Below are 56,703 nucleotides of genomic sequence, written 5' to 3' on the forward strand. Positions count from 1 at the left end.
TTGGCCTGGACTTTGAGTGGGCACCTGAGCTCTGCCTGGAAGGCCTTGTGGCGCTCAGCCCAGATTCAGATCCGTGAGGATCTGCTCAGCCATTTCCTCAGCTTTGACCTTGAGATAGACGAGCTCAAGCTTCCCTTCCGGGTCCACCACGAAGGTGTGGCGCATCATGCCCATGTATTCCCGGCCCATGAACTTCTTCAGTCCATAGCTCCCATAGGCGCTGGCCACCGGGCAGGGCTCGGGGTCACAGAGCAGGGTGAACGGCAGGGTGTACTTGGCGATGAATTTTTCGTGGCTGGCGGCGCCGTCCTTGCTGATCCCCAGCACCTTGATCCCAAGCTGTTCGTAGCGCGCCCACTGATCACGGAAGCCGCACGCCTCCTTGGTGCACCCAGGGGTGTCGTCCTTTGGGTAGAAGTAGATCACCACCCGCTGCCCCCGCAGCGAGGAAAGGCTGAGCGGTTCGCTGTTCTGGTCCATGAGGGTGAAGTCGGGAGCGGCATCGCCAATGCTCAAGGCCATGGAAAACGAAACGGTTTGTCGCGCGAGACTAGGGGCTAAGGTCTCAAACCTTCGGGATTCCTGATGGTCATTGCCGCCCGTGTGGGTCTGTTCGCTGTGCTGGGCCTGATCGGAGCAGCCGGATTGCTGGATCTGCCGCTGACACGTCCCATGACCAGCCGTGGCCGCGTGGACACAGGCGAATTCCTGGTGGAACTCAACGCGCAAGAGGCGTTGATGGATCAACGTCAGAGAGCAGCCGTACTGCTTGATCGCTTCGTAGGCGCTGAAATCACCCGTTATTTCTGGGGCGGATTCAGCGGCTACCTCGATGTGCTGGGAATTGAGAAGCCCGAGGATATGGAAGCAACCGTGACCCTCGAAGACCAGTCTGTCCAGCTCCTGCTTGGAGCCCAGGGCGGCTCCGAAACCTACGTGGCCAGGGTCGAGGCGATCGACGGTGTGCCCCGTGGCGTGGTCTGCAGGGGGGAGGGAACCCCTGGGGCTTTCCCGCTGCGAAGCTCGCGTCTGACCTGTCCCCAGGGCTGGGCGCCGCTCCCCAACATGCGACCCGCCAGTACCCCCGGCTGATCCTGATCAGTTAAATCTGTTTGTGATCTGTCAATTTATCAGGACCAAACAGCTGAGATGTTGGCAAATGCAACTCAGAAGGCTAGGTTAAAAGGTGATTCTGGCTTTTTCTGCCGTGCTTAAGCGTCTTACTGCCACCCTGCTGATGGGTGCTGCTCTCTCGACGGCGGCGCTGCCCGCTTCCGCCGCCGTCGATAACGACCTTCCCGTCCGCTGGAACACCGGTGGCGCTGTGTGGTCAACCAGCCTTGATTCCTTCGTTACCTTCATCGAGAGCGGCGAAGTCACCGACCGTGGCCTCGGTGATGGCCTGTCCCGCTCTGGCTGGACGTCCGAGGAGGTCCGCGCTGGTCTTTCCAAGACCTACAGCGTTGATGTGGTCGGCGTGACTCGCTTCCTCTACTCCGATGACGGCGTCAAGTTCCTCAAGGATCAGAGCCGGAGCTACTTCCCGTACTGGAGCATGAGCACCTATGCGGTGCAAGCCCTGCGCAGCGCCATCATCGCCGATTCTGTCGATGGTGAGCTCTCCTCCGCCGGCATCATGGCCGCCCTGCCCACCGATTTCCGCCTCGCCGACACCTGCGGCACCTACGACGGCAAGCAGAACATCTGCGCCGAAGGCAAATGCGAAGGCGAAGCCCAGTGCACCTCGCTGCTGTCCTGGTATGTCTTCCTGCCCGCCTGCATCCAGGCCAACCAGATGACTGACCCTGTGGCTCAAGTCAGGATGACCCCGGCTCCGGCTCCTGCCCCCATGCCCTTCACCCCCGCGCCCATCCGCGGCCTCTGGTGATCGAGGCACGGCCTTTCTGGCCGATTCCGATTGTGCTCAGCCCCGGGATTCCGGGGCTTTTTTGATGGTCGCCTGCGCCCCCTTACCACGTTGGGCTGTCAGCAGCGTGTGAGCAAGGCGCTGCGGCAGTTGGGCCTGCAGGGCTGCTGTGAAACCGGCACGAATCTCTGAGATGGCGGTCTCTGAGATGTGCTGGCGCAAGGCCTGGCCATGGCTGCTTGCCGCCCCGAACCAGCGTTCCAGCAGGGATTCACTGAGGCGGATCTGCAGGGATTCCTGCCAACAATCGTTATTGAGGCTCCAGCCTGACCCCTCCAGCAGGGCGCCGATCGCCTCTGGCGTCAACGAGGCCTCCGCCAGCCAGTGCCGCTCCAGGGGCAGGCAGGTTTCAAGCCTTTGGCGTAGCGAACGTGCGGGGGAGCCCTTACCCTCCCCCGCAAGCCAAGCCAGCAGAGCTTCGGCTGGCCCGATCAGCGGCGCGCTGAACAGCAGGCGGATCTCAGCCTTCTCAGCGCTCAGGGCCGTGATGGTCTGGACCCAGCGGCGAAGTGAATCCGGCGGCGCGCCCTGAAAGGGTTGCCGCGCCGCCACCCACTCGAAGCGTTGGCCCGGCTCCAGCAAGGCAGCGAGTTGTTCAGGTTGATCGGGCGCTATCTCCAGAAGCTGCGGTTGGCGAAGCGGTTCGAGCATCTGCACCTGGCCCTCCAGCCGCTGCCGCTCCGAGGCCTCGGCCACGGTGATCACCAGGCCCCCTTCAGGGGTGGCGCCGAGGGGGGCGAGGGCCCAGAGCAGGGAACGGGCTTCCAGCACCAGAACCCTGTCGTGGCGTTGCCAGCTGGCCCCCTGCCAGAACCGCTGCCGGAGACGATCGAGACGCTCCCCTTCAGCGACGGCCTGGCGTTGCAGCCAGCGCCGCAGCAGGGGGTCGGCCTCGCTGCTGCTGACGATCTCGATCTGCTCGGCGCTGCTTTCGGCTTCTGCGGCCAGTTGGGCGGCGCGCCGTAGCCGCAGCCTGGCCCCGATGGCCCCTTCCCAGCCCAGGGAGCCGGGCTGCCAGAACACTTGCCCTTGCAAGGGCGCCGGCAGGTAGGTCTGGGCGACCCAGTGCTCGCTGTAGGCATGGGGGTAGCGGTAGCCCTGGCCATCACCGAAGGCCTGGCCATCGCGATTGGCGTCGCGCAGGTGGGAGGGAACGGCCTGCTTGCTGGCGGCACGAACAGTTTGGATGGCATCGAAAAAGCCCAGCACGCTGTTGCTTTTCTCGGCACCAGCGAGATAGAGGGCCGCCTGGGCGAGGGGGTAGAGCCCCTCCGGCAGCCCCACCCGCTCGAAGGCCGCGGCACAGGCTTCGACCACCACGATCGCCTGGGGATCGGCCAGGCCCACGTCTTCTCCTGCTGCGATCAACATCCGGCGAAAAATGAAGCGTGGATTCTCACCGGCCTCCACCATCCGGGCCAGCCAGAACAGGGCCGCGTCGCTGTCGGAGCCCCTCAGCGACTTGATGAAGGCGCTGATCGTGTCGAAGTGGGCATCCCCCTGCTTGTCGTAGAGAACCGCGCGCTGCTGGATCGACTCCTCGGCGATGCTCAGATCGATGCGGATCAGCCCGTCGGCGCCTGGTTCGGTGGTCTCAACCGCCAACTCCAGGGCATTGAGCAGGCTGCGGGCATCGCCACTGGCCACATCCAGCAGGTGGGCGGCGGCGGCTGGCTCCAGGGCCACCGGACGATCGCCGTACCCCCGCTCCGGATCAGCCAGGGCCCTCTCCAGCAACTGCCCCAGTTCATCCGCCTCCAGGGGCTGCAGCCGGAACAGGCGCGAGCGACTCACCAACGCCTTGTTCACCTCGAAGCAGGGGTTTTCGGTGGTGGCGCCGATCAGGGTGACCGTGCCGTTCTCCACCCAGGGCAGCAGGGCGTCCTGCTGGGCGCTGTTGAAGCGATGCACCTCGTCGATGAACAGAAAGCTGCGCAGGCCATGGCGACCGAGCCGCTCGCGCGCGGCCTCCACCTCGGCCCGCAACTCCTTGACGCCGGCCAGCACCGCATTGAGGCTGGCGAAGTGGGCGCGGGTGCTGCCGGCGATGATCCGGGCCAATGTGGTTTTGCCCACTCCGGGCGGCCCGTGCAGGATCAGATTGCCCACCCGGTCGGCGGCGATGGCGCGGCGCAACAGCCTGCCGGGGCCGAGGATTGCGTCCTGGCCCACGAACTCCTCGATTGTGCGTGGTCGCATCCGATCGGCCAGGGGCGCGATCGCCTGCAAGCGGCGCTGCGCTTCGAACGCGAACAGATCGCTCACAACGGTTTGGTCCGTCTGGATCGCGGCAAGGTCAGGTCGATGGGTGACAATCCTGCTAGTCGTACTCGTCGCAACAGATCGTTGCCCGAGTCAAGCAGAATCTGCCCAACTTTCTCCGACCGCGTGATTCATTCCCGTCGTTCCATCTCCTCGGGAACCAGCGCTGTCCTGGCAGCCGGGCTGTTGGCGCTCAGCGGCTGCGCCAGTCCGCCGCCGGAGGCGGTGCGCCAGGTGGAGGTGTCCACCCAGCCGGTGGCGCTGGGCCGCTTCAGCAACGACGTCGACACGATCAGCACCCTTGAAGCGATCGAGGAGGTGCAGCTGGCGGCCCAGGCCCCAGGCCGGATTGAGCGCCTGCTGGTCCGTCAGGGTGATCAGGTCCAGCAGGGGCAGTTGCTGCTGGTGCTCGATCAGGCCCAGGTGCGTGCCGATGTGGCGAGCTTGATCGCTGAGCGCGACAAGGACAAGCTCAACTACGAGCGCTTTGAATTCCTCGCCAGCCAAGGGGCTGCCAGCGCCCTGCAGCGCGACGAGTTGAAGGCCCAATATCTGCAGTCACGGGAAGCCGTGGCGGCCCGCGAGGCCGACCTGGCCTTCAGCAACCTGCGCGCCCCGATCAGCGGCGTGATCAGCGACCTCCAGGTGAAACAGGGCGATGTGATCGCCGCCGGCGCGGCCTTCACCAAGGTGGTGCGCAACGACCGACTGATGGCCCGCATCGATGTGCCCGGTATTTTTACCAATCGGGTCCGCCCCGGCCTGCCGGTGCTGTTGCAGGAACCTCAGGGAGGCACGGCGGTGGCTACCGGGGTGGTCAGCTCGGTGGATCCGGCCGTCACCCCAGGGACCCAGACCTTGTTGCTCAAGGCAGAGTTTCCTAACCCAACGGGCGCCCTGCGCACCGGCCTGAGGCTGCGCACCCGGCTGGTGCTGGCCGCCGGCGAGCTGCCTTCGGTGCCGTTCGCTGCTGTCACCCAGTCGTCGGGACAGAGCTTCGTGTTCTCCGTCGGCAGTTTGCAGGATCTTGAGCGCAACCCAGGCAAGGTGAATCTTGAGCCCCTGCGCGCCTTACCGGCCGGCTCCAAGTTCGCCTTGCAGATTCCAGTACAGCTCGGCGATCTGCAGAACAACCGCTATCCGGTGCTTCAAGGGGTTGGCCTCAGCGATCCGGTAATCACCACCAACCTGCTCACCCTCCGCCACGGCACGCCCGTGACGGTGAAATAGGGAGCCGCCCGGATGTCTGCTTCCGATAATTTCATCACCCGGCCGGTGCTGACCACCGTCTGCAGCCTGCTGATCGTGATCGGTGGCCTGATCGCGATCCCCCTGCTGCCGATCGAGAACCTGCCCGACATCGCCCCCCCGACGGTGACGGTGAACTCCCGTTACAACGGCGCCGACGCGGTGTCGGTGGAGGAAGGTGTCACCAATGTGCTGGAGCAGCAGATCAACGGGGTGGAGAACATGGACTTCATCACCTCCTCCAGCGCCGCCGATGGCAGCAGCGCGATCACCGTGTCGTTCGCTAGCGGCACCGACGGGGACATCAACCAGGTGAACGTGCAGAACCGGGTGGCACTGGCCCAGCCCCAGTTGCCCGAGGAGGTGCGCCAATCCGGGGTGGTGGTCAACAAGGCCTCCAACTCGATTCTGCTGGTGTACAACTTCGGCAGCGACGATGCCAATAATCCATTCAGCACGGAATTCATCAGTGGCCTGCTCGATCAGAACCTCACGGATCGGATCAAACGGGTCAAGGGTGTGGGCAACACTGCCTATGTCGGCAACCGCCAACTCGCCTTCCGGCTCTGGCTCGATCCCGATCGTCTGGCGGCCAACCAGCTGACCTCCTCCGATGTGGTGAACGCCCTGCGCAGCCAGAGCCGCCTGGTGCCAGCTGGTCAGGTGGGGGGAGAGCCCGCTCCTGAGGGTCAGCAGTTCACCTTCACGGTGCAGCTTCAGGGTCGGTTGCGCAGCACGACGGAATTTACCGATCTGGTCCTGCGCACCGGTGAAGACGGCGGCCTGGTGCGCCTCAGGGATGTGGGCCGGGTGGAGCTGGGCGCCGAGACCTACGACGCCAACGCCACCGATCTCCAGGGCGTTCCCTCCGTCGGCCTACTGGTCTACCAGTTGAGCGGCAGCAATGCCCTCGAGGTGTCGCGGGGCGTGGAGGAGGTGCTCGACGAGTTCAGCCGCAGCATGCCGCCCGGCATGAAGGTCGAGAAGATCTACGACACCACGGACTTCATCAATGCCTCCATCCAGGGGGTGACCAGTTCCCTGCGCGATGCCGTGGTGCTGGTGGTGCTGATCCTGTTTCTGTTCCTGCAGAACTGGAAGGCCACCCTGGTGCCTGGCATCGCCATCCCCGTGGCCCTGGTGGGCACCTTCCTGTTCGTGAAGGCGGCCGGCTTCTCCCTAAACCAGCTCACCCTGTTCGGTCTGGTGCTGGCGACAGGCCTGGTGGTGGATGACGCGATCACCGTGATCGAAGACACCTCCACCAAGAAGGCCCAGGGGATGACCGCCCTGGAGGCCGCCATGAGCACCATGAACGAATTGTTCGGGGCGGTGATCGCCACATCGCTGGTGCTGTTTGCCGTGTTCCTGCCGGTGCTCTTCTTTCCCGGCGCCACCGGCACGATCTACCAGCAGTTCGCCGCCACGATCATCTTCTCGGTGGCCATTTCCACCTTCAACGCCCTCACCTTCTCGCCGATGCTCTCGGCCCTGTTGCTCGCGCGTGAAAGCGAACCACCGAGCCGGCGCACCTATGCCATCGCGGGCACCACGATCGGCTTCGTCTATGGCCTGCTGGTTAGTGGTGGCGGTGCCCTTGTGGTGCTCGGGGTGCTGGTGGCGGGCCTGCTGCTCGGCTACCTGCTGGGCCTGATCACCCGTCTGCCCCTGCGGCTGCCCGTCACCGTGGCAGCGGCGGTGCTGGGGCTGGTGCTCGGCGGGGTGTCCAGTCCGCTAGCGGTGGGGATCTTCAGCCTGATCGGTCTGCTGCTGGGGGCTTTCCTGGGGCCGATTTTCAGCGGCTTCAACCGCTTCTATGCCTCCGGGGAAGGTTGGTATCAGCGCAGCCTGGCCTGGGTGCTCGCCCACCGGCTGCTGATCATGGGCGTGTTGGTGGGGGGAATCGTTCTCACGGGGGTGGCCTTTACATCGATCCCTTCGGGCTTCGTGCCCATCGAGGACCAGGGCTACGCGATCGGCTTTGTGCAGGCTCCCGACGGCGGCTCCGAGCAGAACACCCGCAAGATCAATGCCCAGGTGGCTGAGATCATCCGCACCGAACCGGAGATCTCCACCTCCGTGATCATCAGTGGCTTCAGCCTCGATGGCAACGCCCCCAACCGTGGCCTGTTCTTCTTTGGGACCAAGAACTGGGATGAGCGCCCTAATCCCGATCAGTTCATGGAGAAGATCGTGGAGCGGCTGAACCGCAAGCTCTCGGTGATCAACGGGGCCCGGATCTTCGTGGTGGAACCGCCGGCGATCCCCGGTTACGGAACCTCCGGGGGCTTCGAGTTCCAGATGCTGGATCAGAGCTCCGGTGCCCTGAGCCTGCCTGAGTTCTTCGCCAATACCAACCAGCTGATCGCCAAGGCGATCCCCACCGGAGTGTTCAGCCGCGTCTTCACCCAGTTCACGCCCGAGTCCCCCCAGCTGAAGGTGGAGGTCAACCGGGAGCAACTGGCCGCCCTCGATGTCGACTTCGGCCAGGCGATGCAGACCTTCAGCTTCTACTTCGGTGGTGCCTACATCAACGACACCTTCCAGGAGGGCAAGATCCGTCGGGTCTACGTGCAGTCGGATGCGGCCTTCCGGGCCACGCCCCAGCAACTGAAGTCCCTGTTCGTGAGCAACCGCAGCGGCGAACCTGTGCCGCTGTCAGAGGTGTTCACGGTGGAACCCACCACCGGCCCGGCGGTGATTCCCCATTTCAACCTGTTCCGCTCGATCAAGATCGACGGGTCAGCGGCGCCGGGCCGCAGCTCCGGTGAAGCGATCAAGGGCATGATCGACACCTTCAACCAGCTCGACACCAACGGCCTCGGCTTCGACTGGACCGGCTTGTCGCGTGAAGAGGTGAAGGCCGGCGCCCTGGCGGTGGTGATCTTCGCGTTCGGCATCCTGGTGGTGTACTTGGTGCTCGCCGCCCAGTACGAGAGCTACATCGACCCCTTGATCATCCTGATGACAGTCCCCACCGCGATGCTCGGGGCTCTGGCTTTCCTGGCGCTGCGCGGCGAGGTGCTCAACATCTACGCCCAGGTGGGCCTGGTGATGCTGATCGGCCTGGCCGCTAAGAACGGGATCCTGATCGTCGATCTGGCCAACCAGCGCATGGCCGAGGGGGCCACCCCCTATCAGGCAGCCAAGGAGGCGGCTGAATCGCGGCTGCGGCCGATCCTGATGACAGCCATCTCTTCCCTGTTCGGCTTCCTGCCCCTGGTGCTCGCCAGCGGGGCGGGTGCCCGCAGCCAGGCGTCCCTGGGCACCGTGGTGTTCGGCGGTCTGATGGTGGCCACCGTGCTATCCCTTTTTGTGGTGCCGGTGTTCTACGTGGTGGTCAAACAGCTGGGGTCGTCCGGCAAGGACCAGGCACCTCCCCCGGTCGTGGCCTCGCCCCCCCCCCGATGGCCCCCCCCCCCCTACCCCCCAACGGCCGCCGCATCGTGCTGACGGGCCTTGTCGGGGCCCTCCTTGGCCTGTTGGTTAGTGTCTTCCTGCAGTCGATTGTGGCCAACACCCCTGTCACGGTCAGCTCCTATGCCCAGTTCTGGTTCCGGTTGCTGCTGGGAGCCTTCGCCTGCCTGGCCGCGATGGCGATCGAAACCGTGCGCCAGCTTCAGGTCAGCAATCCGGATCCTGCCTATCACCAATCCCCTGGCCGTTGGGGCCGCCCCCGCAATCGCCCCTGAGGGGTGAGCACCTGGTTGGAGCGAGTTTTGCCCGTCCATCTGTGGCTAACACCCACTGGCCGCCAAAGTGATCACAGCTAGTCTGAAGGCCGTGTTGAGGTCAGGGCTTTGCGGTCTTGGTTCGATGGTTTCACTACGTTCCCTTCGGATCCCCAGACGGCACGACCTTTGATTGATCCTCCCCATCAGTGGAACCGTTCTGATCGCCAAGTCAAAGGCCACGAGGCCCCGATCAGGCTCGCTTTCTTGCCCCTCCAACGCTGCGCCCCCCTGGCACTGCTCCCTCTGCTGATGGTAGTGGGCTGCGGCACTCAGGCCACAGCCCCACCCTTGCTCTCGGTCCAGTCTGCCCAGCTCGGAGAGCAAATGTTCACCCCCAGCATCCGCGTGGTGAGCAAGCTTGAGTCGGTGACGGATGTGGTGCTCAAGCCCGAAACGGATGGTCGCGTGGTGCGGATCCTTGCCCAGCAGGGTCAGCGCGTAGAGCAGAACCAACCCGTTCTTGTCCTCGACAACGTGCAGCCGACGGCCCAGCTGGACGCCAGCCGTGCCGAGGCGCGCAAAGATCAGATCAATGCAGAGCGTTACATCTTTTTGAATGATCAGGGAGCTGTTTCCACCAAGGAGAGGGATTTCTATATCACCCAGGCGCTTGAATCCAGGGATCAGGCAAAAGCGGACGCCGCCACCTTGGATTACACCGTCGTCAGGGCGCCGATTGCCGGTGTGCTTGGTGATCTCAGCAGTGTCAAACTCGGTGACTTTGTGCAGAAGGGTCAGGCCATCACCGGTGTGGTTGAGAACGGCTCCCTCTGGAGTCAGATGGATGTGCCAGCCACCCAACAGGGGAAAGTCAAGATTGGTCAGAAGGTCTTGCTGACCTCCCAGGGCTCGCCAGCGGTGACAGGCGAGGGTCGGGTGGTGTTCATCTCGCCCTTTTTCAGTCGGACGGGCAGCTCCGCTTCACCGAATTCTCTGCTGGTGAAGGCGGAGTTCGCCAATCCGACCGGCCAGCTCAAGAGTGGCCTAGTGGTGAAAAATGAAATCATCACCAGCCAGAGTCAACAGCTGGCTGTTCCGGTCCAAGCGGTGACGATGCAGGCCTCCCAGCCCTTCGTTTATCGGATCGTGCCCCTGTCGGAGATCCTGCCAAAGATCAAAGCATCGCAGCAGGTTCCTGAGGCTCAGAAAGAAAAACTCACGAAGTTGGCGGCCGAGAACCCAAGCCAGCCCACCGTGATCCAGGTGGCTGTGACGCTTGGCCCCCTTCAGGGAAATTCCTATCCCCTGATCAGTGGCCTGCCCAGCGGAGCTCGCGTGGTGGTGAGTAATACCGCGCTTCTGCGCAGCGGCATGCCTGTGAAGGAGATGCCGTTGGGCAGCAAGGTGGAGAGCTGAACAGGGATGTCACTCTCCGATAATTTCATCAAGCGGCCCGTTCTAACAACGGTCTGCAGCATTTTGATCGTATTGATGGGGCTGATCAGTATTCCTGCCCTCTCCATTGAAAATCTTCCGAACATCTCGCCGCCGTTAATTCAGGTGGTCGCCAACTATGGCGGAGCGAACTCCCTGGTCACCGAGCAATCGGTGACGAACCCGATTGAACAGCAGATCAGTGGAGTGCCGGGAGCCTCGTATATCTCCTCATTCAGCACGATGCAGGGGAATAGCACGATCAATGTTTATTTCGACGAAGGAACTGATATCAACATTGACCAAGTCAATGTTCAGAACCGGGTTTCTCTGGCCATGCCCCAGTTGCCCCAGCAGGTCCAGGCCACGGGTGTGTCCGTCAAGCAATCCACCCCTTCCATCCTGTTGGCTTACCAGGTGGGCTCCAGCGATGGCCAGTTTGATGCTCCCTATCTCAATGGCCTGATCTACGCCAGCCTTTACTACCAATTGGGGCGGGTGCCCGGTGTGGCCAATGTGAATCTGCTTGGCGGGAGTAATCCCGCCTTCTGGCTGTTCATCGATGCCAACAAGGTCACCGCCAATGGCCTCACGGCCAACGATGTGGTGAGTGCGGTGCAGAGCCAGAACACGGTCGCCATTGGTGGCCTCGTGGGTGGACCACCGGCCGGCGGCGACCAGGCCTATGCCTATCCGTTGTTGGTGAAGAACAACGGAAACCTCGTTTCAATTGAAGAACTCAATGATCTGATCATTGGACGCACGATGGCCGGTAATTTGCTGCGCCTCCGCGACGTCGGCAGTGCGACCTACGGCTTCAACACCTTCAGCCAGACAGCCGTCGATAAGCTTGGCCGCCCTGCCATCACAGTGGCCATCTTCCAGACCCCAGAGAGCAATGCCCTTGATGTTTCCGAGGGGGTGGTGAAGGTGATCAATGAATTTGCTGCCAATGTGCCGCCTGGTGTCACAGTTGAGCAGATTTATAACATTGGGCAGTTCATCGAATCTGCTGTGGAAGGGGTGGTGGATGCCCTTGGCCTGGCGATCCTGCTGGTGCTGCTGATTCTTTTCCTGTTCCTTCAAGATTGGCGCGCCACGGTGGTGCCGAGCCTGGCCATTCCGATCTCGTTGATTGGCACCTTTGCCTTTGTGAATGTCTTTGGCTTCTCGATCAACCAGCTCACCCTGCTGGGGGTGGTGCTGGCTACAGGCCTGGTCGTTGATGACGCCATCGTGGTGATTGAGGCGGTGTCGATCAACCTGGAGAAAGGGATGAAACCTCGTCAGGCGGCAACGGCCGCCATGGGCGAGCTGATTGGTGCCTTGGTGGCCACCGCCCTGGTGCTGATGGCTGTGTTTGTGCCGGTGGCCTTCTACCCCGGTGGAATCGGCATCATCTACAAGCAATTCGCCCTCACGATCGCCTTCTCGATTGCGATCTCCGCGTTCAATGCGCTCACCTTTTCGCCCATGCTCTCCGGATTGATCCTGCGCGGTGGCAAACCCCAGCCTCCGAAGGGCCCGATCTGGATGGCGCTCGGGGTGATCGTCGGCCTTGCCTTTGGTCGCTTCAATGGGGTGGGGGGCTGGACTTACATCCTCGGCGTGGTGGTTGGGGTGATCGCCGGAGCCAACCTGCTCAGAATCTTCCGTGTCTTCAATCGCTTCTTTGACCGCCTTCAGGCCAGTTACGCCAATCTCATTTCCGGCTTGATCCTTAGGCGCAAACTGATCCTCATGGGCCTTGTTGCTGGGATTGTGCTGACGGTGCTGGCCTTCGCCAACATGCCCACGGCCTTCATCCCAAACGAGGACCAGGGCTATGGCGTTGGCTTCTTCCAGTTGCAGAACGGTGCTTCCCTCAGCCAAACGGAAGCCACCTCGCTTGAAATTTCCAAGCTGATCAATGAGGAGGAGGACATCACCCAGGCCTCCATCATCAGTGGCTATGGGTTCAATGGATCAAGCCCTGATCAAGGCGTATTTTTCTTTGGCCTCAAACCCCTGGAGGAGCGCGGTGCCGCCGATCAATCGGCAGAGGCCATTGTGAAAAGGCTGAACGAGAAAATGGCCACGATCAGCAGTGGTTTCGTGCGTGCTGGCTTGCCACCAGCCATTCCTGGTTTCTCCTCCCAAGGTGGATTCTATTTTCAGTTCAATGACCTCAGCAATGGTGGCTTCAGCTTCGTGGAGTTGGCTGACCAAGCCGCCAAGCTGGAGGCGGCCTCCAATGCCACCGGTGATTTCACCTCGGTTTACACCCAGTTCATCCCCAGTGCCCCGGCCTTCATGCTGAGCATGGATCGTGATGTGATGGGTGCCCTGGACATCGACTTTGCCACTGCGATGGACACCATCGGCATCCTGGCTGGCAGCAACTTTGCAAGCCTGACCTATGAAGATGGGCAGGTTCGCAACATCTATGTTCAGGCCGAAGCCTCCAACCGCAGCACGATTCAAGATGTGGAGGGGTACTACGTTCGCTCCAACGACGGCAAGCTCGTTCCTGTTTCTGAATTTGCAGAGGTTTCACTCTCGAGTGCGCCGCCAGTGATCAGCCACTACAACTTGTACCGAACGGTTCTGGTGCAGGGATCTGAGGCTATCGGCAAGAGCTCCGGTACGGCGCTCGCGTCGATTCAACAGGTGTTCGACTCGCTCAACTTCAACAACATCGGCTATGCCTTTACGGGCCTGGCTGCTCTGCAGCTTTCGGCGGGTTCGGCCAGTGTGCTGGTGTTTGGTTTCGGCATCCTGGTGGTTTATCTGGTGCTCTCAGCCCAATACGAGAGCTACGTCACCCCGGTGATCATCCTGATGACCGTGCCGCTGGCGATGCTTGGGGCGCTGGCCTTTCTGGCCATGCGCTCGATCGATCTCAACATCTATGCCCAGGTTGGCCTGGTCACCTTGATCGGCCTGGCCGCCAAGAACGGCATCCTGATTGTGGAGGTGGCGGAGCAACATCTCAAAGCCGGCATGACGGCAAGCCAGGCTGCGATTGCTTCGGCTGAATCCCGCCTTCGCCCCATCCTGATGACCGCCATCGCGGCACTGGCCGGCTTCTTCCCGCTGGTGGTGGCCCATTCAGCAGGCGCCCAGAGTCAGCAATCGCTGGGCACGGTGATCTTCGGTGGCCTGCTGGTGGCCACAGTGCTTTCGCTTGGTGTGGTGCCCCCCTTCTACGTGGCGATCAAGGAGTTGGAAGAGCGACTCTTCTCTGGCTCAGCGGGCCGCACGGAGCCGGGCTGATCAGGTGATCACTGTGGGCTGGTCCATACCGGTACGGCTGCGGATCTCGGCGAGCTGGTCGGCGGCGCTGATCAGATCAGCGAGTGCTTGCTGGGGATCCTGATCGAGGTTGCCGCCGGCGCCCACGTAGCGCTCCAGGTAGAGGCGCAGGGTGGCTCCCTGGGTGCCGGTGCCGGAGAGGCGGAACACCACCCGGCTGCCGTCTTCGAGCAGCAGGCGCAGGCCCTGGCCGCTGGTGAGCGAGCCATCCACCGGATCGGTATAACTGAAGTCGTCGGCGGTGGTGATGTTGCGGCCGGCGAAGCTGGCCCCCACCAGGGAGGGCAGCATTCCCTTCAGGCGGTCGTAGAGGCCCTGGGCCTTGTCGCTGGCGATGGCTTCGTAGTCATGGCGTGAGTAGTAGTGGCGGCCGAAGCGGTTCCAATGCTCGGCCATCAGCTCAGCCACCGAACAGCGGCGCACCGCCAGGATCTGCAGCCAGAACAGCACGGCCCAGAGGCCATCTTTTTCGCGGATATGGTCGCTGCCGGTGCCGAAGCTCTCCTCGCCGCAGAGGCTGATGCGGCCGGCATCAAGCAGGTTGCCGAAGAACTTCCAGCCCGTGGGGGTGACATAACAAGGAATGCCCAGCTCCTTGGCCACCACATCCACAGCGGCGCTCGTGGGCATCGAGCGCGCCACCCCCGCCAGGCCGCCGGAATAGCCCGGCGCCAGATGGGCATTGGCGGTGAGTACTGCCAGGCTGTCGCTGGGGTTCACGAAACAACGCTGGCCAAGAACCATGTTGCGATCGCCATCGCCGTCGCAGGCGGCCCCGAAGCGGTAGGCGTCGCCATGGAGCAACAGCTCGGCCAGTTCATGGGCATAGGTGAGGTTGGGATCGGGGTGACCACCGCCAAAATCTTCCAGGGGCGTGCCGTTACGCACCGTGCCGGCGGCTGCTCCCAGCAGCCCCTCCAGCAGGCGGCTGGCGTAAGGACCGGTGACGGCATGCATCGCATCGAAGGCGATTGGGAAGTCGCCTCGAAGCAGTTCTGCGATCGCGCCGAAATCGAACAGGCCCTGCAGCAGGGTGATGTAGTCGTCGACCCCGTCGATCACGTCGATGGACAGGTTTCCCAGGATGTAGTTCCCTGGCGCCTCCAGCGAAGGCGTTTGGGCGTCAATGATTCGGTAGCCCTTCAGTTGGGTGGTGGCGCTGTAAATGGCATCGGTGATCGATTCGGGCGCCGGCCCTCCGTTGGCCGCGTTCACCTTGACGCCGAAATCACCCTCGGGTCCGCCGGGGTTGTGGCTGGCCGAGAGGATGATTCCGCCGATGGCCTGGTGCTTGCGGATCAGGTGCGAGGCAGCGGGAGTGGAGAGGATGCCGCCGGTGGTGATGATCAAGCGGCTGATGCCGTGAGCTGCGGCCATGCGCGTGATCACGTCGATGGCGTGGCGGTTGCCGTAACGGCCGTCGCCGCCGAGGATCAAGGTGCCGCCAACCACTCCAGGTAACACCTGGAAGATCGCCTCGATGAAGCTTTCGAGGTAATGGGGTTGTTGGAAGTCGCGGCTGCTTTTGCGCAGGCCTGAAGTTCCGGGCTTCTGATCGCTGAAGGGCACGGCCAAGGGAACCTGGCGAATATCCAAAGCGTTGCCCGCCGCTGCAGCAGCGGTGGACTGGGAGGCACTGCTGGTCATACGGGCCGAAATCGATTTCAAAGGCTAACCCTGGTGGTTGCATGGCCAGGGCCGACTAAATAGACTCGGTGTTCTCGAACCTGCAGAGGCTGGAGCGTTGCGTTCATCTCTCCCATCGCTCGTCTGGCGGTCGCTCCTCCCTGGCGTCCTCTTTGTCGCCACGGCGGCATCGGCTGGGCCTGCACCCTTGGCTGAATCCGTCAAAACCACCCGGGCGGCAGCTGTGGCCATCCTGGCTAAATCGGGCAATGAACATTGCCTGCGCGGCAAGCTCACCAATGCCCTGCTTGGCCTGTCATCGAGCTGCGAGGCGGAAGGCCAGCGCTCGGCCCTGTGCAGCTTCAGCGATCGGGTGGTCGTCACCACGGGATGGAGCGTCACCTTCATGGAGAACACCGCCAAAGAGCTCCTGGCCCTCACCAGTGGCCCCTGAAACAAGTTTTTACCGTCGTCCACTCAGATTGGCCATGGAGATTGAGCATTCCGGCTCCAAACCACTAACGCCTGAGCAGCAGGCCATCGTCGCTCAATACAAGGAGAGGGTTGCGCGCAAGGCCGCCCAAGGAGGGCTCACCGCCTCAGATGTGACCCAACTGGTCAAGGAATTGCGGGACCATCCCGAGTTCAGCCTCGAACTGCTTCAGGCCGTTCGAGAGGAGGCCAAACGGCTGCTCCCTCCTGGCGGGCGCATCAATTTCGACTGGGACTGACTCCGAACCCCGAGGCGCCACCACTACCCAGGCCGCTTGGTCCGGGCCCCTGAGGAGTTGGCGCGGCGGGTTTGGGATCACTGCGCGCCTGACAACGGCTGAATAGCCGTTCCCCTGCCTGGTCGATGGCATCACGGCGTTGGAAGCTGTTTTCAGGCCCGGTCTGGGCTTTTTGGAGCACGTCCCAGACGCTGTCCTTGCAGAACGACGACAGCAACGGGTGATCCATCAGCGGATCGGCCAGAGCCCTGGCACGGCTGCACTCGGCCGCTGTGTTCTCACGGGCGCAGCCGAAGGTGGCCAGTTGCACCTGGCGCAACTCGCTGTTGGTGGGGTAGGTGGGGCGCTGGCGGGCTGTTGCCGAAGCGGTCCCGCCGAGAGCGACGACCAGGCTTGTGCCAGCGGCAACCAGGGCGGGAGCGAGAAGGCGGATCCTGGCCATCAACCTGAACGCACGGAAGCTCCATCATCGCCGAGCTTCAGACGATCAGTTGAACGGGGCTAGAGCCCAGGCGCAACGGTTGCTGCCGACCCACCCAGGAGCGTTTCAAGCTCGGGCCGATCCATGGGCTCAGCCAGGCGATTGTCTGCCGAACCAGCCCCGAGCGGCGGAGCAGATCGCCCTGCCTGGCCTCATTCCGCTGCAGCGCCTGGGCCTGGCGGATCTCCGCTTCCCGCTCCGCCTGAATGGACTCCAGGGCCGCATCAATCGCGGCCGGCTCCGCTCCTTCCCGCCAGACCGGCACCAGCCAATTGGCCGCCACGATCGCGTCACGCAAGGCCATGTTGATGCCTTGGGCGCGAATCGGACTCATCGGATGGGCCGCGTCGCCCAGCAGCAGCAAGCCTGGCCGATGCCAGTGCGGGGCGCTGCCCACCCGCACCGAAAGCCGTTGCGGAAGTGAGAGCGCGCCGGCCTGGGCAAGGAAGTGGTTCGCCAGCCAGGCTGGAGAGAGCGCGGCAAAGGCTTCGGCCCATTCGCGGCCGCTGCGTTCGATCCGCTCACCGGCCGCGATCAGCCAGCCGAGCTGGAGCTCGCCGTCCTTGGCGCCATGGAACACGCTGAAGCCGCCGCTGGCTCCGAGCTGGACAATGAACAGGTTGTCGGCCACGAAGCGCGGGTGGGCCGGTAGCCGAAACCAGAGGATGTCGATCGGGCTCCGCTCCTGATCGAGGCGCAGGCCTGCTTTGGTGCGCAATCGGGAGGCCCTGCCATCGGCGGCGATCACCAGGCTGGCGGCTTGCACCTCCCCGCCCGCCAGGCGCACTCCGCGTACCCGGTCTGCATCGATCACCAGACCCTCGGCGGTCTGGCCAGGTCGCCAGCGGAAGCCGGCACAGGCCCTGGCCCTGGAGATCAACGCTTCGAGCAGGGCTGTCTGGGGCACCAGCAAGCAGGGCCGCTGGGCCCCCATCGGCTCATCGACACGGAACAAGTCGCGGCCATTGACTCGAAAGCCCCAGCCACTCAGCGGGCGGCTGGGCAGGGAGGCCAGCAAGGCGGGCGAAGCGATCTGATCGAGGGCATCGAGCCCGCAGGGCATCAGGCCCTCGCCACGGAACACCCGCTCCAGGTCATTCACGGCGTCAAGCAGGGTGACCGGCAGGCCACGCTCTGCCAGCACCAAAGCCAGGGAAGCGCCGGCAGGGCCAGCGCCAACGATCACCACAGGATCTGTCACCACAGGATCTGTCAAAACACCCTCACCTTCAAGCCACCCCCGAGGGAACGGCCCCCATCAAGTGGCTGCCACGGGGCGATGCGGCAGCACGCTCGGTTCCGCTGCCGCAGGTTCGGTGCCTGCGCTCCAGCTTCCGCTGCATCCGCGCGGTGATCCCAAGCTCGGCGCCCTGCCACATCCGGTCCATTTCCCTGGTGAAGTGGGCCGCCAAAACCGGGGAGTGAACGACCAGCAGCGCTTCATCGTTGGCGTGGGCCGCCGCCGGACTCCAGTTGAACGAGCCGGTGATCACCGTCTTGCCATCGATCACGGCGAATTTGTGGTGCATCTTGTCGCCGCGGGCCAGTTTTGGTGTTCCCACCCCCTGCAGCGGTCGTGTCCATGGGGTGTTGTCAGTTTCGATCTTGCAGCGATGGTCGGGCAGGGCGACGCCGAGCAGGTCGAGCACCTCCGAGAAAGAGCGGCTGGCGAATCCCGGATCGGCCAGCAGACGGATCGCCATCCCCTGGTGATTGAGAAGGGCCAGCTGGTCGGCCAGACCCTGGGCCGAGAACACGAACAGGGCCATGTCCACGTGGCTGGTGGCCTGGGCCAGGCGTTGCTCCAGAAAAGCCAGGCCGTTCTCTGGATCGCGGCGGCGGTGGGGGGAAAACAGGACCTCCACCGCGGTGTTGCCCACCGATGCGGATTGCACGCCTCCTTGCTCCTTGCTGATGCCGAATCGGCTATCAGCCTCGCCTCCGGGGCCGTCCCCCCACATCCGCTGGAATTCGGCGTCGAACAACGCCGCCAGCGCAGGGCTGTCGATCCGCAGCAGGTGATTCACGTTGCCGCGGGTGCGGCTGGCTCCGGCATCACCGTGGGTGCCGGAAGCGGTGAAGTTGGCTGATCCGGTGACCAGCCAGCGGCCATCGGCGATCAGAAACTTGTGGTGCATCAGGCCGCTGCCGGCACTGCCATCGGCTGTGTCGTCGATCAGGGGGATCCCGCCCCGCTGCAGGATGGCCACCGCATCACCTTGTTCCAGTTCGGCGCTGCTGAGGGCACCGTCGCGATCGCGATCGGCCAGGGCCATCAGCCCGGAATGGCGCAAGCGCTGATGGGGGCTCAGATCGTGGAGGTGCTGATGGCTCCAGGGAACGCTGTAGGTGTTTTCAAGCACGACCTTCACCGCGATGCCGGCCCGATGTCTGGCGACGAGAGCCTCGGCCACCCGGGGCAAGGCAAGATCTTGAACGGCGACCAGGATTTCCCGATCGGCCCGCTGAATCGTCTCCAGCAGCAAGCTTTCGAGGTCATCACCGTTGCGGGAGCGTCCATCGATCGGGCTTGTGTAATGCCGATCGCTGCGGTGATTGAAGGCCACCTCGATTCCGGCGGGCAGCGGCAGGTCAGCCGGACCCTGACCGACGATCCGGGCGGTGGCACCACAGCCCCCCAGAGCCAGGGCCAGGGCCAACAGACCGGGCCCTGGCAGCCAGGATGCGGAGAATCGACTGGGGGTCCACCAAGAGGAACGCTTCAACGCTGCTGAACGACAGGCTCTCCTCAAGGTTCCCCGTTGATTGAGCCTTGGACCTCAGCTGTGATGCTCGCCGGGCATTTCGGCGGTGCGGAGCATCAGCACGAACCACACACAGCTGGCCGCGACGGTAAGGCCAACACCTGCTCCGACACTGACCCGCACCATCAAAATCGGAACCAGAATCGGCAGAATCAGGGCCCCTGCCAGTGGGGTGAAGGCGACGAATGTGCGGTTCAACTCAGAACCACTCGGCGATGGCCTGGCTGGAGGGGTTGCTGTTGTCCTCCGGAGTGGATCGACCGAACTGCAGGGTGATGCTGCGCTTCTGCTCACCGTCGGCGGCGATGGCCTCGATCGGATAGAGCTGCTGGCCGTCGCGGAACGGCACCTGGATGCGGAAGGTGCCTTCGGGGGAGAGGGGCACATCCTCATTGCCGATCGAAAGCTTGGCGGAGGGATCGGTCGAGCCGTAAACAATCAGTTCGGCGTCGGCCACCAGCCAGAAGGAGCGTTGGCGGGAGGCCACACCACCGGCCACCGATTCGTTCCGCCCACTGGCCCATACACCGATTCCTGAATCGCTCAGGCCATGGCGAGGGGACGGGCCGTAGAGATCCCCGCGCTCATGGAAGGCTTCAGAGCCCCGTCCGAAACGTGGGCCGGCCTTGCTGCTGCTGCCGGTGGAGGAGGGCAGGGTGGCTTTCTTGTAGAGCCGCTCATGCAGATCGCTGTAGGCCGTTTCGACAGGGGCGGAGAAGGGGGTGGTGCTGCTGCTGGTGGGAGATTCCAGCGAGAAAGGAACGAACTGATCAAGGATCTGCTCGCTGGGATGCAGGGCGGGAACCCGGGCCGATGCGGAGAAGCCCAGCGAAATCCAGCCCCCACCCACCTTGCGATAGCCCATCTCAACGCGGTAATCCCGATCACTCATCGGAACAGGGAGGTACCACTCGGTGGCATGGCTGTCGACAGGCACCTCCTGCAGGGTGTGGGTGTGGGTGGCGCCGCCGGAAAGGCCGGTGACGTCGGCGACCCGCAGACAAAGCTGGCTGGCTCCTGAGGACAGCGCCTGGCGACGATCACCGTCGGCGATCTCCCAGAATACGTAGGCCCACTGGGGATCCCTGGGCAGGAACACCACCTTGGTCTGGGCACCGGGTCGGGGTGCGGGGGAGAAGTCTGCTTCCAGTTCGGCCAGGCTGGCAGAGACTGCAGAACCCTCGGAAGCCTCAGGAGGGTCGCCGGTCTGCATGGCGCTGATCTCCTCTGTGAGCTCGTTTTTAGGCTTACGACTGTATTGACCGACACCAAGGCCACTGGCGACCTGGCGAAGTTGCCTCAGGGTCATTCTCGCCAGCGATGTCAGGGCCTGAGTCACTGTCGCTAGTTCTCTGACTTCCTCCTCACTCTGCTGGAGAAGGTCGGTGCAAAACCGCCGGAGGCATGGTGCGTCAGCAACCACTGACGCCTAGGCCGGTGTGCCAGGACACAAAAAACGGCGGTGATGAACCGCCGTGAAGCCAGTGATGAACTGGCTCAAGGAGCAATGAGCGTCAGCGCCCGATGCTGCGGTAGGGGACCTTGGAGAGGTAATCCATGCCGGCATTGCCGGAGGCCGCCGCGCCGGTGCGCAGGGCCGGCAGGCTGCGAACCCAGGGCAGGTAATCCTCGGGGAAGCCACCACGGCGTTGCTTGGCCCGTGCGGGCAGGCTGCGGACCGTTCCTGTGTAGATGACCTGGGGGAAGCCCAGGACTCCACGGTGGTACGCGTCGTAGCGCGGCGTGGTGATATTGAAGGGGGTTTCGCCCACCTCGCGGGACCCGACCACACGGTTGCGGTGGTAGGGAACCGTGTCGTAGCCAAAGTTCTCGAGGTATTCCTGGCTGCTCAGGATCTGGTCGACGGCGCCGGCGACGCCCTTGGTCATGATCACGGCGGACCAGGCGATCTCCTCGGCTTTGCCGTACACCTGCCGGCCCAGCAGCTTCTCAACCAGGTGGCGGGCCACCCTGTAGTTGCTGTTGAGGTTGTAAAAACTGCGCGTGAAGGTGTCGGATAGGCAGAGGGCCCGGATGAAGTCACGCACGGTGATCTGGCCGTCACGCAGCTGCGACTCCAGGATCGTGTCGCGATCCACCTTGAAGGCGTGGAAGAAGATCTGGCGGTAGGCCGTCTCGATCACGAAGTTCTGGGCTTCCCGGTCGATGGCTTTGTCGATCGAGACCGTTTTGGGGTCTTCGTCGGAGCCGATGCGCAAGGACTTGACCCGCGAGTTCTGGGTCGTCGGTGCGTAGGTCAGAAGCGGGATAGCCACACGTGCGTCGTCAACCGTCGCTGCCGATCGTAGAAGGGGGCCTCGGGCAACCTCGCGGCGCCAGGCCAGGGCTCACAGTCCGTAACGTTCGCGGCTCACCAGCCAAAGGCCGACAGGGGGCTGGCCGCCAAGTCTGGGAGCGCGCGGTCGCTGACCTCTGCAGCGGGGGATGGCTCTGTGCTGCAGCGGCTTTCGACGCAGAACGAGGCCGTGTTCGAGAGGCCTTCGACGGTGCTGGTGCGCAGCCTCACGTCGGGGGAGGGGAACCAGAACCGCTCAAGCGAACTCATGGTCTCGTAGGCGGTGGTGAGCAGCAGGCCATCGCGGTCGTCCATGCGGAAGTGCCCAGCTACCGGTGAGGATTCGGCGTAGCCGCGATCCCGTAGCAACAGACCTTCCCGGCCCCGTGCATCGGTTGGGATCAGGCCGAACACCGATTCGCCCTGGTGGTCTTCGCCGGCTTTGTCCCAGGCCATCGATCCACTCCAGCGCACCTGGCAGCCCCCCACCAGCTGATCGGGCTCCTGGCCATGCAGGGTGGCGATCGCCAGCAGCCGTGGATCATCGGCGGCTACCTCCACTACCTCGATCAGCGAGCCTCCAGCTTCGGCGCGGCGATGCAAGAGGTGATGGCTGGTGCGCTGGGAGCGCCAGCGCCCGCAGCTGAGCCTGAAAAAACTGATGGCATCGGCAATCGAAACGCTCACGGGCTGGTGACGGCTTTAGCGATGATCGCAACTTCTTCGCCCCTCCCGTTCAGGTGCCCACCTCGGGAGTCCTGGCAGCCCTGGCTGCAGCCTTTTGCTGGACGCTCGCCAGCAGCCTCTGGCGGCGCCTGCCCACCTCCTTGAGCGCCGCCCAGCTGAACCTGGTTAAAAACCTGCTGGCCCTGGCGCTGCAATTGCCGCTCGTGCTCTTCGGGGGCTGGCGGGTGCTGCCCGGGGCTTTCGCCCTGCTGCTGGCCAGCGGGGTGGTTGGCATTGCCGTGGGTGACAGCCTCTACTTCGCGGCCCTGCGCCGGCTGGGAACGCGCCGCACCCTCACGATTGAGGCCGCTGGACCAGCGATCACGGCGTTGGCTGGTGTTGTTTTTCTTGCCGAGCTGCCCACCCAGGCCCAGTGGCTGGGCCTGACCCTGATCTCCCTGGCCGTGGTGGTGGTGGCCGTTCAGCAACCACCCCGCTGCGGCGCTCTGCCATCGCCTCCCGGTACCCAGCGAATGGGTTTGCTGCTGGCCTTAGCGGCCCTGCTCTGCGGCAGCGGTGGTGCCCTGCTCTCCCGCGCTGCGCTGCTGGCCTCTGATCTGACCCCACTGCAATCGGCCACCGTGCGCCTGGCGGCAGCGGCGGTGGTGTTGTTGCCGTTGTTTCGCCACCTGCCGGCTCCAAGGGCTCGGCCGCGGCTGGCCCGATCACGCTGGCCGCTGGTGCTGGTGGCCACATTGCTGGGCACCAGCGCCGGCATTGTTCTTCAGCAAGCCGCCTTGCAGGCCTTACCGGGCGGCTTGGCGGTGGCGCTGCTCGCAACGGCACCGGTGATGGCCTTGCCCCTGGCGCGGCTGGAAGGCGACAGACCCGGTCGGGCCGGTTGGTTGGCTGCCCTGCTGGCCCTCGCTGGCGTCAGTTTGGTGGTGGGGCTGGCAGGCCCGCTGCTGGCGGGCTGACGCGGGCGCGGGCCTGGGCATCGGCCCATTGGCAGAGGTCGCTCAGCTCCAGCCCCAGCGGAGCGAGACCCAGCGGTGCGGCGATCTGCTCAAGCTGGAAGGCGGCGCTCTGCAATTGATCCAGAAAGGCCTGCGCAAAGGCTGGATCGTTGTAGAGGGAATCCTGGCTGGCCAGCCAGGATTCCAGTTGCTGTTGGGCTGGAACCGGCCCCTGGCGCTGGCCGGCGATGGCCTGAAGGCAGCGCAAGCTGTGGGCCAGCAGACGCAGGTGGTGGCGCTCCAGGGAGGGCAGCAGGCTGGCCTCCAATTGCAGGAGATCGTCGCTGCTGAGCGGCCCGATCTCAGCCATTGATCTCAGCCATTGCTGGTTGTGTCATCTCAGCGTCAATCCTGATGGACGGGTTCGCTGGCCCTGCCGCCCTTCGGGGTGAGACGGAAGCCGCAGGAGTGCCCTCCCTCCAGGCGCCAGTGCACCCGCTCGATGCTGCAATCAGGGAAGGTGTGGCGGATCTGCTGCAATTCCTGGTCGCAGATCTGGGGGAACTGCTCGGCAAGGCGGCCCACGGAGCAGCGGTATTCACTCATGCACCAGGAGAGGCCGTCGCCATCGGCGCTGAACTCAGACATGTAGCCCTCTTGGCGGCGCAGTTCCACCAGCCGCTCCAGGCGTTCGGTCAAGCTGCCCTCACCGATTTCCTGGCGGTCACAGGACCCCTTGGTCATCGCCTGCTGTCGCAGCAGGTTCTTCACCATTTCGGGCGGCAGGCTGGCGGCCATCGAATGCAGCAGTCCGAGGGCGAACTGTTCGCCTCCGTCGGGGAACTGGTCGCGTCCGGCCGTGGTGAGCCGCCACTGGTTGGTTGGCCGCCCCGGGCCTTCCGAGCTGGCGCTGGCTTCCACCAGACCTTCCTCTTCAAGGCTGCGCAGGTGACGACGCATGACCTGGACAGAGACCTCAAGGAGTTCGGATAACTCAGCGGCCGTTGCAGCTTTCTGACGCAAGAGCAGGGTGAGCGCCGCCTCACGGGTCGGGGCCTGGGTAGAAGTGCTCATCAGAGGAAGTCGGTCGGTCTGGCGAGACACGAACCTTCTGTTCACCCTGCCACGCCTGCGTTGAAGCTGTGGGCTGCTGTGGTCAGCCCCCCATCACCAGCCCATCTGCCTTAAGGTATCCATTAAGGAAACGCAAAAGTTTCGCAATTCAAATCCTGAAGGTTGCGTTGGCCAGAAGCTTCTCCTCGCCCACTCCCGAGCAGCCGTCTAGGCAGCTCGTGGGCCGTTCTCTGTCCCGTACCTCCTTACATTTGATTCTCTAGCCAGCTCGCCGTTCGAGCCTCGGTTCTGCGATCGTCCCAAGACCGCACCCTGCCCTCGCCCTAGCCCTTGATGGCTCCGGTTTCACCCCTGACCACCGAATCCATGTCTGAAGCCCCTTCCGCCGCAGCGGTTCCATCCACCGAAAATCTGGAGGTAATCCGGAAGTTTGCCGAAACCTACGCCCAGCGCACGGGCACCTACTTCTGCAGCGATCCAGGGGTGACGGCGGTGGTGCTTGAGGGTCTGGCCCGCCACAAACAGGAGCTTGGCGGGGCCCTTTGCCCTTGCCGGCATTACGAAGACAAAGAGGCCGAAGTTTCCCAGGCCTTCTGGAACTGTCCTTGCGTGCCCATGCGTGAGCGCAAGGAATGCCATTGCCTGCTTTTTCTTACAGAAGACAACCCTTTCCGGGGCGAAGATCAGGCCATCACGCTTGAAGAGATCCGCTCCCACACTGCCGCTCCCACCGCCTGAGCCCCATGAGCACCGCATCCACCGTCAGTGACTTGGTCAGCCAGCCGTACAAGTACGGCTTTGTCAGTGATATCGAAACAGAAAAGATCGACAAGGGCCTGTCTGAGGATGTGGTTCGTCTGATCTCTGCCAAGAAGAATGAGCCAGCCTTCTTGCTGGAATTCCGTCTGCGGGCCTTCCGCCAGTGGTTGAAGATGGAGGAGCCGGATTGGTCAACGGTGAGTCATCCGGTGATCGATTATCAGAGCATTATTTATTACGCCTCGCCCAAGCAACGCGACAAGAAGGCAAGCCTCGATGAGGTGGATCCGAAGCTGCTCGAAACCTTCGACAAGCTTGGTATTCCGCTGAGCGAGCAAAAGCGACTCAGCAACGTGGCTGTCGATGCTGTTTTTGACAGTGTTTCGATTGCCACCACCTACCGCGAAAAACTGGCGGAGCACGGAGTGGTGTTCTGCTCCATCAGTGAGGCCGTCAAAGACCATCCTGAGTTGATTGAGCGCTACCTCGGTTCGGTGGTGCCCGCCAATGACAACTATTTCACGGCCCTGAATTCTGCCGTGTTCAGCGATGGTTCCTTTGTGTTCATCCCCAAAGGTGTGGAGTGCCCGATGGAACTCTCTACCTACTTCCGGATCAACTCCGAGGACACGGGCCAATTTGAGCGTACCTTGATCGTCGCTGAGGAAGGGGCTTCTGTCAGCTATTTGGAGGGCTGCACAGCTCCCATGTTTGACACCAACCAACTCCACGCCGCCGTTGTGGAGTTGGTGACCTTGGACGACGCCACGATTAAATATTCTACCGTTCAAAATTGGTATGCTGGTGATGAGAACGGCAAAGGCGGCATCTACAACTTTGTGACCAAGCGGGGTCAATGCCGTGGCGACCGCAGCAAGATCAGCTGGACCCAGGTGGAAACCGGGTCGGCCATCACCTGGAAGTACCCCAGCTGTGTGCTGCTCGGAGCTGATTCCGTTGGTGAGTTCTATTCCGTGGCGCTCACCAACAACCGTCAGCAGGCTGACACCGGCACCAAGATGATCCATGTCGGCCCGCGCAGCCGTTCGACGATTGTGAGCAAGGGGATCAGCGCTGGCCATTCCTCCAACAGCTACCGCGGGCTTGTGCAGATCGGGCCCAAGGCGGTGGGTGCGAAGAACTACAGCCAGTGCGATTCGATGCTGATCGGCGATCAGGCCGCCGCCAACACGTACCCCTACATCCGCTCCCAGCAGCCGGACGCGTCGGTGGAGCACGAAGCCAGTACCTGTCGCATCTCTGCCGACCAGCTCTTCTACCTGCAGAGCCGGGGAATCGGCTTTGAGGCGGCGGTGTCGATGATGGTGAGTGGCTTCTGCCGCGATGTGTTCAACCAGTTGCCGATGGAATTTGCCGCCGAAGCCGACAAGCTGCTCGCCCTCAAACTCGAAGGTTCCGTCGGCTGAACGCCCTCACTGGGTTCTCCCGCTTTGATCCCTTTCTTTTCTGTTGCCGCCCAAGCGGTGGCCTTTCTCGCTCTTCCTTCCCCGTTTCCCCGTGATCAGTCCCGACGCCGACCTGCTGCTTGAGATCGTTGATCTCCATGCCCGCGTGGAGGACCAACCTATCCTCAAGGGCGTGAACCTGACGATCAGGGCAGGAGAGATCCACGCTGTGATGGGACGCAACGGCAGCGGCAAAAGCACCCTCTCCAAGGTGCTGGCCGGCCACCCCTCCTACACAGTTACCGCTGGCTCGGTCCGCTACCGCGGCCAGGATCTGCTGGAGCTCGATCCCGAGCAGCGGGCCCGGATCGGTCTGTTCCTTGGTTTCCAGTATCCCATTGAGATTCCTGGCGTAAGCAATCTCGAATTTCTGCGGGTGGCCACCAATGCCCGCCGCAGCGAGCTGGCCAAAGAAGACCTTGACCCGTTCGCCTTTGAAGATCTGGTCCGTGAGCGGCTGGAAGTGGTGCAGATGAACCCCTCGTTCCTGGAGCGCAGCGTCAACGAAGGCTTCTCCGGCGGCGAGAAGAAACGCAATGAGATTCTGCAGATGGCTCTGCTGGAGCCGGTGGTGGCGATTCTCGATGAAACCGATTCCGGCCTCGACATCGATGCCCTGCGGATCGTGGCCGGTGGCGTCAACCAGCTCGCCACCGCCGACAACGCCACCTTGCTGATCACGCACTACCAGCGGCTGCTTGATGTGATCACCCCTGATTACGTCCATGTGATGGCGGCGGGACGGATCCTGCGCACCGGCGGCAAGGAGCTGGCCCTGGAACTCGAAGAACGCGGTTATGACTGGGTAGACCAGGAGTTGGCCGTCCTGGAGGTGGCTTGATGGTGTCCGCCAGCACGTCCACGACGAGCAGCGCCCAGCCGATGGCTGCCAATGCCTGGATCACCGAATTTCTGGAGCGACTGCCGGCTCCGAGCGGTGACCTTGAAGCCGTTCAGTGGCGCGGCCGTGAGGCCCTGGCCCGTCAACCGCTGCCCTCGCGGCGCAACGAAGACTGGCGCTTCACTGATCTCGGGTCCCTCAAAGCCCTCGATCCGGCGCTGCTGGCCCAGGTTGAGGCAACCGAGGGGACCGACCCTGCGGCCATTCCCATTGCCGATTCTGCTGATGCCTTGCCAGCTCCGGCTGCCGGCACCATGCGGCTGCGGCTCGACGGCCGCCATGACCCCCTGGCCGGCCAGACCCTGCCAGCCGGGCTGACCAGGCTCAGCGGCGAAGAGCTTCAGCAGGCCCTCGGCCACACACTTGCCCGCTGCGGCTGCGAGCAGCACTGGCCCGTGGAGTTCAACCAGGCCAGCGCTAGCCACTGCCTGGCCTTGCGGGTCAGCGGCAGCGTCGCTGAAACCCTTGAACTCGTGGCGACGGCCAGTGGGGAGTCGGCGCTCTTGCCGATCCGCGTGCTGTTGCTGCTCGAGGAGAAGGCCAGCTTGAAGGTGTTGCAAGTGCAGCTCGGTTCAGGCTCCAGCCTGAGCAGCCTGGTGGTGGAGATGCATCTGGGCCGCGAGGCCGAAGTGCAGCATGGCCTGCTTGCTTTCGGTGAAGGGGAAGCCTGTCTCCTCGCTCACCTGGCGGTGGAGCAAGAAATCGAGAGCCGCTTCCATTCCGTGGTGGCCAGCCGTGGTTGGGCCCTGGCGCGCTTCGAACCGCGGATCACCCAGGTGGAAGGGGCAGCCCACACTGACCTGAAGGCGATTCAGGTGGCGCAAGACCATCAACTGGTTGACGGGCACAGCCGGGTGGAGTTTCTCGGGCCGGACGGCTCGCTTGAGCAACTGCACAAGGCGATCGTCGACGGCCATGGGCATAGCGTGTTTGATGGCGCTGTGAGCGTCCCTCGCCGGGCCCAGCGCACCAATGCCAACCAGATGAGCCGCAACCTGCTGCTCTCTGATCAGGCCCGCATCGACACCAAGCCGGAACTGGAGATCGTGGCCGATGACGTGCGTTGTACCCACGGCGCCACGGTGAGCCGCCTCCAGCATGACCAACTGTTCTATCTCCAGAGCCGGGGGATCGATGCCGCCACGGCCTCGCGTCTGCTCAAGCGTGGCTTCTGCCAGGAGGTGCTCGTTGATCTCCCCGCCGCTGCTGCCTCTTGGCAGCCCCTGCAGCGCCTTTTGGCGGAGGTTTGAGCAGCGATGACAGCCTCACTGCACAGCCAGCTTTCCCCGTTGCGGGATTCCAAACCAGCGGCCAGTGAGCCTGCCCTGGCGGCCCCAGAACCTGCCCAGCCCAGTCAGGAGCCGGTGGCCCAGAACCTGGCGGAACAGACCCGGCCCGATTTCCCTTTGTTGTCTCAGCAGGCCTGCCTGGGCCAGGGGCTGATTTATCTGGATTACGCCGCCACCAGCCAGAAGCCCCAGCAGGTGCTCGATGCCCTGCAGACCTATTACAGCCGCGACAACGCCAACGTTCACCGCGGCGCCCACCAGCTCAGCGCCCGCGCCACCGACGCCTTTGAGGGGGCCCGCGAGAAAGTGGCCACCTTCATCGGTGCGGCCACCCCGCGCGAAATTGTGTTCACCCGCAACGCCAGCGAGGCGATCAACCTGGTGGCCCGCAGTTGGGGCGATGAGAACATCCGGCCCGGCGATGAGATTCTGCTGACGGTGATGGAGCACCACAGCAATCTGGTGCCCTGGCAGTTGCTGGCTGCACGTACCGGTGCGGTGCTGCGCCATGCCGGCCTCACCGAAACCGGAGAGCTCGACCTCGAAGACTTCAAGCAAAAACTCAGCAACCGAACCAGGCTGGTGAGCGTTGTTCAGATCAGCAACACCCTGGGTTGCCTCAATCCGATCGAGGCGATCGCCAAGCTCAGCCACGACGCCGGCGCCCTGCTGCTGGTGGATGCCTGCCAAAGCCTGCCGCATCTGCCGGTGAACGTGACGGCCCTGGGGGCTGATTTCTTGGTGGGCTCCTCCCACAAGCTCTGCGGACCCACCGGCATGGGCTTCCTCTGGGGGCGGGAGGCGCTGCTCGAGGCGATGCCGCCGTTCCTGGGTGGGGGTGAAATGATCCAAGACGTTTACCTCGAGAGCAGCAGCTGGGCCGACTTGCCCCATAAGTTCGAAGCGGGCACCCCGGCGATCGGTGAGGCCGTGGGTATGGGAGCGGCCCTGGACTACCTCAACGCCATCGGCCTCGATCGCATCCACCGCTGGGAGCAGACACTCACCGGCCGGCTGTTCGAGCGCTTGCAGGCGATTGAGGGGCTGAAGATTCTCGGCCCCACCCCCGAGCAACAACCGGATCGCGGGGCCCTGGCCGCTTTCAGCGTGGAGGGTCTGCATGCCAACGACCTCTCGGCCTTGCTTGATGCCAGCGGCATCTGCATCCGCAGTGGCCACCACTGCACCCAGCCACTTCACCGCCACTACGGCCTGGCTTCATCGGCCCGGGCCAGCCTTAGCTTCACCACCACCTTCGAGGAGATCGACCGTTTCGCCGACGAACTCGAAAGCAGCGTGGCTTTTTTGAAGGAACACGGCTGAGCTGGGGCGCGATCGATGCTGGAGCTGGTGACGGCGCTGCTGATTGATCTCTCTGAGCAGAAGCTTTACGCCTACGACGATCAGCAGCGCTTGCTCTATGCCGCCCTCGTGTCGACTGGGCTGCCCGCCACGCCAACCCCGACAGGACGGTTTCAGATCGGCAGCAAGTACAGCGAAACAACGCTGGTGGGCCCCGATTACCGCATCCCCGCCGTACCGAACGTGATGTGTCTGGTGGGTGGCGGCCTCATCCCTGATCAGCTCTGCTTTCATCCGGCCCCCTGGCAGGAGAATGCCGGGCAGTGTTTTGGCGTGGACCGCAGCCACGGCTGCATCCGCACCACGAGCGCCACGGCCCGCTGGTTGTTTCTGCGCACGGCTGTGGGCACGCCGGTGGAGATTCGCCCCTGAATCGTTTAGCGTTGTGGCGGGCAGCGCTTGCGGACGAACGGCTTGTTCTGGTCTGGCCAGCCGGCATAGGTGACATCGCTCAGGCTGGATTGGTCGGGGGAGAGGAGGAACCGACGCAGACCCAGCCAGGTCTGCCCTTCCCCGGCCATGGCGGTGATCAGGGCCAGCTCCGAGGTCCCGCTGGTGACCACCGCGACGGTGGGGCCGCCACTTTCGAAGAAACTGAGCGTGCCGGCCTGCAGTAGCAGGCGCGTTTCCATGTTGAACGGAGAGTCGCAGGGGTAGCGGCTGTCCTGCCATTCGCCGCGGAAGCGTTCGGGGATGACAGGCTGCAGCTCGGCGGCGCTCGCATTGGAGCCAGTGCAGGCGGCAACGGCTACCAGGCCCAACAACAGAAGGGGGTTTCGGCGCATCGTTTTTGGCCTATCCCTCAACGTACCGGGGTGCGAGGTGCGCAGCACGGGGGCCATTCACTTATCTATTAGAGCGGGGCAATGACATCCGTGCGATTCAGGAATTGCTGGGCTATCAGGATCTGAGCACCACCGTGATCTACACCCATGTGCTTAACCGTGGACCCCTGGGCGCGAACAGCCCCGCAGACTTTGTGTAGCAAAACAAACATGTGCTTCTCTGACCAAGGAACGACGGGCGGGCAGTGCTTGCGGATCCTGAGGATCTCGAATTCGACTGGGTTCTGACGAAGAAGTAACCGCGCAATCAGCAGGGTTCACGGAAGCAGCGGTACCAAGCAGGCTGGTTCTCAGAACCGTCCAATGACAAGTTTGACAGACCGGTAAGTGGAGCCCCTTTACCACTCCGCGGCGAAGCAGCTAGAGTAATTTGAGGAGGTGTCTTCAATGTCTAGACAGTTTGACGTAGTAGTCGAAAAAGATTCAGAAGGGTTTTTCGTAGCGACCGTCCCTGCCCTACCAGGTTGCCATACGCAATCTAAATCGCTAGATCAATTAATTGAGCGAATCAAGGAAGCCATTGAGCTTTGCATTGAGGTTGCTGGCACGGATCCTGAGTTACTTGATTTTGTAGGAGTACAGAGAGTGACAGTAGAAGTGTGACGAGATATTCTGCGGTTTTCAGGCAAAATCCACATCGCAGCCTTGATGAGAATTGGTTTTGAAGAAATCAGGGTCAGAGGTAGCCACCGTTTCCTTAAGCACCCGGACGGAAGAACAACAGTTGTTCCGGTACATTCCAATGAAACTCTGGGGCCTGGTCTCTAGGCAAGCATCCTTCGTGATATCAAGCTCTCACGAATTGGATTGCAAGACCTTCTATGACGAACTCAACGGCTGTCCAACATCAAGATCCAGCGGCCTGGTCCAAAGGTGCCTTATGGATGCATTGGACTTCTCCCCGCCGCTAATCTTGAGCATTTGGCTAAGAAAGCAGAAAAATCTTTATAGATAAAAGCCTCGCTCCGACGGCTATGCAGAAGTGATCTAGGTTGATGAGCTGGTACGCTTAGCGAAAATTGATGTTGCTGGCTTGAGACAACTATTTGGATGAGGCAGCCAGAAGTTGTGCGAATAGATTGGCGCTAAATCAGTTGCGCCAATGCGCCTCATCCGTTGAGCTTATTGTTGACGCCGCCGCCGAGAAATACCTGCGGCAGCTTGAAACTGGAGCTTAACCCATGAAGAAAATGCCAGAAAATCTTGTCTCTTATAGCCGAACATCAGAATTTTCTGAAGACACGGTGCCACAGGGGTTGTTGCGTGGGCACCAAACCAAAGAAGGGGTTTGGGCGAAAATCGTGGTTCTTGAGGGGGAGTTGCTCTATCGGATGCTGGAGCCCGAAGTTGAGGAGGTGATGCTTTCCCCAGGCACGCCGGGAGTTGTAGAGCCTGCATGGCTGCATGAAGTGAAGCCAAAGGGGCAAGTGCGCTTCTTTGTTGAGTTTTTCCACGCAGAAGCCCCGTAACCAGTTGAGACCAAACGCTGTCGCCGTGATCTTCGCCATGTCGGCGATGGCAGCCGGTTTGGCAGCATGAGCCAGCTTTTGGGCGCAGGCAGGATCCGATGAACATCGACGGCAAGTCCTGGCGCACAATCTGGTTGGAGCAGGGCGGTCGCTCGGTGGGCGTGATCGATCAGACCCAGTTGCCCCACCGCTTCAGCACGCGCTCACTCACCACCCTTGATCAGGCCGCCGAGGCGATCGCCACGATGGTGGTGCGCGGTGCGCCCTTGATCGGCGTCACCGGCGCCTATGGCCTGATGCTGGCCCTGCAGGCGGATCCTTGCGATGCCTCCCTGGCTGCCGCGTTTGAGCAGCTCAACGCCACCCGCCCCACGGCCATCAACCTGCGCTGGGCGTTGGAGCGTGTGCGCGATCGGGTGGCACCGCTGCCACCGGCCGAGCGGGCTGCCGCGGCGGCGGCAGAGGCCGCTGCCATTGCCGAAGAAGATGTGCTGATGTGCGAGGCGATCGGCGACCACGGGCTTGCGTTGTTCCGCTCGATCGCAGCTGCCCGCCCGAGTGAGCGGCATCACGAACCGCTCAACGTTCTCACCCACTGCAACGCCGGTTGGCTCGCCACCGTTGATTGGGGCACGGCCCTCGCCCCCATCTACAAGGCCCACCGCGCTGGCCTGTCCATCCATGTCTGGGTGGATGAAACCCGCCCCCGCAACCAGGGTGCCAGCCTCACGGCCTTCGAGCTCGGCCGCGAGGGCGTTCCCCACACCGTGATCGTCGACAACGCCGGTGGCCACCTGATGCAGCACGGACTGGTGGATGCGGTGATCGTCGGCACCGATCGCACCACCCGCACGGGCGACGTCTGCAACAAGATCGGTACCTATCTCAAAGCCCTCGCCGCCTTCGACAACGGCGTCCCCTTCTACGTGGCCCTGCCGGCTTCCACGATCGACTGGACCCTTGCCGATGGTGTGGCGGAAATTCCGATTGAGGCCCGCTCCCCTGACGAGGTGACCTGCATTTCAGGCCTGTCTCAACCGAACGCAGCTGATTCCTCTGCGGATGTTCTCAGCTGCGTGCAACTCACCCCCGCCGGCACCATTGGCTTCAATCCTGCCTTTGATGTCACCCCGGCCCGGCTGGTCACTGGATTGATCACCGAGCGGGGCGTGGCTGAGGCGAGTGAGGCGGGCTTGCGCGCCTTATACGCAAGGGAATCAGCAGGAGCGGCTGGCGCCCCGTAGCCTCGCCCTCACTCCCGCAGCTCCCGGCCGATGCCGACGCAACACCGCTGGTCGGCTGCCGCTGCCCGCCGCGCGATTGATCATTACGGCGCCGAGGGGATCAGCGAAGAGCTCGCCCTGCGCACCTATTCGGCCCGGTTGCTGGGTGCCGATCCCGACCTCGTGCTCCATGGCGGTGGCAACACGTCGGTGAAAACGAGTGTTTGCGGGTTGCTGGGCGAAACAATCCCGGTGCTGCGGGTCAAGGGCAGCGGCTGGGATCTGGCCACGATTGAACCTCCTGGCCATCCGGCGGTGCGGCTTGAGCCCCTCCAGCAGCTTCGGGGCCTCGATGCCCTCTCCGACGAGGCGATGGTGGCGGCCCAGCGCCAGAACCTGATCGATCCGAAGGCTCCCAACCCATCAGTGGAGGCCCTGTTGCATGCCTTTTTGCCGCACACCTTCATCGACCACACCCACGCGATCGCCCTGCTGGCCCTGGCCGATCAACCGAATGCGGCGGAACTCTGCCAGGAGGTCTATGGCGATCGAGTGGCCTTGGTTCCCTATGTGATGCCCGGTTTCGCCCTGGCCAAGGCCGCCGCCGAGGCCTATGAAGCGGCCGCGGCCGGTGGTGCCGAGATCGAAGGCCTGGTGTTGCTCCAGCACGGCCTGTTTTCGTTTGGCGCCACCGCGGAGCAGAGCTACGACCGCATGATCAGGCTGGTGCAGGCCGCCGAAGAGCTCCTCAGCCAGGCGGAGCGGCGCATCCTGCCGGCGGCCGTGCCGTCGCGCCCCACGCCTGCGTCGGCGTTGCTTCCGGTGTTGCGTGGTTTGCTGCACCGGGCCGCCGGGCCCGAGGCGGCACCCGGCCGCTGGCTGCTGGATTGCCGCAGCTCCGCCCCTGCCCTGGAGCTGGTCAACGACCAGCGCCTCAGCCGCTGGGCCAGCTGCGGTGTGGCCACCCCCGACCATGTGATCCGCACCAAGGCCGGCCCCCTGGTGCTGCCGGCCGCGCCGCCTGCCCCAAACCCAGTCGCCAGCCTCGATAGCGATGGCCCAGATACCGGTTCAGATTCTCCAAGCCTGGCGGCCTGGAGCCTGGCGGCCGCTGAGGCGCTGGAGGTCTACATCCAGGCCTACCGGGCCTACTTCGAGCGGCAGGACCAGCGGCTCGGGGGAGGTCGCACCCGGCTGGATTCCCTTCCCCGGCTGATCGCCATTCCCGGTCTGGGCCTGGTTGGGATCGGCCGCAGCAGCGCTGAGGCGGCGGTGGCGGCCGACATCGGTGAGGTCTGGGCCCGAACCCTGCTAGCCGCCGAAGCCCTGGGCCGCTTCGCGCCGGTGGGCGAAGACGACACCTTTGAGATGGAGTACTGGAGCCTGGAGCAGGCCAAGCTCGGCAAGGGATCAGAGCCCGCCCTGGCCCGGCAGGTGGTAGTGGTGACGGGCGGCGGTGGCGCGATCGGTGCGGCCACGGCCCGGGCGTTCGCGGCCCAGGGCGCTGAGCTGGCCGTGCTCGATCGCGATGGCCCTGCGGCGCTGGCGGTGGCGGCCAGCTGCGGCCCGCGCGCCCTCGGCCTGGCCTGCGACCTCACCGATCCCGATCAGGTGAACGCCGCGCTCGCCTCCATCTGCGCCCGCTTCGGTGGCCTCGACGTTGTGGTCTCCAATGCCGGCGCCGCCTGGACCGGCGCCATCGCCGAGCTGGCCGCGGCCGAGCTGCGGGCCAGTTTCGAGCTCAATTTCTTTGCCCATCAAACCGTTGCCCAAGCGGCGGTGGCCATCTTTCGCGCCCAGGGCTTCGGCGGCCAGCTGCTGTTCAACGTGAGCAAGCAGGCGCTCAACCCTGGCGCCAATTTCGGTGCCTACGGCATCGCCAAAGCGGCCCTGCTGGCCCTGATGCGCCAGTACGCCCTGGAGGGCGGCGGCGAGGGCATCCGTGCCAACGCGATCAACGCCGATCGGATTCGCTCCGGCCTCCTCGACGACGCCATGATCCAGGCCCGCGCCACGGCCCGGGGGGTGAGCACCGCGACCTACATGGCCGGCAACCTGCTGGGCCAGGAGGTGGCCGCCAGCGACGTGGCCGAGGCCTTCGTTGCCCTGGCCGCCTTGGCGCGCACCACCGGTGCCGTGCTGACGGTGGATGGGGGCAACGTGGCGGCGATGGTGCGCTGAAAGCTCTGGCTAAAGGCCCGGCTCAGCCAAAAGCACGCCGCAGCCAAAGGCCGAGGCCGATCCAGAGCGACACCAGGGCCAGGCAGAGGCCGGTCCAGGCCTGAAGGCCCCAGCCGTCCACCACCAGCGGCGCCACCACCGTGATCACGCCGCCGGCGAGCAGGGGCTGCAGCAGCAACTGTTTGATCGAGAAGGCCGTCACAGCCTCGCTGCGGTCGTCGGGGTCGGCCATGCGCAGCAGCAGCAGCCCACTCGCCGCCACGCCCGTGGCCTGGCCGAATTCGAGGATGCCCCGCTCGAACCAATCGGGCGGCAGGATCCGCGGCGCCAGCAGCAGCAGCACGGCCAGGTTCCAGAGCAGTCCGGCCAGGGCCAGCAGGCTCAGCGGTAGCCAGTCCGCCAGCAGCAGGCCCAGCTCCAGGCAGGCCGTGGCCGCGGTGATCAGCAGATCCGCCGAGACCGTGGCGGTCTGGCTCTGGAACGGGGTGGAAACCCAGCGGGTCTGGCCGCTGGTCTCCAGGACCAGCCGCACCAGCAGCGAACCCACCAGCGCCAGCGGGAACACCGGCAGGGCATCGATCACCAGGGCAAAGACGCCCCCGCTCTTGTCGGCTCCCCATTGCAGGCCATGCAGCAGCAACCAGCCCAGCACCACCGCCGCACCGGCCAGGGCCAGATTCACCGCCCCATCGGCCCCCTGTTGCCAGAAGGCCGGCACCTCCACCGTTCCTTCCTCCAGTGGGGCATCGATGGGGATCGCCTCAAGCGGCGGCGTTTCTTCAACCACCAACTCCAGCGCAACTTGCAGGGGCAGGGCGTCGCCAAAGGTGAGCCAGCGACGCTCCCGGGCCAGCACCACGATCAGGCCGCCCACCACGGTGGAGGACAGCAGCCCCAGCGTGGCCATCGCCAGGCCGAGGGCCTGCGCCCCTTCCAGCCCCAAACGCTCGTAGGTGGGGCCCATGGCGGCAGCCGAGCCATGGCCGCCTTCGTAGGCCACCTCGATCAACAAAGCCAGCATCGGGCTCATCCCCAGCAGGGGCTGCAGCACCAGCAGCACGAGCAGGCCGCCAACCAGGTACTGGCCGAAGGCCATGGTCAGCGACAGCAGCACCTGGCCGGAGAGCGGTCGCCACAGCCCCCCGAGCCTGGGCAACGGTTTGCTCAGCAGCAGGGTGGCGAACACCAGGGTGAGCAAGGGCAGGGGCAACTGGCCCCAGAGCTCGATCACCTCAGGGGGAAGCAGGGGCAGCGGGCCGTTGGGCGCCACGATCAAGCCCAGCGCACCGGCGAGCAGGGCCTCCGGCAGACCCCAGCGCTTCATGCCCAGCTGGCTGCCGATCAGGCGCCCGATGATCAGCAGGATCACCAGGTCGACTGTGCTGATCAGCAACCAGCCGAATCCGCTGGCTGGCCCCAGCCAGGCTGCAGGAACGCTCACAGGGCGAAGTGGCGGCGAAAGAACGCCTCCGTGGCCTCCAGAACCTCCACCTGCACCGGCCCGCTGCGGAAGCCATGGCCTTCCTCGCTGAAGCGATGCACCTCCACCGGCACGCCGTTGTTGCTCAGTGCCAGGGCCATCTTCTCGGTCTGAGCCGGTGGCACCACGGTGTCCTGAAGACCCTGGAAAAAGATCACGGGGCAGTGAATCGCATCGGCATGCAGCAGGGGTGAGCGCTGCTCATAGAGCGCCTTCGCCTCCGGCCACGGACCGACCAGCCCATCGAGGTAGTGGGCCTCGAAGCGGTGGGTGTCTTGAGCCAGGGCGGCCAGATCGGCCACGCCATAGCGGCAGGCGCCGGCGCTGAAGGTTTCGGTGAAACAAAGCGCCGCCAGCACGGTGAAGCCGCCGGCACTGCCCCCCTCAATCGCCACCCGCGCGGCGCTGGCCTTGCCGGCGGCCACCACGCTGCCGGCGGCGGCGGCGCAGTCGGCCACATCGACCACGCCCCACTGACCGTCGAGCCGCCGGCGGTAGGCCCGCCCGAAGCCGGTGGAGCCGCCGTAGTTGACGTCCAACACACCCCAGCCACGGCTGGTCCAGAACTGTGTCAGCAGATTCAACCCGGTGCGGGCCATGGCTGTCGGTCCACTGTGGCCCTTCACCAACAGGGGTGAATTGGGATTGGGGCCAGCAATCGGTGGGTAGTACCAGGCGTGGGTGGGCTGGCCGCCGTGGCCGGCGAACCAGAGCGGCTGCGGCTGGCTGATCTGCGCTGGCGTCAGAACTGGGGGGGCGCTGTCGCCGCTGGTGATGGCGGCCGGCCGGTGGCTCCAGCGCCGGCTGGCCAGGTCGAGCTCCAGCAGGCCCGCGCCGCTGCTGGGGCCACTGGCGACGGCCACCAGCCGGCCGTTCTCGGCCCAGAGTCCGGCCAGGTCATCGAAGGGCAGCTCGATCGGCTGCCAGGTTCCGCCCGCCGGCGCGATTCCAGCGTCAGGCAGCTTGATCTCCCCCAGCCGCCACTGTCCGGCGAAGCAGGCGGCCGCGACGAGCTTGTGGCCATCCCAGGCGGTGGTGCGCATCCCGGCCACCCACTGGGGCATGGCGAATTCCGCCTCCATCGGCAGCAGCGGCTGCCAGGGCAGGGGCGCTGCGGGCTCCCGGGCCGGCTTCAGTTGCTCGGCGCCGGCGAGCCGTTCGAGGTTCCACCAGCCGCTGCGGTCGTTGGCCACCACCAAGTCGCCATTGGGCAGCCACAGCGGCTGGAACAGCGAGCAGACCCCGGATCTGGAAGCGGTACCGGCGATCGGATGAACCTGCTCCAGGCTTCCTTCGCTTGCCAAGGTTGCCCACCAGAGCTGGTTGGATTCCCAGGGCATGAACGGCTGCTGCCACTCCAGCCAGGCCAGATGGCTGCCCGATGGGCTGAGCACCGGGGAAGAGCAGAAGTCGGCGGCTGGATGCAACACCAGCGGCTCGCCGCCAGCCAGCGGCACCGCCACAAGCCGGTCGCGACCGGCGGCTTCCATCACGCCGATCCAGCGGCCGCGGCGCTCGTCGATCAGGCCATCGCCGAAGCTCCGCTCCGCCGCGGCAGTAAGCCTTCGTGGCTGTGGCGCTTCAGAACGCTTTCCCCCGGGCCGCTCCAGGCACCAGAGGCAGCCGTCGCCGTCTTGGCTGAACACCACCAGGCTGGATCCCACCGCGTAAGCACCACCGCCGAAGCCATGGACGCGGCTGCGCAGGTTCCAGTCCCCGGGGGTGAGCTCGATGGCCGGCTCCGCTGGACTGCGGCGCCACAGCAAGGTGCACCGCCCCCGCTCCTGGGGCCTTTGCTCCAGCCAGAACAGCTCGCCCTGGTGCAGCTGGGGCTCGATCACCGCGGGGCTGCGCCCCACCACCGCTGTTGCCGCCAGCGGCCCATCGATCAGCGGTCTGCCCAATGTTCTACCGCTGCCATGGGCTCCTAGAATCAACCCATCGTTTCAGGTGATGCCTTGGCCAGTAGCTTCGCCAAAATGGCCCGCCAGGCGGAGCAGACCAGCCGTGGCGTCCAGGTACCCAAGCAGGTGCTCGACTCTCCCCCTCTGACCATCCGCACCCTCGGTGACCAGACCCTGCGGCAGCCGGCCAAGAGGATCAGCAAAGTCGACGACTCGGTGCGGGAACTGGCTCGCAACATGCTGCGCAGCATGTACAGCGCCCATGGCATCGGCCTGGCCGCTCCCCAGGTGGGAGTTCATAAGCAGTTGCTGGTGATCGATCTCGATCCGGAAAACCAAGCCACGCCGCCGTTGGTGTTGATCAATCCGGAGATCGGCTCGTCGAGCGCCTCGCTTGAAACCTATGAGGAAGGTTGTTTGAGCATTCCCGGGGTGTATCTCTCGGTGGTGCGCCCCAGCGCCGATGAGGTCAGTTTCCGTGACGAACAGGGCCGTCCGCGCCGGATCAAGGCCGATGGCTTGCTTGGCCGTTGCATTCAGCACGAGATGGACCATCTCACCGGTGTTCTCTTCGTGGACCGGGTCACCGATGAGCTCAGCTTGAACGAGGAACTTCAGGAGCATGGCTTCCTTCGCGACGCTGTCCATTCCTTCCGCTGAGACTGCTGCGATGTCGATGAAACCCCTTGCCGGAGTTTTTCTGGCCCTGGCCTGCCTGCTCGGGATCGCGGCCACCGGGTCTGTGTTCGAGCTCTCTTACGGCGATCCTGACCTGGGCGTCACCACAACCCGGCTGATCCTTGGTGCGGCTCTGCCTGGCACGGTGATCAGCCTGCTGGTCGCAATTCGTCTTAATTAATCGTCCAGGCCCCCTGGCGGCTCCTGAGCGCACTTCTACGATCGGGCCCTCCTTGCTGCTCTGCGCCTCGATGCGATTGGCCCACATCACGCTCCGTCTCGCAGGCCTGGCCTTGTTGGCCTCGGCTTTCCCCATGGCCACTCCGATGGCGAGCCGCGCCCAGGCCCTGTTTGCTGCCCGCGACGTCGAGCAGGAGCGCTTCGTCCTGGTGGCGGCACCGATTGGCGATGGCAGCCGCTCCCAGCTCAACATCTATGAGCAGATCAACGACCGGCGCCCCTGCTTCGCCAGTTCTGGGGACAGTCCGGCCAGAGTGGAGCCGCTGCTGGGAAGCTTCGATTTCAGCGGCATCTGCAGCCGCTATCTCGATGCCAACGGCTATTCACTGCGCATCGGCGAGACTGATCTCGGCACGGTGTACCGGATCAGCGTGGTGCGCAGCGGTGACGACAACGTGTTGCTGGCGTCCCCGACCCGGAACAATCCAGGGCCCAACATGATCGTCGCCCGCACCAATGGCCAGGCTCCAGGTTTTCTGCTGTTCAACCCTGAGCCGGGCTGGAAGCTGATGCGGCGCCACTTCGGCAATCGCGCCCTCGGCCACCTTTACCTCTACCGCGAGACCTGGCCAGGCGATGAGAATGTCCAGACTGAGACCGAAGTTCCGCCCACCACAGAGTTAGCTCCCGGGGCCGCTGCAGGGCCAGATGGAAGCAAAGCTCTGACGACTCCCCCGGCAGTTCCACCTTCAACCGTGCCATCCCCAGCTGTGCCATCGACACTCCCAGTAGGAGCTCCGGTGGCCCCGGCAGCTCCCTGAATCAGGGTCAGGCGGCGGTGGTTGCTACATTGACCAATCTCAAGCCCCTCTGCGTGGTTCATGACCCAGGTCACCGTCGGCGAAAACGAAGGAATTGAATCGGCCCTGCGCCGCTTCAAGCGTCAGGTGTCCAAGGCGGGCATCTTTGCCGACCTCAAGCGCCTGCGCCATCACGAGACCCCCGTTGAGAAGTACAAGCGCAAGGCCCAGCAGCGCCGTCGTCGTCGCTGAGCCTTGCCGGTGGCTCGGGGCACTGATCAAGAACAGATCAGGTACAAACCTGGTACGCCTCCTCAGACGTTCTACCGAGACTGGGAGAACCTCTTGAGGCTCGCTTTTGATGGCTGTTTTTAATCGCTTCATGCGCTGGATTGGCGAGGCTGTGACCCACGCTCGCTGCGCTTCGTCCCAGGGACAGGTGCTGTTTGGCTTGGATCAGATTGGCTTCCAAAATCCGTCTGTCATGGGTCGCTCGCTTGCCACTGGTCAAACGAGCGGTAGGTGAGGGCTTCGGCCAAATGGGCTGGATCCACGGCCTCAGCGTTGTCCAGATCAGCAATCGTGCGCGCGACTCGCAGCAGCCGCTCGGCGGCCCGGGCGCTGAGCCGCCGCTGCCTGATCGCTTGGCGCCAGAGCTCCATTCCCTCGGTGGAGATCCGGCTGTGCTGTTGCAGGTCGGCACTGCTTAGGGCGCTGTTGGCGCAGCCGCCGGGGTTGCGCTCCACCATCCGCTGCCGGGCCTCGGCCACCAGGAGCGCCACCGTGGCGGTTCCTGGCCTGCTGATCGGGGCGGTTGTCGGGGCGGTTGGACTTAGGCTGGCGGGACCCAGCAGGTCGTCTGCTTCCAGGCGTCGCATCACCACCTGCAGGTCGATCCGATCGAGCAGGGGCCCAGACAGCCTTGACCAGTAACGCTGCCTGAGGGCTTCGCCGCAACGGCAGGCCCGCTGCGGGTCGCCGAACCAGCCGCAGGGGCAGGGATTGGTGGCGGCCACAAGGGCCACACGGCAGGGGAAACGGCTGCGCTCGCGGCTGCGGCTGATCCACACCTCGCCCTCCTCCAGGGGCTGGCGCAGCTGGTCAAGCACCTCCCGGCGAAATTCCGTGAGTTCATCGAGGAACAGCACGCCGTGGTGCGCCAGTGACAGTTCACCGGGCCGGGGAATCGACCCGCCGCCGATCAGGGCTGCTCCCGTGCAGCTGTGGTGGGGCGAGCGGAACGGCCGTTGCGCCACCAGGGCCGTGTGGGGCCGCAGCAGCCCCCCCACCGAATACACCTGGGTCAGCTCCAGGGCTTCCGCGCGCGGAAGGGGTGGCAGCAGGCCAGCAAGACGCCTTGCCAGCATCGTCTTGCCGCTTCCGGGCGGGCCCACCAGCAGCAGGTGGTGGTTCCCTGCCGCCGCGATTTCCAGGGCCCGGCGTCCGTGCTCCTGCCCCCTGACATCGGCGAGCTCAGGCGGCGGCAGAGCCTTGATGGCTGGCGGCGACGGGCAACAACTGGCCTGGCGCGGGTCCGCCAGCAACGCCTCCACCTGATCAAGCCGCTCGGCCGGCCAGACCGTCAGACCCTCGACCAGCAGCGCTTCGGACCCATTGGCAGCGGGCACCACAAGGGCCCGGGCGCCGCTGCGCCGTGCCGCCAGGGCCAGGGCGATCACCCCGCGCACCGGCCGCAGGCTGCCGTCAAGGCCCAGTTCGCCGGCACTCCAGACCCCATCGAGGCGCTCCGGCGCCAGCTGGCCACTGGCCAGCAGCAGGCCGAGCGCGATCGGCAGGTCGAAGGCCGGCCCTTCCTTGCGCAGCTCCGCTGGCGCCAGGCTGACGATCACCCGGGTCAGGGGCACCCGGAAGCCGCTGTTGCGCAAGGCGGCCCTGACCCGCTCGCGGCATTCCCGGCCGGGGGTATCGGCCAGCCCCACCACCTGAAGCCCCGGCAGACCTGGGGCGATGTCCACTTCCACGGTCACCTCGGCGGCTTCCAATCCGCGCAGGGAGGCGCTGCTGCAGCGTGCCAACATCGAGCCAACAGCCAGGGGGCCTTCACCGGTTCCCCCCCTGTCCCATCTCCCGCCAGACCGGCGCCATGGCTTTCCCTGACCCGGCTCCCTCTGATCAGGCCGTAAACAGCACGATTTTTGGACGCATCCTGCGCGGGGAGATTCCGTGCGATCAGGTCTATGCCGACGATCGCTGCCTGGCCTTCCGGGATGTGAACCCCCAGGCCCCGGTTCATGTACTGGTGATCCCACGCCAAGCGCTGGTGAATCTGGCCGACGCGGCGGAGGCCGACGAGGCCCTGCTCGGCCACCTGCTGCTGGTCGCCGCCAAGGTGGCCCGCCAGGAGGATCTGATCGGCTGGCGCACCGTGATCAATTCCGGCGCCGAGGCCGGCCAGACCGTGTTCCACCTGCATGTGCACGTGATCGGTGGCCGCCCCCTGAGCTGGCCGCCCGGTTGAGTCCTGCGCTCGCCGCCTGGCTCGCCAGCGGCGACAATGGCGTCAGACGGATCGGTTCATGGGTGTTCTGAGGGGACTGCGCGACCAGCTCGGCAAGCTGCAGCGCCTGGCCCAGCCTTACTTCCTCCCCTTGGAGGAGAGCAGTTCGTGGCAGTTTTTGCTGCTGGTGCTGGCGCTGCTGACCGTTGTGGTGGGCGTCACCCTGCTGCTGCTCACCGGTGTGGTGGCGGCCAGCGGCAGCCTGATTCCGGGTCTGCGCGACCGCTTCTTGCCGGGCGTTCCTGAACGGATCGCCACGATCTGGTCGGGGCCGATCGGAGCGGTGATCATGGTGCTGTTTGGCGCCGGTCTGCTGGCGTTTGGCAGCCAACGGGCGAAGCTGCGCCAGGGGCGCTGGCTGCCCTGGCTGTTGATGGGGGTGATCGCCCTGCTGATCCTGGTGATCAATGGCATCAACGTGGGGATCAGCTTCATTGCCCGCAATGTCGATAACGCCTTGGTGGCTTACGACAGCGAAGGTTTCTGGAAGATCGTGGCGATCTATGCCTTCTGCCTGCTGCTGGCCTTGCCGATCCGGGCGATTCAGAGTTATCTAATCCCCAAACTGGGCCTGCTCTGGAGGGAATGGCTGAGTAGCCGGTTGTTGGGCCGCTATCTCACCAACCGCGCCTATTACATCCTCAATCCAAACGACGAATCCCACGAGGAAATCGACAACCCAGACCAGCGAATTTCCCAGGACGTCGCCAGCTTCACCGGCACCAGCTTGAGCGTGACGGTGGAGATCATTGCCGCGTTGCTCACCTTTGTGAGCTTTGTGATCGTGCTCTGGAGCATCAGCCGAAATCTGGCGCTCCTTCTGCTCGTTTACTCGGTGGTCGGCACCACCTTGATTGTTTTCGCCAGTCGCAAACTGGTGTCGCTGAACTACAAGCAACTCAAGCTGGAGGCTGATTTCCGCTACGGACTGGTTCACATCCGTAACAACGCCGAGTCGATCGCCTTTTACCGGGGCGAGCAACAGGAAGGCAGCGAGGCTGGCCGCCGGCTCAATGGGGCGATCGTCAACTACGACCGCCTGATCATCTGGGAAGCGATGATCCAGGTGATCCAGCGTTCCTACGACTACTTCTCCCGCTTTTTGCCATGGCTGGTGATCGCTCCGATCTATTTCGCTCGGGAGGTTGATTTCGGCGTGTTCGGCCAGGCCAGCATTGCCTTCAGCCAGGTGCTCTTCTCTGTCAGCTATATCGTCAACAACATCGATCGCCTCGCGGCCTTCTCCGCCAGCATCAGCCGCCTGGAGGGTTTCCAGGTCACGGTGGATGAAATCAATGCACAGGCCCAAACCGGAAGCGGCGATGCCGCCGGCGTGGCCGTCGATGACAATCCGACCATCGAAGTGATCCATGCTGATCTGGTGCCGCCGCGCAGCAATCGCTGCTTGATCCACGACATCAGCTTGGAGGTGGCGGCCCATCAGCGCCTGTTGGTGGTAGGCCCCAGCGGCTGCGGGAAAACGTCCTTCCTGCGCCTGATCAGTGGACTCTGGCCCGCAGCAGCCGGCGAGATTCGTCGGCCGCCGATCGCCGAACTGTTGTTCATCCCCCAGAAGCCCTATCTCATCCTCGGCAGCCTGCGCGAACAGCTCTGCTACCCACAGGATCCTGGGCGTTTCAGTGATTCCCACCTCCGCAGTGTGCTCGAGGAGGTCTGCCTGCCCGACCTGGTGCGGCGCTATCCCGATCTCGACATCAACCAGGATTGGCAGCGCATCCTCTCGCTGGGTGAGCAGCAGCGGTTGGCTTTCGCCCGCCTGTTGCTCAATTCACCGCGCTTCGTGGTGCTCGACGAGGCCACCAGCGCACTGGATGTCACCACCGAAAAGCACCTCTACTCCTTGCTCACCGAGCGGGAGATCGCCTTTGTAAGTGTGGGTCACCGCCCCACACTCGCTGCCTTCCACGACACCGTTCTCGAGCTCGATGGCAACGGTGGCTGGCGGCAGATCCCTGCTGCCGACTATGACTTCACCAACGCCTAAACCATGATGCCCCCGAGTCCAAGCAGCAAGACCAGCCCCAGCAGCCAGACCAACGCCTCGAGTGCCACGACCCACGAGGTGCCGGCCTTCGGCTGGAGTGCCTACGCCGAGCGGGTCAATGGCCGCTTCGCCATGCTCGGCTTCGCCTCAGTGCTGCTGATCGAGACCCTTAGTCACGACACTTTCCTGCACTGGGCCGGATTGGTGCCCTAGGAACTCTTCATCGGATCCGGCTCAGTCGTCAAAGCGGGAGCTGTTGTCGCGGGAGGAACGCGCTGCTGCTGGGTCTGGGACCGGCGGTGCTGAACGGCCAGGAGCTGAGGATCGTCCTGCGGACGACGGGCTCATCGGTTTGTAGTCAGCGTCCGTGACGCTGCCGCTTCTGCTGGCTCCACCACGGATCGGAGTGCCCTGGGGAACACCTGGCGAGGCGGGCATGGCAGAGCCCGAAGGAGCAGCACCGGGGCCTCTGCGGCTGGAGCGGGGCATGGATTCGCTGCTGGCCACCGGACGGCTCCCGCGCCGAATCTCGCTGGGCGCCTCACGGTCGCGGCGCCTCTCGCCAAAGCTGGGCTTGGAGTTGGCCGCAGAGGCGGAGTCCCTGAAGCGGGACGCTCTGGGCGATGGGGGGTAGGGATCGGGTCTGCCACCCGCAGCAGGGGCAGGCTCGGCGTTCCAATCTTCGTCGTTGCGGGAGCGGCGGCTGGCGGCCCGCTCGGGAATAGCCGTGCGCTCGGGAGAACGGCTGGGCCTATAAAACTCGTCGTCGTCGGGAGGAACGGTTTCGCGGGAGCGGATGCGCCTCCGCAGGGGTTGGGGCTCATCGAGGCGATCGGGACCGCCGGCCCACTCGCTGCCACCCATCCGGTCGCGCTCCGGCAGCGGCTCGTCGTCGTCGAAATAGGAGGAGCGGCGCGCTTGCTCGGTGGTGACACCGCGAAGACGCACGCTCTCGTAGGCAAAGAAAACCGTGGTGCCCGCCAGCAGAAACTGCCCGAACTGCAGGATTGGATCGAGGCGCCACCCTTGAAAGAACAGGATGCCGCCGCAGAGCAGACCAACGGCGGCGAAGAAGACGTCGTAGTCGCGGGCGAGGGCTGGCCTGAAGCTCCTCATGAAATAGAGAAAAGCCCCACCGACGGCCAACACGATGCCGACGATGCTGGCCCAATTCAGGCTGGCATTAACCACGTCTGGAAATCCTCAGTCAGAACCCATGATCACGTTCTCAGTCAAGAGAACCCGTGGTCATAGCTTAGTGACCTGGCAGCCAACCGCCGCAACCCTGGCCAACCGGGTTCAGAGCTTGCGGTCGACCTGGTCGGTCTGGCTGATCAGCACCAGGGCCAGGGTGACGGGAACCACCACGATCACGGCTCCCCAACCAAGGCTGCTGAGGAAATTGGCGAGAGAGGGAGTCATGGTTCTGGAACACCTCGGAAGATCCTAGGCATGGGTGATCCGCTTCCTACGATGCTTTCTCCCATGCTTAGGGCTTCGTGACGGCCGCCCCCGTTCTTTTGCACGTTTTACCAGTCCTGAACCTGGTGCTGGGCGTGGGGCTGGCGGTCTGGACCCTGCTGTTCCTGTTTCGGATCGTGCTCACCTGGTATCCCCAGATCAACCTGGAGACGGGCCCCATGCGCTTCATTGGTGGTCCCACCGAGCCGCTGTTGGCGGTCACCCGTCGCATTGTGCAACCGATCGGTGGCGTCGACGTGACCCCGGTGATCTGGGTGGGCCTGATCAGCCTGTTCAGGGAGCTGCTGGTGGGTCAGCAAGGGGTGCTCAACCAACTGGCCCTGCGGGCCCAGGCGCTCGCCTGAGGCCTGGTTGGTGGAACCCTGCCCCTACGCGTTGAGCATGTCCTGCTCGACAAATTTGGTGTGCACATCGCCCCTCTGGAACTCCGGTCGCTCCAGCAGCGCGAGATGGAATTCGACCGTGGTGGGGATGCCGGTGATGGCGCATTCGGTCAGGGCCCGCCGCATCCGTTTCAGGGCCGCGTCACGGTCGAGCCCCCAGACGATCAACTTGCCGATCAGGGAGTCGTAGAAGGGCGGGATTTCGTAGCCGGTGTAGACGTGGCTGTCGACGCGGACCCCCGGTCCGCCGGGAGGGAGCCAACCGGTGATCTGCCCGGGCACCGGCCGGAAATTGTGCTGGGGATCCTCGGCGTTGATGCGGCATTCGATCGCGTGGCCCCAGAGCCGGATGTCCTCCTGGCGCAGGCTGAGCGGTTCGCCGCCGGCAATGCGCAGTTGCTCGGCGATCAGGTCCACACCCGTCACCATTTCGGTGACCGGATGCTCCACCTGGATGCGGGTGTTCATCTCCATGAAGAAGAAGTTGCCGCTGCGGTCGAGCAGGAATTCCACCGTGCCCGCCCCCTCGTAGGAGATGCTGCGGGCTGCGGCAATGGCGGCCTCACCCATGCGGCGGCGCAGGTCAGGATCCAGGGCCGGGCTGGGGGATTCTTCCAGCAACTTCTGGTGGCGGCGCTGAATCGAGCAGTCGCGTTCGCCGAGGTGAATCACATGGCCGTGACGGTCGGCCAGCACCTGAATCTCGATGTGGCGGGGCCTGTCGATGAATTTCTCGATGTAGAGCCCCGGATTGCCAAAGGCTGCTTCCGCCTCGCCCTGGGCTGCCCTGAACAAAGAGTCGAGCTGGTCTGGGCCTGGCACCAGGCGCATGCCACGGCCGCCACCGCCGGCCGTGGCCTTGATCATCACTGGGTAGCCCATGGCCTCAGCCAGTGCGGCGGCATGGGCTGGATCCTTGAGCAGGCCGTCACTACCGGTGATCGTCGGCACCCCGACCCGTTGCATGGTGGTCTTGGCGGTCGCCTTGTCGCCCATGGCGCGGATCGCTTCGGCAGACGGGCCCACGAAGGTGAGGCCGTGGGCGATGCAGATCTCGGCGAAGCGATCGTTTTCAGCCAGGAAGCCGTAGCCGGGATGGATGGCATCGGCGCCGCGGGAAATCGCCGCCGCGATGATGTTGGGAATGTTGAGGTAGCTCTTGCTGCTTGGGGCTTCGCCGATGCAGACCGCTTCATCGGCCAGCTGGACATGCAACGCGTTGCGATCGACCGTGCTGTACACGGCCACCGTGGCGATTTCGAGCTCACGACAAGTGCGCAGGATGCGCAGGGCGATTTCGCCGCGGTTGGCGATCAGCAGCTTGCCGATGGGCATCCGGGGGGAATCTTTGCCGCTGCGGACTGTATCAGTGAAGACTCAGCTGGACCCTTCCGGGGGCGGTGCCGCCGATCGGTATATTGACCAGCCGGAGGGAGCTTTGCTTCTGATGGCCACGCGGATGTGGTGGAATTGGTAGACACGCACGTTTGAGGGGCGTGTGGCTTCGGCCTTGCGAGTTCAAGTCTCGCCATCCGCATTTTTCTTTAAGCACCTGCTCACGCACCGTTTGACCAGGCCGCTGTCTGTTGCTAGTCAGCCATCGGTTGTTGGTCAGTCGTCCGTTGTTGGGCCGCCATCTGATTGGAGGCAGCCAGCCGACGCCGCGATCGTGCTGGTCTGCAACGGCCCTGGTGAATTGAGCACGTGGGTTCGGCCCCTGGCCGAAAAGCTCCACCAACTGCAGCCGTTGCGGCCGCTGGTGCCTGGGGCCTCTGTTGGGCTGCAACTGGTGCTGGTGCCCTGCCCGAATGCCACGGGAGCGGAGCAGCAGGTGGCTGAAGGCTTTGGTTTGTTTGAGCGCACCTTGCCGGCGCGGCGGTTCTGGCGCCTGCTCTGGAATCCACGCCGCTACGGCCCCTGGCCGGCCCGCGGGGTGGTGGTGTTTTTGGGCGGCGATCAGTTCTGGACCGTGCTGCTCTCGGCCCGGCTGGGCTATCGCCACCTCACCTACGCCGAGTGGGTGGCCCGCTGGCCGCGCTGGAACGATCGGATCGCCGCGATGGGGGCGGAGGCCGCTTCGCGCCTGGCTCCGCGTTGGCGGCCGCGTTGCCAGGTGGTGGGTGACCTGATGGCCGATCTTTCCGCCGCAGCCCAGGCTGAAGCCTCGCTGGAGCCTGGCGATTGGGTGGCCCTGTTGCCGGGCTCGAAGCGGGCCAAGCTGCTGGTGGGCGTCCCGTTTCTGCTCGATACCGCCGACCGGCTGGCGGCCTTGCGCCCCGGCTGCCAGTTCCTGCTTCCGGTGGCACCCACCACCTCGGTGGTCGAGCTGCTTCGCTACGGCGGGCCGACCAATCCGATCCAGGCCCATTACGGCAGCGGCGAGCCCCGGTTGGCGTCCCCAGGACCCGACCGGCGCCGCTGGATCGAAACCCCCGCCGGCACCCGCATCCTGCTGATCGAGCAGCAACCGGCCCACGCCGCCCTCAGCCAGTGCGCCCTGGCCCTGACCACGGTGGGAGCGAACACGGCCGAACTCGGTGCCCTGGCCGTGCCGATGATCGTGTTGGTGCCCACCCAGCATCTGCAGGTGATGCAGGCCTGGGATGGCTGGCTCGGTCTGATCGCGCGCTTGCCGTTGCTGCGCTGGCTGATCGGGGTGGCACTGACGGCCTGGCGGATGCGGACCAGTGGTTTCCTGGCCTGGCCGAACATTGCGGCGGGTCGTGCCGTGGTGCCCGAGCGGGTCGGGGCAATCACCCCAGAGCAGATTGCCAGCGAAGCCGCCGACTGGCTGGGCCATCCCGAGCGGCTGAGCGGCCAGCGTGAGGATCTGCGCAGCCTGCGGGGTCAACCCGGCGCCGTGGCGGCCCTGGCGGCGATGGTGCAGGAGCTGCTGCCTTCGGCTTAGTTTGTGATTCTCCCCGTCTGACGCTCTTTCGATGGCCAGCCCTGAATCTCCCAGCGACCAGGACTGGCGCACCCGGCTGACCCCCGAGCAATTCGAGGTGGCCCGCCGCGGCGGCACCGAGCGGGCCTTCACCGGCCTCTACTGGAACAACAAGCAGGCCGGTCAGTACCAGTGCGTCTGCTGCGGCGCTGAGCTGTTCAGTTCTGGGGCGAAGTTCGAATCGGGCACGGGCTGGCCCAGCTTTTTTGCCGGTGTCGATGCAGCGGCGATCACCACGATCGAAGACCACAGCCACGGCATGGTTCGCACCGAAATCCGCTGTGCGCGCTGCGAAGCCCACCTGGGCCACCTCTTCCACGACGGGCCTGCCCCGAGCGGCCTGCGTTACTGCGTCAATTCCGCATCGCTGAACTTCAAGCCGGACCAGGGTTCAGAAGCACCTCTGGCCTGATGGAGCCGCTTCTGGTGGTGGCTGTCCTCGCTCACCAGGGATCGTCGTAGCCCGAGGGCTCCGGGCGCCGGCCTTGCCCCTGCGGGCTTTCGCCGTCTGAGTCGGGCTCAACGGATGGAGCCGGTTCGGCGTAGGGCTCCGGTTCGACATCCAGGGGTTCCTGACGATCCAGGGACGGACGGCGCGGAAGCGGCCGCTGGGACGCCCTGGGAGTGAGCGGCCTGGCGGCGTTGGCCCGGGACGGCAGCGGTGAATCGAAGCGATCGGGATCGAGCCCGGCCGGCCGGAGATCGTCAAGGCTGCCGGTATCGATGTCGTCGTTGAAGCGGCGGCCTTCAAAGCGCCTTTCATCGGAAGCTCTTTCGATTGGAGCCCGATCGAGGGGACGGCGATCGCCAAGACTCTGATCGCCAAGGCCCCGATCCAAAGGCCCCCTATCCAAAGGGGCCTGATCCAAAGGGGCCTGATCCAAGGTTTCCCGATCGGAAAAAGTCCGCTCTGGGTAAGCCCGCTCCGGATAGCCGCGCTCGCTGGGACGTTGCTCCACGTAGCCCCTCGGCTCGTTGGCAGCGGTCTCGTCCCCGTCCCAGCCGCGTGAGGCTCGCTCGCCACCGGGCGGGGCGTAGGGGTCGTCGTCCTCGTCGAGGTAACGGCGTTGGCGCAGTGGTTCCTGTCGTTGCCGCTCCAGCTCGACGTACTCGAGCTCCTCCTCGCGGGTGGCCGCCACGGCCCGGCTTGTGGCGGGCTGGATGCGGCGCTGTTCTTGGGCTGTGGGCTGGCCGGAGGCCAACTGGTTCTCGACTGGCACCGCCGACTGGCGGTAGCGGTCGCGCTCCTCCTGCTCCCAGCTGGAGCCACCGATGCCGAGTTTCTCAAGCAGTCCGCTGCCCAGTTGCTTGAGTTTGTCTTCGGCACCTTCGTAAACAATGATCCGGTCGGGGCCGCTGCTGACGATTTCCTCCACCGTCAGCTCCCAGGTGCTCAACACCCCTTCACCCAGCAGCGGCACCCCGAGGGCGCCGAGCACCAGGGTGGTGAGATCGCCGGTTTCGATGTCAAAGCTGAAGCCCAGCACCCGGCCGAGCTGCTCTCCTGATTCCGAGACCACCTGGCTGTTGATGACCTTGCTGTAGCGCTCGGGATTGAAGCTCTGGGTGAGTGAATCGGCCGAATCCACCAGGATCACGTCGCCCACCTGGCGGATCCGGTCCAGGGGCATCCAGCGCGGCAGTCCGGGCAGAAAACGGGTAAGCGGGTTGTCGCGCAGGCCAAGGGCCATCACTTCGCGCCGGTCGATGTCGACGATCACTTCGCCGACAACCCCCAGCCGGCGGCCGGTGTCACGGGTGATCACCTGGGTGCCCATCAGCTCGGATCGCAGCCAGAGCCTGTCACCAGACAGGCCCTGGGGAGGATCAGCGGAAGGGGGGATGGAGGAGGTCAATGGCCTGGATCCCTGTGGGGTGAAGGCGAAGAGAGGGCAGTCGAGTCATTGTGACCCACGGCTCAGGCGGCGACGGGCAGGCCAACCACCTGGGTGTGGGCGCCGCGGGCCTGGGTGACGCCGATCGTGCGGGTCGCGGCGGCGATCATCGGCCTTCGGTGGCTGACCACCAGGAACTGGGCCTCGCCGGCCTGGCTGGCGATCAGGGCGGCCAGGCGCTCCACGTTCACGCCGTCGAGAAAGCTGTCCACTTCGTCGAGGGCATAAAAGGGAGACGGGCGGAAGCGCTGCAGGGCGAACAGGAAGCTGAGGGCCGTCAACGACTTTTCCCCGCCCGACATCGAGGCCAGCCGCCGCACCTCCTTCCCCTTGGGATGGGCCACCAGGGTGAGGCCGCCTTCGAGGGGCTGCTCGGGATTTTCCAGTTGCAGGTGGCCCTCGCCTTCAGAAAGGCCGGCGAAGATCTCGCGGAAATGGCCATCCACGGCCTGGAAGGCTTCCAGGAAGGCCTCCTGGCGCAAGGTGGCCACGGTTTCGATCCGCAGCAGCAGCTCTTCGCGCTCCTTGCTGAGGATGTCGAGGCGGCCGCGAAGTTCGTCGAGGCGGATCTCCAGCTGCTCGAGTTCTTCAAGGGCGAGCATGTTGACCGGTTCAAGCGCTTCCATGCGTTCCTGCAGGCGACGGAGGTCTTGCTCCAGGGCCTCCAGGCCCGCCTGGCGTACGGGCTCGGGAACAACCGGCAACGGATCGGGCAGCTCCCGGCCCAGGGCTTCGAGCCGGAGCCGCAGGCCTCGGTCTTGTTCGGCCAGGGCGAGCAGCTCCTCCCCCAGCCGCTCCAGATCCCATTGCTGCTGCTGCAGGGCCAGGCGCTGGGCGGCGAGCTGGGCCTCGGCCGCATCGCGGGCGCGGCGCCGTTCGCCGAAGCGTTCCTGCAGCTCCTGCTGCTGGGCCTCCAGGGCGCGGCGTCGCTCCTGTTCCTGTTGGTGTTGCTGGCGCCACTGGCCGTGCGCTTCGCCCAGCGCCGCCACGGCCTGCAGCAGCCGCTGCTCCTCGCTGGCGAGGGCCTCCAGTTGTTGGGCCAACCGCTCCCTGGCCAGGGAGCGCTCGCGCCGGCCTGCCAGCAAGGTGTCGCGCTGCAGGCGGGTTTCGCTGAGCAGCCGGTCGGCTGCTTCAAGGTCGTGCTGCAGTCCCTTCCAGCGGTCGCTGTCTGCCGACGCCTGGGCCCCGGCCGCCTCGGCCTCGAGCGCTGCGAGCTCGCTGTTCAAGGGGGTCAGCAGCTCGGCGGTGGCCTGCCGGCGTGTCTGGTCGGCCCCCAGGGCCGTTTGGGTCTGGTTGAGCCGTTCCTGGAGCTGGAGCTGGCGCTGCAGCTGGGGGCCAAGGGCCCGCTGGGCCGCCCCCAGTTCGGCGCTGAGGGCGGCCTGGCGCTGCTGGTGCTCCTGCAAAACGGGCCGCAGCTGCTCGAGTTGCCGCCCCAGCTCGTTCTCACGCCGCCGGCAGGCCACCAGGCTCTCGCCAAGTTCGAGCAGCCGTCGCCGCAGCGGTTCGGCCTCGTCGTGGTCGGAGCTGCGCCCGAAGCTGAGCTGGCCGCTGCGCTGCTGCAGGCTGCCGCCGGTCATCGCGCCGCTGCGCTCCAGCAGTTCGCCATCGAGGGTGACGGCGCGGCAGCGGCCCAGTTCGCGTCGGGCGCTGGCCAGGTCTTCAAAGACCAGGGTGTCCGCGAAGACGTAGCGGAACACGTCGGCGTAGATGGGCTCAAAGCGGATCAGCTCCAGCGCGCGGCCCACCAGTCCGCCACTCCCACCAGCGGCTGTGCCGCCCCGGCCCCGCTCCAGGGCCGCTCCAGCCGTGCCGCTTTTGCCGCCGCTGGAGCTGCCGCTGCCGCGGATCTTGTTGAGCGGCAGGAAGGTGAGCCGGCCGGCCCGGCGGGCCTTGAGCAGTTCAATCGCCTGGGCGGCGATCCGGTCGTCATCGACCACCACCTGGCCGAGCCGGCCGCCGGCGGCCACCTCAAGGGCCAGCCGCAGCCGCTCCTCCACTTCCCCCAGCTGGGCCACCGGTCCGTGCAGGCCACCCAGGCCCGACTCCAGCAGCACCCGCAAGGCGCCGGTGCCGCGGCTTTCCTGCAGGGTTTCGCGGCGGCTTTCGATCCGGGCGATCTCCCGCTCCAGGCCCACCTGTTCCTGCTCCAACCGGGTGCGGGTGCGTTGCTGCAGGGCCAGGGCTTCGGCGAGGTCCTGGGCTTGCCGCTGCTCCTGCTCAAGCTCCTGCTTGAGGCCTGCCGCCTCCGACTCCAACGCCAGCAGCTGTTGTTGGTCCTGCTGATCGCTTGTGCCCCCTGCGCCCAGTTCGGCGCCCAGTTCCTGGAGTCTTTGCTGCTGCTGGCGCAGGCGTTCGTCGAGTTGCTGCTGCTCAGCGAGCAGCGGGCCGATGCGGGCCTGCAGGGCCTGACGCTGCTGGCCGCGCTGTTGTTCCGCTTCGAGCCAGCTGCCGGAGCGGTCGGCCATCTCGCCGAGGCGGCGGCGGGAGAGCTCCACGGCCGCTTCGGCGCTGGAGCAGGCCTGCTCGGCTTGCTCCAGCTTGGCTCCGTCATCGCTGGCGTCGTTCTGCTGCTGGCCCCGGCGCAGCTCGCCCTGTTGGACAACAAGGGCCCGGCGCTGCAGCTGCAGTTGCTCGCCGTCGTGCTGATGGCGCTCGGCCTGGCGCGTTAACTCGCGGCCGCTGGCCTCGAGCCCGGCCAGTTCCGCCTGGACTGCCAGCAGGCTGTCTTCCCCCAGGGCCTTCACTTCGGCCTGCAGCGCTTCGACGGCTTTGGCCGCCAGCTCCAAGGCCAGCTGGGCCGCGGCGACGGCCGAGCAATCCACCTCTTGCTGAAGTCCGAGGGCTTGTTGGCGGCTGGTCAGGGCGGCAAGCTGCTGGCCGGCCTGCTCGTAGCCGAGCACCTGGAGCTGGAGGCGCCCGTCCTGGTGGCGCTGACGCAGCTCCTGGTAGGTGCGTGCCTTGGCGCAGTCGCGCTCCAGTTTCTGGCGGCTGGCGAGCAGTTCCTGCTCAACGATGTGGCAGCGCTCCTGGCGATCTTGAACTTCATCGAGCTTGGAGCGGGTCTGCTCGATGCGGGAATCGAACAGGGCGACACCGGCGAGTTCGTCGATCAGGCCGCGACGATCACGGGACCCCATCGAGACGATGCGGGTCACATCCCCCTGCATCACCACGTTGCTGCCCTCGGGATCCACGCGCAGGCGGCGCAGCTGGCCCTGCACCTGCTGCAGGTTGCAAGCCACTCCGTCGGCGCTGTAGCTGCTGCTGTAGGTGCCACCTGGGGCGAGCCGAAGGCGCCTGGTGACACTCCATTCCTGCTGGCCGGCCTGGATCCAGGGCCCTTCGGCTGGAACATCAAGACCTTCTTCGGCCGGGTCGGGATGCCAGTCGGCGAGATCGAAGCGCACGGTGACCTGCGTTTCGGACGCCTTGCCCTGCCGCACCATGGCGCTGTTGATCAGGTCCGGCAGCCTCTCGGCCCGCATGCCACGGCTGTTGGCCAGGCCAAGGCAGAACAGAACGGCATCGAGAATGTTGCTTTTCCCTGACCCATTCGGCCCGGTCACCACAGTGAAGGACGGCTCCAGCTGGATCGCCAGCGACCCACCGAACGACTTGAAGTGGGTGAGCTCGACCTGATTGATGTGAACCAACAGGCTCGTGCGCCGAGCAGGCTCAATTTAGCCGAACTGTGCAATTGCTCAACCCCCTCCCTAACCTGGAAACAGAGAGAAGTTCATCAACCACGCCATGGAACCGGAAACGACAGCCATCAACCACGACAGCTTTCGGGAGCGGTTCGAAACCCTGATTCCCACGATCCAGCGCGAGTGGCCCCAGGTGGCACGCGAAACCCTCGAGGCCACCCGCGGCAGCTTCGACGACGTTGTCTCGTTGATTTCCGATCAGACCGGCCGCACCGCCAGCGGTGTGCAGCATCAGCTCAACGAGTTCCTGGAGGTGGCCACGGCCCAGACCCGCCAGCTGGCCGATCGGATCGGTCCCCTGGAGGATCAGCTCGAGCAGCTCCTCGACGATCTCAATACCAGCCTGCGGCCCCGCATCGAGAAGCCGGTGCGTGAGCGTCCCCTGCTGGCCGTTGGCGTCGCTGCCGGCGTCGGCATGATCATCGGCATGCTGCTCACCTCCGGGCGGCGCTCGGCATGACGCCGGAGCGCCAGAACCGGGGCGGGTCTTCAGCTCCGTCGGGAAGTGCCGGCCGGGTTGCGGCAGGCCGGGTCACCGCCCTGGTGACCTCGGTGATGGATCTGCACGTGCGCATCGCCCTGCAGGAAGCCGACAGCGAAAAGCGACGCCTGATCAGTGGCGGCATCCTGCTCGGCGGTGGCCTCACGTTTCTAGTGCTCGCCACGGTGCTGGGTCAGCTGGCTTTGGTGCTCTGGTTGCACCAGGGAGTGGGCTGGGCCTGGATCCAGGCGGTGCTGGCCGTGGTGGCCGGTGATCTCGTGATCGCCGGGCTGATGCTGCGCATCGGCGGCCAA

52 protein-coding genes, 1 tRNA gene and 2 pseudogenes (2 of these 55 only partly in view) are annotated in these 56,703 nt (G+C 64.7%); 34 read left to right on the forward strand and 21 right to left on the reverse strand.

The features are described from left to right. Window positions 1-77, forward strand: the end of a protein-coding gene (locus BM449_RS09615) for a type III pantothenate kinase (RefSeq protein WP_071801038.1). It extends 670 nt beyond the left edge of the window; the window shows 77 of its 747 coding nt (coding positions 671-747); its start codon lies beyond the left edge, outside the window; the stop codon is at window positions 75-77. Here BM449_RS09615 and bcp read toward each other — a convergent pair. After that, the gene (gene bcp, locus BM449_RS09620) at window positions 55-522 is read right to left on the reverse strand and encodes a thioredoxin-dependent thiol peroxidase (protein ID WP_071801039.1); all 468 of its coding nucleotides are present in this window, start codon (window positions 520-522) and stop codon (window positions 55-57) included. The genes BM449_RS09615 and bcp overlap by 23 nt on opposite strands. Before the next feature lie 63 nt (window positions 523-585). Here bcp and BM449_RS09625 point away from each other — a divergent pair, with 63 nt between their 5' ends. Together BM449_RS09625 and BM449_RS09630 are read left to right on the forward strand one after the other, a co-directional pair. Further along, a complete protein-coding gene (locus BM449_RS09625; RefSeq protein WP_071801040.1) occupies window positions 586-1,092 on the forward strand; it encodes a hypothetical protein in 507 nt (168 codons plus the stop codon). A 145-nt stretch (window positions 1,093-1,237) separates the two neighbouring features. Then, a complete protein-coding gene (locus tag BM449_RS09630) occupies window positions 1,238-1,888 on the forward strand; it encodes an alpha/beta hydrolase (RefSeq protein ID WP_071801041.1) in 651 nt (216 codons plus the stop codon). A 36-nt stretch (window positions 1,889-1,924) separates the two neighbouring features. On the opposite strand, the gene BM449_RS09635 is transcribed toward BM449_RS09630, so the two are convergent. Further along, on the reverse strand, window positions 1,925-4,192 hold the full coding sequence (locus BM449_RS09635) for an AAA family ATPase (RefSeq protein ID WP_071801042.1): 2,268 nt from the start codon (window positions 4,190-4,192) through the stop codon (window positions 1,925-1,927). A gap of 123 nt (window positions 4,193-4,315) precedes the next feature. Between BM449_RS09635 and BM449_RS09640 the strand changes: the two genes are divergently transcribed. From BM449_RS09640 to BM449_RS09660, 5 genes are all read left to right on the forward strand, one after another. Beyond that, window positions 4,316-5,419, forward strand: coding sequence for an efflux RND transporter periplasmic adaptor subunit (locus BM449_RS09640; protein WP_233830619.1), 1,104 nt, complete (start codon window positions 4,316-4,318; stop codon window positions 5,417-5,419). Window positions 5,420-5,431: 12 nt separating this feature from the next. Beyond that, complete coding sequence (locus tag BM449_RS09645) at window positions 5,432-8,890, forward strand: efflux RND transporter permease subunit (protein ID WP_071801043.1); 3,459 nt, start codon at window positions 5,432-5,434, stop codon at window positions 8,888-8,890. Next, on the forward strand, window positions 8,845-9,129 hold the full coding sequence (locus BM449_RS09650) for a hypothetical protein (RefSeq protein ID WP_071801044.1): 285 nt from the start codon (window positions 8,845-8,847) through the stop codon (window positions 9,127-9,129). The genes BM449_RS09645 and BM449_RS09650 overlap by 46 nt, the downstream gene beginning before the upstream one ends. A 246-nt stretch (window positions 9,130-9,375) precedes the next feature. Then, window positions 9,376-10,527, forward strand: a complete 1,152-nt coding sequence (locus tag BM449_RS09655; RefSeq protein ID WP_311134192.1) for an efflux RND transporter periplasmic adaptor subunit — start codon at window positions 9,376-9,378, stop codon at window positions 10,525-10,527. A gap of 6 nt (window positions 10,528-10,533) precedes the next feature. Continuing rightward, the gene (locus BM449_RS09660; RefSeq protein ID WP_071801045.1) at window positions 10,534-13,800 is read left to right on the forward strand and encodes an efflux RND transporter permease subunit; all 3,267 of its coding nucleotides are present in this window, start codon (window positions 10,534-10,536) and stop codon (window positions 13,798-13,800) included. On the opposite strand, the gene BM449_RS09665 is transcribed toward BM449_RS09660, so the two are convergent. Then, on the reverse strand, window positions 13,801-15,486 hold the full coding sequence (locus tag BM449_RS09665) for an alpha-D-glucose phosphate-specific phosphoglucomutase (protein ID WP_071801046.1): 1,686 nt from the start codon (window positions 15,484-15,486) through the stop codon (window positions 13,801-13,803). Window positions 15,487-15,673: 187 nt separating this feature from the next. Here BM449_RS09665 and BM449_RS14680 point away from each other — a divergent pair, with 187 nt between their 5' ends. Further along, the gene (locus BM449_RS14680; protein ID WP_120352779.1) at window positions 15,674-15,919 is read left to right on the forward strand and encodes a hypothetical protein; all 246 of its coding nucleotides are present in this window, start codon (window positions 15,674-15,676) and stop codon (window positions 15,917-15,919) included. 34 nt (window positions 15,920-15,953) lie between these two features. Next, a complete protein-coding gene (locus BM449_RS09675) occupies window positions 15,954-16,196 on the forward strand; it encodes a hypothetical protein (RefSeq protein WP_071801048.1) in 243 nt (80 codons plus the stop codon). On the opposite strand, the gene BM449_RS09680 is transcribed toward BM449_RS09675, so the two are convergent. The 7 genes from BM449_RS09680 to BM449_RS09710 form a co-directional block, all read right to left on the reverse strand. Next, on the reverse strand, window positions 16,177-16,638 hold the full coding sequence (locus BM449_RS09680; RefSeq protein ID WP_120352780.1) for a hypothetical protein: 462 nt from the start codon (window positions 16,636-16,638) through the stop codon (window positions 16,177-16,179). The genes BM449_RS09675 and BM449_RS09680 overlap by 20 nt on opposite strands. Before the next feature lie 37 nt (window positions 16,639-16,675). Next, window positions 16,676-17,881, reverse strand: coding sequence for an FAD-dependent monooxygenase (locus BM449_RS09685; protein ID WP_233830621.1), 1,206 nt, complete (start codon window positions 17,879-17,881; stop codon window positions 16,676-16,678). Between the two features lie 25 nt (window positions 17,882-17,906). Then, window positions 17,907-19,331: a phospholipase D-like domain-containing protein gene (locus BM449_RS09690; RefSeq protein WP_083544652.1), complete on the reverse strand. Its 1,425-nt coding sequence runs from the start codon at window positions 19,329-19,331 to the stop codon at window positions 17,907-17,909. Window positions 19,332-19,457: 126 nt separating this feature from the next. Next, window positions 19,458-19,640 (reverse strand): hypothetical protein, encoded by a 183-nt coding sequence (locus BM449_RS09695; protein WP_071801049.1) that lies wholly within the window; start codon window positions 19,638-19,640, stop codon window positions 19,458-19,460. Window position 19,641: 1 nt separating this feature from the next. Then, complete coding sequence (locus BM449_RS09700) at window positions 19,642-20,751, reverse strand: DUF4912 domain-containing protein (protein WP_186437634.1); 1,110 nt, start codon at window positions 20,749-20,751, stop codon at window positions 19,642-19,644. Between the two features lie 205 nt (window positions 20,752-20,956). After that, window positions 20,957-21,718 carry a phycobilisome rod-core linker polypeptide gene (locus BM449_RS09705; protein ID WP_071801051.1) on the reverse strand — a complete coding sequence of 254 codons (762 nt, stop codon included), beginning with the start codon at window positions 21,716-21,718 and terminating at the stop codon, window positions 20,957-20,959. Between the two features lie 95 nt (window positions 21,719-21,813). Continuing rightward, the gene (locus BM449_RS09710; RefSeq protein ID WP_071801052.1) at window positions 21,814-22,425 is read right to left on the reverse strand and encodes a phycobiliprotein lyase; all 612 of its coding nucleotides are present in this window, start codon (window positions 22,423-22,425) and stop codon (window positions 21,814-21,816) included. Window positions 22,426-22,478: 53 nt separating this feature from the next. On the opposite strand from BM449_RS09710, the gene BM449_RS09715 reads away from it, so the two are divergent. Then, window positions 22,479-23,381: a DMT family transporter gene (locus tag BM449_RS09715; RefSeq protein WP_071801053.1), complete on the forward strand. Its 903-nt coding sequence runs from the start codon at window positions 22,479-22,481 to the stop codon at window positions 23,379-23,381. On the opposite strand, the gene BM449_RS09720 is transcribed toward BM449_RS09715, so the two are convergent. Both BM449_RS09720 and sufR read right to left on the reverse strand, forming a co-directional pair. After that, the gene (locus BM449_RS09720) at window positions 23,338-23,730 is read right to left on the reverse strand and encodes a hypothetical protein (RefSeq protein ID WP_071801054.1); all 393 of its coding nucleotides are present in this window, start codon (window positions 23,728-23,730) and stop codon (window positions 23,338-23,340) included. The genes BM449_RS09715 and BM449_RS09720 overlap by 44 nt on opposite strands. 35 nt (window positions 23,731-23,765) lie before the next feature. Continuing rightward, a complete protein-coding gene (gene sufR, locus BM449_RS09725) occupies window positions 23,766-24,434 on the reverse strand; it encodes an iron-sulfur cluster biosynthesis transcriptional regulator SufR (protein ID WP_071801055.1) in 669 nt (222 codons plus the stop codon). A 366-nt stretch (window positions 24,435-24,800) separates the two neighbouring features. Between sufR and BM449_RS09730 the strand changes: the two genes are divergently transcribed. The 6 genes from BM449_RS09730 to BM449_RS09755 all read left to right on the forward strand — a co-directional run bounded on the left by BM449_RS09730 (window position 24,801) and on the right by BM449_RS09755 (window position 30,583). Next, window positions 24,801-25,172, forward strand: coding sequence for a ferredoxin-thioredoxin reductase catalytic domain-containing protein (locus BM449_RS09730; RefSeq protein WP_071802179.1), 372 nt, complete (start codon window positions 24,801-24,803; stop codon window positions 25,170-25,172). A 5-nt stretch (window positions 25,173-25,177) separates the two neighbouring features. Further along, window positions 25,178-26,620: a Fe-S cluster assembly protein SufB gene (gene sufB / locus BM449_RS09735; RefSeq protein WP_071801056.1), complete on the forward strand. Its 1,443-nt coding sequence runs from the start codon at window positions 25,178-25,180 to the stop codon at window positions 26,618-26,620. Window positions 26,621-26,711: 91 nt separating this feature from the next. Continuing rightward, window positions 26,712-27,500 (forward strand): Fe-S cluster assembly ATPase SufC, encoded by a 789-nt coding sequence (sufC, locus tag BM449_RS09740; RefSeq protein ID WP_071801057.1) that lies wholly within the window; start codon window positions 26,712-26,714, stop codon window positions 27,498-27,500. A gap of 41 nt (window positions 27,501-27,541) precedes the next feature. After that, window positions 27,542-28,810, forward strand: coding sequence for a Fe-S cluster assembly protein SufD (sufD, locus tag BM449_RS09745; protein ID WP_233830623.1), 1,269 nt, complete (start codon window positions 27,542-27,544; stop codon window positions 28,808-28,810). 6 nt (window positions 28,811-28,816) lie between these two features. Beyond that, the gene (locus BM449_RS09750) at window positions 28,817-30,172 is read left to right on the forward strand and encodes a SufS family cysteine desulfurase (RefSeq protein WP_083544502.1); all 1,356 of its coding nucleotides are present in this window, start codon (window positions 28,817-28,819) and stop codon (window positions 30,170-30,172) included. A 15-nt stretch (window positions 30,173-30,187) separates the two neighbouring features. Further along, window positions 30,188-30,583, forward strand: coding sequence for a L,D-transpeptidase (locus BM449_RS09755; RefSeq protein ID WP_071801058.1), 396 nt, complete (start codon window positions 30,188-30,190; stop codon window positions 30,581-30,583). Between the two features lie 5 nt (window positions 30,584-30,588). On the opposite strand, the gene BM449_RS09760 is transcribed toward BM449_RS09755, so the two are convergent. Further along, window positions 30,589-30,996, reverse strand: a complete 408-nt coding sequence (locus tag BM449_RS09760; RefSeq protein WP_071801059.1) for a hypothetical protein — start codon at window positions 30,994-30,996, stop codon at window positions 30,589-30,591. Window positions 30,997-31,061: 65 nt separating this feature from the next. Between BM449_RS09760 and BM449_RS09765 the strand changes: the two are divergent. The 4 genes and pseudogenes from BM449_RS09765 to BM449_RS09790 all read left to right on the forward strand — a co-directional run. Continuing rightward, window positions 31,062-31,196: pseudogene (locus tag BM449_RS09765) on the forward strand (tyrosine-type recombinase/integrase); the annotation flags it as partial. A 1,041-nt stretch (window positions 31,197-32,237) separates the two neighbouring features. After that, window positions 32,238-32,525, forward strand: a complete 288-nt coding sequence (locus tag BM449_RS09780; RefSeq protein ID WP_071801061.1) for a DUF1971 domain-containing protein — start codon at window positions 32,238-32,240, stop codon at window positions 32,523-32,525. Window positions 32,526-32,623: 98 nt separating this feature from the next. Beyond that, the gene (mtnA, locus tag BM449_RS09785) at window positions 32,624-33,769 is read left to right on the forward strand and encodes an S-methyl-5-thioribose-1-phosphate isomerase (RefSeq protein WP_071801062.1); all 1,146 of its coding nucleotides are present in this window, start codon (window positions 32,624-32,626) and stop codon (window positions 33,767-33,769) included. A 30-nt stretch (window positions 33,770-33,799) separates the two neighbouring features. Further along, window positions 33,800-35,929, forward strand: a complete 2,130-nt coding sequence (locus BM449_RS09790; protein WP_071801063.1) for a bifunctional aldolase/short-chain dehydrogenase — start codon at window positions 33,800-33,802, stop codon at window positions 35,927-35,929. Between the two features lie 22 nt (window positions 35,930-35,951). On the opposite strand, the gene BM449_RS09795 is transcribed toward BM449_RS09790, so the two are convergent. Then, entirely contained in the window at window positions 35,952-37,370 is a 1,419-nt protein-coding gene (locus BM449_RS09795; protein WP_071801064.1) for a sodium/glutamate symporter, read from the reverse strand. After that, window positions 37,367-39,313, reverse strand: coding sequence for a prolyl oligopeptidase family serine peptidase (locus BM449_RS09800; RefSeq protein ID WP_233830625.1), 1,947 nt, complete (start codon window positions 39,311-39,313; stop codon window positions 37,367-37,369). The genes BM449_RS09795 and BM449_RS09800 overlap by 4 nt, the downstream gene beginning before the upstream one ends. A 54-nt stretch (window positions 39,314-39,367) precedes the next feature. Here BM449_RS09800 and def point away from each other — a divergent pair, with 54 nt between their 5' ends. From def to rpsU, 4 genes are all read left to right on the forward strand, one after another. Next, window positions 39,368-39,973 carry a peptide deformylase gene (gene def, locus BM449_RS09805; protein WP_071801065.1) on the forward strand — a complete coding sequence of 202 codons (606 nt, stop codon included), beginning with the start codon at window positions 39,368-39,370 and terminating at the stop codon, window positions 39,971-39,973. A gap of 10 nt (window positions 39,974-39,983) precedes the next feature. Next, complete coding sequence (locus BM449_RS09810; RefSeq protein ID WP_071801066.1) at window positions 39,984-40,172, forward strand: hypothetical protein; 189 nt, start codon at window positions 39,984-39,986, stop codon at window positions 40,170-40,172. A 70-nt stretch (window positions 40,173-40,242) separates the two neighbouring features. Continuing rightward, entirely contained in the window at window positions 40,243-40,992 is a 750-nt protein-coding gene (locus tag BM449_RS09815; RefSeq protein WP_071802184.1) for a DUF3747 domain-containing protein, read from the forward strand. A 60-nt stretch (window positions 40,993-41,052) separates the two neighbouring features. Then, complete coding sequence (rpsU, locus tag BM449_RS09820) at window positions 41,053-41,223, forward strand: 30S ribosomal protein S21 (protein ID WP_010304532.1); 171 nt, start codon at window positions 41,053-41,055, stop codon at window positions 41,221-41,223. Between the two features lie 230 nt (window positions 41,224-41,453). Here rpsU and BM449_RS09825 read toward each other — a convergent pair whose 3' ends face one another. Continuing rightward, window positions 41,454-43,010 carry a YifB family Mg chelatase-like AAA ATPase gene (locus BM449_RS09825; RefSeq protein WP_071801067.1) on the reverse strand — a complete coding sequence of 519 codons (1,557 nt, stop codon included), beginning with the start codon at window positions 43,008-43,010 and terminating at the stop codon, window positions 41,454-41,456. A gap of 65 nt (window positions 43,011-43,075) precedes the next feature. Here BM449_RS09825 and BM449_RS09830 point away from each other — a divergent pair, with 65 nt between their 5' ends. Genes BM449_RS09830 through BM449_RS09840 form a run of 3 tightly spaced genes read left to right on the forward strand, consistent with a single transcriptional unit; the run spans window position 43,076 to window position 45,707 of the window. Further along, entirely contained in the window at window positions 43,076-43,450 is a 375-nt protein-coding gene (locus BM449_RS09830) for a histidine triad nucleotide-binding protein (protein WP_071801068.1), read from the forward strand. Between the two features lie 58 nt (window positions 43,451-43,508). Next, the gene (locus tag BM449_RS09835; RefSeq protein ID WP_071801069.1) at window positions 43,509-45,494 is read left to right on the forward strand and encodes an ABC transporter ATP-binding protein/permease; all 1,986 of its coding nucleotides are present in this window, start codon (window positions 43,509-43,511) and stop codon (window positions 45,492-45,494) included. A 3-nt stretch (window positions 45,495-45,497) separates the two neighbouring features. After that, window positions 45,498-45,707: a chlorophyll a/b-binding protein gene (locus tag BM449_RS09840; protein WP_083544504.1), complete on the forward strand. Its 210-nt coding sequence runs from the start codon at window positions 45,498-45,500 to the stop codon at window positions 45,705-45,707. 21 nt (window positions 45,708-45,728) lie between these two features. Here BM449_RS09840 and BM449_RS09845 read toward each other — a convergent pair whose 3' ends face one another. Continuing rightward, a complete protein-coding gene (locus BM449_RS09845; protein ID WP_071801070.1) occupies window positions 45,729-46,685 on the reverse strand; it encodes a Ycf66 family protein in 957 nt (318 codons plus the stop codon). 108 nt (window positions 46,686-46,793) lie between these two features. Further along, entirely contained in the window at window positions 46,794-46,916 is a 123-nt protein-coding gene (locus tag BM449_RS09850) for a photosystem II reaction center X protein (RefSeq protein ID WP_071801071.1), read from the reverse strand. Between the two features lie 77 nt (window positions 46,917-46,993). Here BM449_RS09850 and BM449_RS09855 point away from each other — a divergent pair, with 77 nt between their 5' ends. Beyond that, window positions 46,994-47,320: a YggT family protein gene (locus BM449_RS09855; protein WP_071801072.1), complete on the forward strand. Its 327-nt coding sequence runs from the start codon at window positions 46,994-46,996 to the stop codon at window positions 47,318-47,320. A gap of 24 nt (window positions 47,321-47,344) precedes the next feature. Here the strand turns inward: BM449_RS09855 and accC are convergent, their stop codons facing one another. Next, window positions 47,345-48,694 carry an acetyl-CoA carboxylase biotin carboxylase subunit gene (gene accC, locus BM449_RS09860; protein ID WP_071801073.1) on the reverse strand — a complete coding sequence of 450 codons (1,350 nt, stop codon included), beginning with the start codon at window positions 48,692-48,694 and terminating at the stop codon, window positions 47,345-47,347. Between the two features lie 120 nt (window positions 48,695-48,814). Between accC and BM449_RS09865 the strand changes: the two genes are divergently transcribed. The 3 genes from BM449_RS09865 (at window position 48,815) to msrB (ending at window position 50,718) form a co-directional block, all read left to right on the forward strand. After that, window positions 48,815-48,896 (forward strand) — tRNA-Leu (locus BM449_RS09865). Window positions 48,897-49,055: 159 nt separating this feature from the next. After that, window positions 49,056-50,267, forward strand: a complete 1,212-nt coding sequence (locus BM449_RS09870; protein WP_233830629.1) for a glycosyl transferase — start codon at window positions 49,056-49,058, stop codon at window positions 50,265-50,267. 31 nt (window positions 50,268-50,298) lie between these two features. Then, a complete protein-coding gene (msrB, locus tag BM449_RS09875) occupies window positions 50,299-50,718 on the forward strand; it encodes a peptide-methionine (R)-S-oxide reductase MsrB (RefSeq protein WP_071801074.1) in 420 nt (139 codons plus the stop codon). Window positions 50,719-51,346: 628 nt separating this feature from the next. On the opposite strand, the pseudogene BM449_RS09880 reads toward msrB, so the two are convergent. Further along, window positions 51,347-52,084: pseudogene (locus tag BM449_RS09880) on the reverse strand (PRC-barrel domain-containing protein); the annotation flags it as partial. A gap of 140 nt (window positions 52,085-52,224) precedes the next feature. Then, window positions 52,225-55,854, reverse strand: a complete 3,630-nt coding sequence (smc, locus tag BM449_RS09885) for a chromosome segregation protein SMC (RefSeq protein WP_071801075.1) — start codon at window positions 55,852-55,854, stop codon at window positions 52,225-52,227. Window positions 55,855-55,951: 97 nt separating this feature from the next. On the opposite strand from smc, the gene BM449_RS09890 reads away from it, so the two are divergent. Then, the gene (locus BM449_RS09890) at window positions 55,952-56,368 is read left to right on the forward strand and encodes a DUF883 family protein (protein ID WP_071801076.1); all 417 of its coding nucleotides are present in this window, start codon (window positions 55,952-55,954) and stop codon (window positions 56,366-56,368) included. Next, window positions 56,365-56,703, forward strand: the 5' portion of a protein-coding gene (locus BM449_RS09895; RefSeq protein WP_071801077.1) for a phage holin family protein. It continues 75 nt past the right edge of the window; only the first 339 of its 414 coding nucleotides appear in the window; its start codon is at window positions 56,365-56,367; its stop codon lies off the right edge, out of view. The genes BM449_RS09890 and BM449_RS09895 overlap by 4 nt, the downstream gene beginning before the upstream one ends.

Origin of the sequence: Synechococcus sp. SynAce01, assembly GCF_001885215.1 — a bacterium.
Taxonomy (GTDB): domain Bacteria; phylum Cyanobacteriota; class Cyanobacteriia; order PCC-6307; family Cyanobiaceae; genus Regnicoccus; species Regnicoccus frigidus.

Bases quoted from the DNA above. Each gene is read 5' to 3' on its own strand.
- BM449_RS09830 (WP_071801068.1), top strand. From the start codon at position 43,076: ATGGCTTTCCCTGACCCGGCTCCCTCTGATCAGGCCGTAAACAGCACG.
- BM449_RS09840 (WP_083544504.1), top strand. From the start codon at position 45,498: ATGATGCCCCCGAGTCCAAGCAGCAAGACCAGCCCCAGCAGCCAGACC.
- BM449_RS09760 (WP_071801059.1), bottom strand. From the start codon at position 30,996: ATGCGCCGAAACCCCCTTCTGTTGTTGGGCCTGGTAGCCGTTGCCGCC.
- BM449_RS09825 (WP_071801067.1), bottom strand. From the start codon at position 43,010: ATGTTGGCACGCTGCAGCAGCGCCTCCCTGCGCGGATTGGAAGCCGCC.
- BM449_RS09625 (WP_071801040.1), top strand. From the start codon at position 586: ATGGTCATTGCCGCCCGTGTGGGTCTGTTCGCTGTGCTGGGCCTGATC.
- BM449_RS09660 (WP_071801045.1), top strand. From the start codon at position 10,534: ATGTCACTCTCCGATAATTTCATCAAGCGGCCCGTTCTAACAACGGTC.
- BM449_RS09835 (WP_071801069.1), top strand. From the start codon at position 43,509: ATGGGTGTTCTGAGGGGACTGCGCGACCAGCTCGGCAAGCTGCAGCGC.
- BM449_RS09645 (WP_071801043.1), top strand. From the start codon at position 5,432: ATGTCTGCTTCCGATAATTTCATCACCCGGCCGGTGCTGACCACCGTC.
- bcp (WP_071801039.1), bottom strand. From the start codon at position 522: ATGGCCTTGAGCATTGGCGATGCCGCTCCCGACTTCACCCTCATGGAC.
- sufR (WP_071801055.1), bottom strand. From the start codon at position 24,434: ATGAGCACTTCTACCCAGGCCCCGACCCGTGAGGCGGCGCTCACCCTG.
- mtnA (WP_071801062.1), top strand. From the start codon at position 32,624: ATGAACATCGACGGCAAGTCCTGGCGCACAATCTGGTTGGAGCAGGGC.
- msrB (WP_071801074.1), top strand. From the start codon at position 50,299: ATGGCCAGCCCTGAATCTCCCAGCGACCAGGACTGGCGCACCCGGCTG.
- BM449_RS09730 (WP_071802179.1), top strand. From the start codon at position 24,801: ATGTCTGAAGCCCCTTCCGCCGCAGCGGTTCCATCCACCGAAAATCTG.
- BM449_RS09700 (WP_186437634.1), bottom strand. From the start codon at position 20,751: ATGACCCTGAGGCAACTTCGCCAGGTCGCCAGTGGCCTTGGTGTCGGT.
- accC (WP_071801073.1), bottom strand. From the start codon at position 48,694: ATGCCCATCGGCAAGCTGCTGATCGCCAACCGCGGCGAAATCGCCCTG.
- BM449_RS09780 (WP_071801061.1), top strand. From the start codon at position 32,238: ATGAAGAAAATGCCAGAAAATCTTGTCTCTTATAGCCGAACATCAGAA.
- BM449_RS09750 (WP_083544502.1), top strand. From the start codon at position 28,817: ATGACAGCCTCACTGCACAGCCAGCTTTCCCCGTTGCGGGATTCCAAA.
- BM449_RS09815 (WP_071802184.1), top strand. From the start codon at position 40,243: ATGCGATTGGCCCACATCACGCTCCGTCTCGCAGGCCTGGCCTTGTTG.
- BM449_RS09675 (WP_071801048.1), top strand. From the start codon at position 15,954: ATGGAGATTGAGCATTCCGGCTCCAAACCACTAACGCCTGAGCAGCAG.
- BM449_RS09665 (WP_071801046.1), bottom strand. From the start codon at position 15,486: ATGACCAGCAGTGCCTCCCAGTCCACCGCTGCTGCAGCGGCGGGCAAC.
- BM449_RS09755 (WP_071801058.1), top strand. From the start codon at position 30,188: ATGCTGGAGCTGGTGACGGCGCTGCTGATTGATCTCTCTGAGCAGAAG.
- BM449_RS09720 (WP_071801054.1), bottom strand. From the start codon at position 23,730: ATGGCTGAGATCGGGCCGCTCAGCAGCGACGATCTCCTGCAATTGGAG.
- BM449_RS09890 (WP_071801076.1), top strand. From the start codon at position 55,952: ATGGAACCGGAAACGACAGCCATCAACCACGACAGCTTTCGGGAGCGG.
- rpsU (WP_010304532.1), top strand. From the start codon at position 41,053: ATGACCCAGGTCACCGTCGGCGAAAACGAAGGAATTGAATCGGCCCTG.
- sufD (WP_233830623.1), top strand. From the start codon at position 27,542: ATGGCTGCCAATGCCTGGATCACCGAATTTCTGGAGCGACTGCCGGCT.
- BM449_RS09630 (WP_071801041.1), top strand. From the start codon at position 1,238: ATGGGTGCTGCTCTCTCGACGGCGGCGCTGCCCGCTTCCGCCGCCGTC.
- BM449_RS09680 (WP_120352780.1), bottom strand. From the start codon at position 16,638: ATGGCCAGGATCCGCCTTCTCGCTCCCGCCCTGGTTGCCGCTGGCACA.
- sufB (WP_071801056.1), top strand. From the start codon at position 25,178: ATGAGCACCGCATCCACCGTCAGTGACTTGGTCAGCCAGCCGTACAAG.
- BM449_RS09810 (WP_071801066.1), top strand. From the start codon at position 39,984: ATGTCGATGAAACCCCTTGCCGGAGTTTTTCTGGCCCTGGCCTGCCTG.
- BM449_RS09650 (WP_071801044.1), top strand. From the start codon at position 8,845: ATGGCCCCCCCCCCCCTACCCCCCAACGGCCGCCGCATCGTGCTGACG.
- BM449_RS09790 (WP_071801063.1), top strand. From the start codon at position 33,800: ATGCCGACGCAACACCGCTGGTCGGCTGCCGCTGCCCGCCGCGCGATT.
- BM449_RS09850 (WP_071801071.1), bottom strand. From the start codon at position 46,916: ATGACTCCCTCTCTCGCCAATTTCCTCAGCAGCCTTGGTTGGGGAGCC.